The sequence below is a fragment of the Roseovarius sp. THAF27 genome (assembly GCF_009363655.1).
Classification (GTDB): domain Bacteria; phylum Pseudomonadota; class Alphaproteobacteria; order Rhodobacterales; family Rhodobacteraceae; genus Roseovarius.
In genome coordinates this window covers 2,305,938-2,362,468 of record NZ_CP045393.1, presented here as the reverse complement: position 1 = coordinate 2,362,468, position 56,531 = coordinate 2,305,938, and the positions used below count along the sequence as shown (strand labels likewise).

Below are 56,531 nucleotides of genomic sequence, written 5' to 3'. Positions count from 1 at the left end.
CCGGAGGTCGCGGCGGCGCGGAGCGCGAGGCGGTGTTCCTCGCGCTTGGCCACGGGCAGGCAGTAGTAATGCGGTTTGATGCCGCCCACGAGGAGGTGGTTGCGGTTGAGGACGAGATGGTGCGTGGTGATGGTGGCGCCGAGATTTTCAGGGTTCGATTTGACGTAGTCCACGCCTTGCCGCGTGGTGATGTGTTCCATCACGACGCGCAGGCCGGGTGTGGCGCGGCGCAGCGGGTCGAGCACGCGGTCGATGAACACCGCCTCGCGGTCGAAGATGTCGATCTCGGGATCGGTGACCTCGCCGTGCACGCAGAGCGGCATGCCGATTTCGGCCATGCGTTCCAGCACCGGACGCACGCGGTCGAAGTCGCGCACGCCGGAGGCGGAGTTGGTCGTGGCGCCCGCCGGGTAGAGCTTGAGCGCTGTCACCAGGCCCGACGCGTGGGCGGCGGCCACGTTAGCCGGATCGGTGTTCTCGGTGAGGTAGAGCGTCATAAGCGGGGTGAAGTCCATCCCCTCCGGGAGCGCCGCCAGGATCAGATCCCGGTAGGCGGCGGCCTCGGCCCCGGTCACGACCGGCGGCACGAGGTTGGGCATGACGATGGCGCGTCCGAAATGACGTGCGGTTTCGGGCAGGACCGCGCGCAGCACCGCGCCGTCGCGCAGGTGCAGGTGCCAGTCATCGGGGCGGGGGATGGTCAGCGTCCGGCTCATGGCCGAAGGCCTTACAACAGCGCGCGCGCCTGTGCCAGAGCCTCAGTCGATTTCGCGGGGCGGCATGGCCACGCCCTGTTCCTCGGCCTTGGCGTAGGCGGCGCGGATCGCGCGGCGAAACCGCGGACCCGGCGTTTCGCGCATCACGGCCTGCGCCAGCCGCGCGGTGTGGTAGAGACGTCCGTCGTCTTCGAGCCGGGCCAGGATGGACTTGAGGTAGGGCACGTCCGTCCGGCGGGCGCGGTAGAGCCGGGCGAGCGACGCGGTGTCGAGCTTGCCCGCGCTGAACCGGGCGATGATGCGCAGAAGGATGTTCATGCGTATCAGGCTGCGGTCCAGCCGCGGTCCCATGAAGCGCATCCGGAAGCGCATGACGTTGGCGCGGGCGAAGAGCGCCGCATGCATGGCGTCCTCCTCGATGTCCGGATCGTAGAGGATGACGGCGCGGTCGGCCGCGTCGAGCATGTCGGGGGCATAGCCGTAGCGGCTGGTGAAATCGAGCCGGCGGCGACGGCGGAACCGTTCGTCCCATTCGGTCATGCGCGGGTCGAGCGTGGCCTGCGGCTGGATCGCCAGCACCCTGGCGCCGGGGGCCGCGACCGAGAAGGCGGCGGCGGCATAGCCCGCGGGGCCGGCGCCGTAAAAGATCACCTGGTCGAACTCCTCGAAGAAGCCGTCATCGACGAGCCGGTCGAAATAGCCGTAGACGCGGCCTTCGCGGAACCAGCTGTCGGTCTTGCTGGCGAGGCAGAGATGCGACCATCCGAGCGCGCGCGCCAACTCCCAGCCCATCGGCCGGGCCTCGGGGGAGACCACGCGCAGGCTGGCGAAGGATTCGAAGGTCACCAGGAGGGTCGGCTTGTGCTCGATGAAGATCGCGGCATGGTCCGCCCCCAGCCGCTCGACATAGCCATCGGCATCGGCCACGTCGTCCAGCCGGTCCAGCCAGTCCTCCCAGTCCAGCCCGGACAGGGACGCCTCCAGCGCCTTGGGGGTATCTGCGCACATGCTCGATCCTCAATACTCGAAAAGCCCCGCTTCGCACGGGTGATTGATCGGCAAGCTAGGCAGCAAAAACGGCGAAACTTTGGAGAATTGGTGGGGTTTCTTGGGGGGCGGCAACGTACGGCGCGACTGGCGCGGCCCTTGACGGCGCGACAAACCCGTGCAGTTCTGCGGCGAAAGGGAGCCGCGATGACCGATCTGACATCCATAGACGACGTGCAGGCCATGCTGGCTCGGGAGGGCTATGTCTGCGGGCGCGGCCTGGGGACGGTGGTGTTCCTGGGGCTGCGCCTGGGCCGGCCCCTGTTCCTGGAGGGCGAGGCCGGCGTCGGCAAGACCGAGATCGCCAAGGCGCTGGCCGCCGGGCTGGGGCGGCGGTTGATCCGCCTGCAATGCTACGAGGGGCTGGATGCGTCGAGCGCGGTCTACGAGTGGAAATTCGCCGAGCAGATGATCGCCATTCGCGCCGCGGAGGCCACCGGCGGTGTCGACCGCGACAGGCTGACCGACGAGCTCTTCACCGAGGAGTTCCTGATCGAGCGGCCGCTCCTGCAGGCGATGCGCCCGCAGGAGGGCGGCGCGCCGGTGCTCTTGATCGACGAGCTGGACCGGACCGACGCGCCGTTCGAGGCGTTCCTGCTGGAGTCGCTGAGCGATTTCCAGGTGACGATCCCCGAGCTGGGGACGATCGCGGCGCCCGAGCCGCCCGTCGTCGTGCTGACCTCGAACCGCACGCGCGAGGTGCATGACGCGCTGAAGCGTAGGTGCCTGTATCACTGGGTCGACTACCCGACTTTCGACCGCGAGATCGAGATCCTGCAGGCCCGCGCGCCCGAGGCCGCCGAGACCCTCAGCCGCGAGGTGGTGGCCTTTGTCCAGAAATTGCGCACCGAGGACCTGTTCAAGAAACCGGGCGTGGCCGAGACCATCGACTGGGCCAAGTGCCTCCTGGCGCTGGACGTGATCAGCCTCAGCCCCGAGGTGATCGCCGACACGCTGGGCGCGATCCTGAAATACCAGGACGATATCCAGAAATTGCAGGGCTCCGAGGCCAAGCGCATCCTCGACGAGGCCAAGGCGGGGCTGGAGCCGGCGTGACTCTTCCTCTGGCCTTAAATATCCCGGGGGTTTGGGGGCTGGCCCCCAATCCAACCTGTGTTTGGGGGCTGGCCCCCAATCCAACCTGTGTTTGGGGGCTGGCCCCCAATCCAACCTGTGTTTGGGGGCTGGCCCCCAATGGAACCGGCATTCGGGGCCGCCGCGCCCGCGCCCGTGCCTGATGGAATACCCCGACCTCGACCTGCCGGAGAATCCCAGGCTTGGCCACAACATCACCCATTTCGCCCGTGCCCTGCGCAAGGCCGGGGTTCCGGTGGGGCCGGGGCGGGTGATCGACGCGATCCGGGCGGTCGAGGCGGCGGGGTTCACCTCGCGGTCCGATTTCTTCTACGCGCTCAGGGCCTGTTTCGTCAGCCGTCCCGAGCATCGCGCGGTCTTTGCCCAGATCTTTCGGCTTTACTGGCGCGACCCGCGCTACATGGAGCACATGATGGCGATGATGCTGCCCGCCATTCGCGGCGTGCAGGAGGACCGCACGGCGCAGGCGGCCGAAAAACGCGCCGCCGAGGCGCTGCTGGACGGGATCGAGCCGGACATCCCCGAGGCGGAGCCGCAAGGGACTGACGAAGAAACGCAAATCGAGATCGACGCCTCGCTGACCATGAGCCGCGACGAGCGGCTGAAGACCCTCGATTTCGAACAGATGAGCACCGCCGAGATCGCGCAGGCCAAGCGCATGCTGGCAAGGCTGAGCCTGCCGGTGAAGCCCTTTGCCTCGCGCCGGGGGATGCCCAGCCACACCGGCCACCGGGTCGATGCGCGCAAGACGCTTCGCGCGGCGATGCGGCGCGGCGGCGAGATGCGCCGGATCCACCTGCAGAAACCGCGCCCGCGCTGGCCGAACCTGGTGGTGCTGTGCGATATTTCCGGCTCGATGAGCCAGTACAGCCGGATGGTCCTGCATTTCCTGCATGCCGTGGCCAACCAGAAGGGGGCGGGCTGGGCCAAGGTACATGCCTTCACCTTCGGCACGCGGCTGACCAACATCACGCGCCACCTGGACACGCGCGACGTCGATGCAGCGCTGGCCGCCGCCGGTGCCGAGGCGCAGGATTGGGAAGGCGGCACCCGGATCGGGGACTGCCTGCACCAGTTCAACTGCGACTGGTCGCGTCGGGTGACGGGGCAGGGCGCGGTCGTGCTGCTGATCACCGACGGGCTGGACCGGGACGGGACCGCGGACCTGGGCCGCGAGATGCAGCGCCTGCACCTGTCGGCGCGGCGGCTGATCTGGCTGAACCCGCTGCTGCGCTGGGACGGGTTCGCGCCCAAGGCGGCGGGGATCAAGGCGATGCTGCCCCATGTCGACGCGTTTCGTGCGGGTCATTCCATCGCCACGCTGGAAGATCTTGCCGCGGTCATCAGCCGGCGCGAGGATGCCGGCGAGAAAACGCGCCTCATGCCACAGCTGTGAGCCCGGGCCGATCGGCGGCGCCATGCCGATTTTACGCCCCGGTGTCGGGAACCCCCCATGCACCCCCAACGTTGGGGAGGGTAGCCACGCAAGCGCGGGGCATCCGAATTCTGGGAGAGAGACATGCGTAGACTGACCCTGACATCGACGACCGCGGCCCTCGCTTTGGCGATCGGCCAGACTGCACCGCTGCCACTGGCGGCTGAAACGGCGTTGCAGGAGGCGCAGGACGGAACGTATCGCACCGCGCAAGCCGATATCGACACGGCCGAGCCGAATGGCGACGAGTCGGTGCTGTCGCAGGCAGCCGAGGAGGTCGAAAACGCCGCCGAGGCCGCCGAAGCCGAGGGCGAGGCCGCTGCAGAGGCTGCTGAAGCCGAGGCAGCCCAGGCCGCGCAGGCCGCCGAAGAGCAGGCCGAAGCAGAGCAGCAAGCCGCCGAGGCCGAAGCGCAGGCCGAAGCGGATGCCGCCGCTAAAGCCGAAGCGGATGCCGCGGCGCAGGCCGAAGCGGACGCCGCTGCGCAAGCCGAAGCAGATGCCGCGGCGCAAGCGGAAGCGGACGCCGCCGCGCAAGCCGAGGCCGATGCGGCAGAGGCAGAGGCCGAGCAGGCTGCGGAGTCGACGGCTGAGAGCGTCGAAGAAGATGCGCAGCAGCTGGAGCAGGCGCTCGAGGCCGAGCAGGCCGAGGCCGAAGCGCAGTCAGAAGCGGAGGCAACAGCCGAGACCGAGGCAGAGGTGCAGGCCGACGGGTCTGCCGATACCGCCGAGACCACCGAGGCTGAGGCCAACGAGCCCGAGACAAACGAGGCCGAGGCCGCCGCGCAGGCCGAGGCAGGCGCCGAGACGGAGGATGCCTCCGAGACGGCCGAGCAGGATGCAACCGAGTTGGAGCAGGCGCTTGAGGCCGAGCAGGCGGGGAGCGAAGCCGGAGCCGAGGCCGAGGACAGCGCCGACCCTGGCGACGCTGCCGACGCGGCGGGGCAGGATGCAACCGAGCTGGAGCAGGCGCTTGAAGCGGAACAGACCGATACCGACACGGCTGCCGGCAGCGAAGAACAGACGGGTCAAGAACAGACCGGCGAAGAACAGACCGGCGAAGAACAGACAGCGGACCAGGCCGCCACCGAGCAGCCCGAGCCGCAGATCGACGAAGACCCGGTCGAACAGGCAGAGGCACAGGCCCAAGCCGCGGCCCAAGTCGAGGAGCAGGCCGCTGACGTGGCTGCTGCCAGTGACGATGCCGAAGCCGTGAACAGCGAAGAGGTGACGCTGACCGACGAGAACACACGGTCCTCGGACGAGGAGTTCGAGACGACGGTGGGCGGCAATGCGCAGACCGAGGCCAACACCCAGAACGCGCCCGCCGCAGGCACCCCCGTGACCAGCGACGACCGCGACGAGAACCTGCGCAATATCCTGACCGCCGCGGCCGCCATCGGCCTGGGCGCATATACGATCGGGCAGGTGACAGATGACGGCGGCACGGTCGTGTCCAACAGCGGCGACCGCGTCGTGGTCGAGCGCGACGGGCGCTATCGCATCATCAAGGATGACGACGCGCTTCTGCGCCGTCCGGGCAGCGACGTGCGGGTCCAGACCTTCGACGATGGCTCGACCCGCAGCACCGTGACGGCCCAGGACGGCAGTCAGACCATCACCGTGCGGGCTGCGGACGGCCGCGTTCTGCGCCGCACGCAGGTTTATCCCAACGGAGACCAGGTGGTGCTGTTCGATGACACGCGCCAGGTCGAGGCGGTGAACGTGCAGCAATTGTCGGACACCCGCGCGCAGGAATATGAATATGCCAACGCGTCGGAAGACGAGCTGCGCCAGGCCATCTTGGCCACGCGGGATGCGCCGACCGCGCGCCGCTTTTCGCTGAACCAGGTGCGCTTCGTGGACGCCGTTCGCCACCAGGTGCCGGTGATCGCGCTGGATACGGTGAACTTCGAGACCGGCAGCGCCGTCATCCGGCCGGAAGAGGCCAAGGCGCTGTCGGTGCTGGGCAACGCCATGCGGGACTCCATCTCGGAGGATCCCCGCCAGGTGTTCCTGATCGAAGGTCACACCGACACGGTCGGCCCGGCCAGCATGAACCTGGCCCTGTCCGACCGCCGCGCTGAATCGGTGGCGCTGGCGCTGACCGAGTATTTCGACGTGCCGCCGGCGAACATGATCGTGCAGGGCTATGGCGAAGCCGACCTGAAGATCCGCCAGGCCGGTGACATCCGCGAGAACCGCCGCGCGGCGGTCCGCAACATCACCGGGCTTCTGAACGACAGCTGAACGGTGTCGCCGGGGGACCGACGGGGCCGCCCTCCGCAGGATTGCGGGGGGCGTCCTTTTTTGTGCGCGGCGCCCGAGATTCTTCGTACGAAGAATGTTGGGGCCACAGCTTGCCGAAATTTCGTTTGTGAAAGCGGTGTGCCCGGCCCATATTGACGCCATGTCCGACCGTTTCGACACCATACCCGAAACCGCGCTGGCCTGGTTCGAGGCCGGCAAGGGCGCGGCCCTGGCCACTGTCGTCGAGACCTGGGGCAGCGCGCCCCGGCGCGTGGGCAGCCAGTTGGCCATCTCGGGGGAGGGCGAGATCGAGGGATCGGTCTCGGGCGGCTGCGTCGAGGGCGCGGTGGTCGCCGAGGCGCTGGACGCCATCGAGGCCGGCACGCCCGTGATGCTGGAATACGGCGTCAGCGACGGCGATGCCTTTGCCGTGGGGCTGGCCTGTGGCGGCACGATCCGGGTTCTGGTCGAGCCCGTGGGCAGCGTGATGCCGGTGGAGATCCTGAAGGACCTCGTGCTGGCGCGCGAGGCGCGGGTGCCGGTGGCCTATGTCACCGGCATGGAGGCCGAGCGCAGGCTGGTGCGCGAGGATTTCGACGACCGTTTTCGCGCCGACCGTTCGGGGTTCGAGGAGGATGGGACCACCTTTGTGGCGATCCACAATCCGCCCTTGCGGATGATCATCGTGGGGGCCGTGCACATTGCCCAGGCGCTGGTGCCGATGGCGCGGGTGGCCGGGTACGATCCGCTGTTGATCGACCCGCGCGAGAGCTTCGGCAGCGACACGCGCTTTCCCGGAGAGACGATACTGCACGACTGGCCCGACGAGGCCGTGGCCGCCTATGGCCTCGACGCGCGCACGGCATTGGTGCTGCTGACCCACGATCCCAAGCTGGACGATCCGGCGCTGGAGGCGGCGTTGGCATCGGATGTCTTTTACATCGGCGCGCTGGGCTCGACCCGGACCCATGCCAAGCGCGTGGCGCGGCTGGAGGCGAAGGGCTTTGACGCGGGCCAGATCGCGCGCATCCACGGGCCGGTGGGGCTGGATATCGGCGCGGCGGGGCCATCCGAGATTGCCGTGGCGATCCTGGCGGAAGTGACCTGCGTGCTCAGGAAAGGCGGATGAAGTTCGGGCCGGTTCCGCTGGACCGGGCGGCGGGCGCGATCCTGGCGCATAGCGAGCACCTGCCGGACGGGCGGCTGCGCAAGGGGCAGGTGCTGGCGGAGGCGGATATCGCCCGGCTGCGCGCGGCGGGGCTGGAGAGCGTTGACGTGGCGGTTCTGGACTCGGGCGACGTGCACGAGGATGCCGCCGCCGCCCGGCTGGCCGAGGCGGTGCTGGACGGCGCCGCGGGCCTGTCGCTGAGCCGGGCGTTCACGGGGCGGGTCAACCTGGTGGCCGAGGCGCCCGGCGTGGTGGAGGTGGACGCGGCCAAGGTGACGGCGGCCAACCTGCTGGATCCGATGATCACGCTGGCCACCGTCGCGGCGTGGTTCCAGACCCATCCCGGCGGGATGGTGGCGACGGTCAAGATCATCGCCTACGGGGTGGCGGCAGAGGCGCTGGACCGCGCGGCGGAGGCGGCACGGGGCGCGATCCGGCTGCACCGGCCGCGATTCGAGACCGCCAGCCTGATCGTGAGCGACACAGCCGAAGGTCCCGGACTGCGCGGGGTCGAGGCGATCCGCACGCGGCTGGCGGGCCTGGGGATGCGCCTGAAACAGACGCTGAGTTGCCCGCATGAAGTCCCCGCGCTGGCCAAGGCCATGGCGGCGGCAAGCGGCGAGGTGGTCCTGGTGCTGACGGCCTCGGCCACGTCCGACGCGCGCGATACCGGCCCCGAGGCGCTGCGCCGCGCGGGCGGCACGGTGGCGCGGTTCGGCATTCCGGTCGATCCCGGGAACCTGCTGTTCACCGGACGGCTGGGAGAGCGGCCGGTGATCGGGTTGCCCAACAGCGCCCGGTCGCCGGTGCTGCACGGGGTGGACTGGGTGCTGGCGCGGATCGCCTGCGGCGTGCCGATCGGGGACGCGGATTTCGCGGCGATGGGCGTGGGTGGCCTGCTGAAGGAAATCCCGACGCGTCCGCAGCCGCGCCAGCGGAAACAGGCCGGGTAGGGACGCCAGGCAGGGGGCAGGGCCCGCCCGGCGCATGGGGTCAGCCGTCCAGGTGCGAAAGCTTTTCGAGGATGCCGGTCCAGCCCCAGCGATGGCCTTCGCGCTGCTCTTCGCTGACGAAGCGGACCTGGGTCAGTTCAACGCGCGTGCCGCCCGGACCGGGGGTGAAGGTGATCGTCACCTCGCTGTCGTCGCGCGAGGCATGGCTTTCCCAAGTGAAGACCAGCCGGTTGGGCCGGTCGATTTCCCTGTAGGTTCCGGTATGGGGCAGGTCCTTGTCGCCGTTGCGCATGATGATCTCGAACCGTCCGCCCTCGACCGCGTCCGAGGACGCGCGGGGCACGACGGTTTCGCCGGGGCAGATGAAGCGTTTCATGGTTTCGGGGTCGAGCCAGGCGTCGAACAGCCGTTCGGGCGTGGCGTCGATCACGCGTTCCACGGTGAGGGTGAGGTCGGTTTCGGTGGCAGTCATGGATCGGTCTCCTGTGTGAGCAGATGGTCGAGTGCCTCCAGCCGGAGGGCCCAGATCGAACGCAAGTCGCGGAACCAGAGGTCGACATGGGCCAGTTCCTCGACCCGCAATTCGATCAGGTGCTCGCGCCATTCGGTGCGGCGCGTGACCAGCCCCGCGCCTTCGAGCACCTTGATGTGCTTGGAGACGGAATTGAGGCTCATGTCGAAATGCGCGGCGATGTCGGTCACCCGGAGCGGTCCTTGCTGCGCCAGGAGCGTCAGGATGGACCGGCGGGTGGGGTCGCCTGCGGCCTTGAAAATATCGGTCAGTCGGTGCTGTGATTCTTGTTCAACCATAAGGGTGAATAACACGGCGTAGGCCTTCAATCAACCAAATAGATGAATGATAAGGCGCATCTGCTGCGGCCCGGGTCGACCCGCGCGCGGAAACCGCGCGCCGGCAGGATGCGCGCAAGTACGACGAAGGCAGGGGGGGTGGCGCGACAGAAAGTGCCTTCTCAAGTGCGGGGCGGCGTGTTTAACTCCGGTCAGCCAATTAGAAAAGCCAATGGGAGGAGCCGATGGCACAGGTCAAGATGACCGTGAACGGCAAGCCTGCGTCCGGCGAGGTGGAAGGACGCACGCTACTTGTCGATTTTATCCGAGATACGCTGGGCCTGACGGGCACGCATGTGGGCTGCGACACCAGCCAGTGCGGCGCCTGCGTGGTGCATGTGGACGGCAAGGCGGTGAAGGCGTGCTCGATGTTCGCGGCCGAGGCCGAGGGCACGGAGGTGACCACGATCGAGGGGATGGCGGCGGATGACGGCACCATGACCCCGGTCCAGCAGGCGTTCCAGGAATTCCACGGGCTGCAATGCGGGTTCTGTACACCGGGGATGGTGATGTCGGCAGAGGCGCTCTTGAAGGACAACCCCAACCCGACCGAAGCAGAAGTGCGCGAGTACCTGAAGGGCAATATTTGTCGCTGCACCGGATACCACAACATCGTCAAGGCGATCCTGGCGGCATCCGGTCAGGACGTGTCAGGGATCGCTGCGGAGTAGACACGGATGCTGACCGGCCCGCCCAAGCTGCGCACATGCCTTTGGTTTCACGACCGCGCCAAGGAGGCGGCGGAGTTCTACGTGACTCTGTTTCCCGACAGCCGGATCGACGAGGTCAGCGAAGTCGATGGTGACGTGGTGGTCGTGGAACTGACGCTGGGACAAGTGCCGTATCAGTTCCTGCAGGCGGGGCCGCATTTCACCCTGACGCCCGCGGCGTCGATCAGTGTTCTGACCGAGGATCAGGCCGAAACAGATCACCTGTGGGACAAGCTGAGCGACGGGGGCGAGGAAGGACTGTGCGGCTGGCTGACCGACCGGTTTGGCGTCAGCTGGCAGATCGTGCCGCGCCGGTTGCTGGAGTTGCAGGGCGGCCCCGATGCCGAGACGGTTCGGGCGGCCATGTTCAAGATGAAGAAGATCGAGATTGCGGCCCTGGAAGAGGCCGCAGCCTAAACAACAGGATCGGGCCTGTGCGCCCGCCAATATGGGAGGACTAACACATGCCCAAAGATGGTGGCATCGGCGCCAGTTCCAAGCGGCGCGAGGACGTACGGTTCCTGACGGGGGCCGGCAATTATACCGACGACATCAACCTGCGGGGACAGGCCTATGTGCATTTCCTGCGCTCGGACGTCGCACACGGTACGCTGAACAGCGTGGACACCAGCGCCGCCGAGGGCATGCCCGGGGTGATCAAGATCTTCACCGGCGCGGATTTCGCCGAGGTGGGGGGCATTCCCTGCGGCTGGCAGGTGACGGACCGCCATGGCGAGCCCATGCAGGAGCCGCCGCACCCGGTGCTGGCACAAGGCAAGGTCCGCCATGTGGGCGATCCCATCGCCGCCGTGGTGGCCGAGAGCCGCGAACAGGCGCGGGACGCCGCCGAGGCGATCGAATTGGACATCAGCGATCTGCCCGCCGTGATGGACATGAAGGAGGCGCTGAAGGACGGCGCCACAAAGGTGCATGACAACCTGACGAGCAACCTTTGCTACGACTGGGGCTTCGTCGAGGAGAACAAGGGCGCGGTGGAAGAGGCGATCAAGAACGCCGCGCATGTCACCACGCTGGAGCTGGTGAACAACCGGCTGGTGCCCAATGCGATGGAGCCGCGCGTGGCGGTGGGCGATTACAGCCGCGCGACCGATGACAGCACGCTTTACACCACATCGCAGAACCCGCACGTCATTCGCCTGTTGATGGGCGCCTTCGTGCTGGGCATCCCCGAGCACAAGCTGCGCGTCGTGGCGCCCGATGTGGGCGGCGGTTTCGGCTCGAAGATCTATCACTATGCCGAGGAAGCGTTCTGCACCTTCGCCGCGAAAAAGTTGAACCGGCCGGTGAAGTGGACCTGCTCGCGCTCGGAGGCTTTCATCAGTGACGCCCATGGCCGCGATCACGTGACCAAGATCGAACTGGCGCTGGATGCGGACAACAACTTTACCGCTGTGCGCACGGAAACCTATGCCAACATGGGGGCGTATCTGTCGACCTTCGCGCCGTCGATCCCGACGTGGCTGCACGGCACGCTGATGGCGGGCAATTACAAGACGCCCAATATCTACGTGAACGTGAAGGCGGTTTTTACCAACACCGTACCGGTGGACGCCTATCGCGGGGCCGGGCGGCCTGAGGCGACGTACCAGCTGGAGCGCGTCATCGACAAGGCGGCGCGTGAGCTGGGTGTGGACCCGATCGAGCTGCGGCGGCAGAACTTCATCACCGAGTTCCCCTATGCCACGCCGGTGGCCGTGGAATACGACACGGGCGATTACAACGCCACGATGGACAAGCTGCTGGAGATCATCGACAAGGACGGTTTCCAAAAGCGGCTGGAAGACAGCAAGGCCAAGGGCCGTCTGCGAGGCCTTGGCGTGAACTGCTATATTGAGGCCTGCGGCATCGCGCCGTCGAACCTGGTGGGGCAGTTGGGCGCGCGGGCCGGCTTGTATGAATCCGCGACCGTGCGAGTGAACGCCACCGGCGGGATCACCGTGATGACGGGCAGCCATAGCCACGGACAGGGGCACGAGACCGCTTTCCCGCAAGTGGTGGCCGACATGCTCGGCATCGACGAGAGCATGGTCGAGATCGAACACGGCGACACGGCCAACACGCCGATGGGCATGGGCACCTACGGCTCCCGCTCCATCGCCGTGGGCGGCAGCGCCATGGTCAAGGCGACCGAGAAGATCATCGCCAAGACCAAGAAGATCGCGGCCCACCTGCTGGAAGCCTCGGAGGCGGATATCGAGCTGAAGGACGGACAGTTCACCGTTGCGGGTACCGACAAGTCGGTGGCCTGGGGCGACGTGACGCTGGCGGCTTACGTGCCGCACAACTACCCGCTGGAAGAGATCGAGCCGGGGCTGGAGGAGACCGCGTTCTATGACCCGGCGAACTTCACCTACCCGTCGGGCGCCTATGCCTGCGAGGTGGAGGTGGACCCCGAGACCGGCAAGGTCACGATCGAGCGCTTTGCCGCGGCCGACGATTTCGGCAATGTCATCAACCCGATGATCGTTTCGGGGCAAGTGCATGGCGGGCTGGCGCAGGGGATCGGGCAGGCACTGCTGGAGCAGACCTCCTACGATGCCGACGGCCAGCTTCTGAGCGCGTCCTACATGGATTACGCGATGCCGCGTGCCGATGACGTGCCGTTCTACCAGGTCGATCATTCCTGCCAGACGCCTTGCACGCACAACCCGCTGGGGGTGAAAGGCTGTGGCGAGGCTGGCGCGATCGGCAGTCCTCCTTCGGTGGTCAATGCCGTGGTGGATGCGCTGCAACGCGCTGGGCATGATGTGACGCATATCGACATGCCGCTGACGCCGTCGCGCGTCTGGCAGGCGATGCAAGGGTAAGGAGAGAGACGATGTACGCATTCGAAATCGAACGCCCGAGCACGGTGGCCGACGCGGTGAAGCTCTTGAAACAGAGCGACGAGAACCAGGCGCTGGGAGGCGGGCAGACCCTGATCCCCACGCTGAAGCAACGGCTGGCCGCGCCCGAGGTGCTGGTCTGCCTGAGCGGGATCGACGAGATCAAGGGCGTCTGCACCGATGACAATGGCCGGATCTGCATCGGCGGGGGCACGACCCACGGCGATGTGGCGGCAGGATCGGGAGCCTATCCGGCGCTGGTCTGGCTGGCGCAGAATATCGGCGACCCGGCGGTGCGCAACCGGGGCACCATCGGCGGCAGCCTCGCCAACAACGACCCGTCGGCCTGCTATCCGGCGGCGGTGCTGGCCTCTGGCGCGACGGTGGTGACGAACGAGCGTGAGATCGCCGCCGATGATTTCTTCGACGGCATGTTCGCCACCGCGCTGAACGAGGGCGAGATCATCACCGAGGTGAAATTCCCGGTGCCTGAGAAAGCCAACTATCAGAAGTTCGAACAGCCCGCGTCCCGCTTTGCGCTGGTCGGTGTGTTCGTGGCGAAGTTTGCCGACGGTGTGCGCGTGGCCGTGACCGGCGCGTCGGAAGAGGGCGTGTTCCGCTGGAGTGAGGCCGAAGAGGCGCTGGGCGGCAATTTCTCGGCCTCGGCGCTGGACGGTCTGTCGGTGCCGGCGGACGGGATGATTTCGGACCTGCACGGATCGGGAGCGTATCGTGCGCATCTGGTGTCTGTGCTGACAAAGCGGGCGGTAGAAGCGGCCTGAGCGCCATAAAATCCGAACTGGTTGAACCGAAGCCCGGCCTTTCTTAGAGAAGGCCGGGCTTTTGCTTATGTCAGGTCGGAGCGCGCAGGCGCTTCGGTGAGGACAGGTTTTCGTGTATATGGCCCACCCATTTCTCGCTATGGATGTGCCTTGCGGAATTTTCGCAAACGCGTGCTATTCTCTCGCATCCAATCGGGAGGACTCAACATGTCTGATTATTTCGATCTGGGCGCCTATACCCGCCCCGTGACGTCGGTTCCCGTAGCCCAGACCTGGTTTGATCGCGGCCTTGTCTGGTTGTTTGCCTATAACCATGAAGAGGCCATCGTCTGTTTCGAGAAGGCGATCGAGGCCGATCCGGAGTGCGCGCTGGCGCATTGGGGCATCGCCTATGGCATCGGGCCCAATTACAACAAGGCGTGGGAGGTTTTCACGCCGGAGGAAAAGGCGCCCGCGCTGGAGCGCGCCCACGACGCGCTGAAGGCGGGGCTGGCGCTGGACGGCGCGCGTCCCCTGGAGCGCGCGCTGCTGGAGGCGCTGGCGTCGCGCTATCCTACCGATCCTGCGATCGAGGATTACCAGCCCTTCAATGACGGCTTCGCCGAGGCGATGCGCCCGGTCTACGAGGCGCACAAGGACGACCTCGATGTGGCGTGCTTCTTCGCGGAAGCGCTGATGAACCGCACGCCTTGGCAGCTTTGGGATTTCCAGAGCGGCGTGCCCAACCCCGAAGGCTCGACCGTCGAGGCGATGGCGGTGCTGGAACGCGCCTTTGCCGAGACGCCCGGCGCGTGGGACCATCCCGGCCTGTTGCACATGTACATTCACCTGATGGAGATGTCGCCCCATCCCGAAAAGGCGCTGCGCCACGGCGACCGTCTGACCGATCTGGTGCCGGATGCGGGGCACCTTGTGCATATGGGCACCCATATCGACGTATTGTGCGGCGACTACCAGAACGTGCTGGCGCGCAACCTTGCCGCCGCAGAGGTGGACGAGCGGTTCAAGGATTATGCGGGGGCCGCCAATTTCTATGCGCTCTACCGCATTCACAACCTGCATTTCGCGGCCTATGGCGCGATGTTCCTGGGACAGAAGGCGGCGGCCATTGGCGCCGCCACGCGTTTGCGCGGCGAGGTGCCCGACGAGGTGGTGCGGTCCTATCCCGACATCTTCGAGACCTTCGTGGCCGCCGCGCCGCATGTCTATATCCGCTTCGGGATGTGGGAGGAGATCCTGGAACTGGATCAGCCCGAGGACACCGAGCTTTACGTGACCACCGACGCGCTGATCTGTTACGCCAAGGCCGTGGCGCTGGCCAATCTGGGACGCCATGCCGAGGCAGAGCGCATGGCGGCGGCGTTCACCGAGGCCTACGCGCTGGTGCCTGACACAAGGATGCTGTTCAACAACAAGGCCCGCGACGTCCTGGCCGTGGGCGAGGAGATGATGAAGGGTGAACTGGCCTTCAAGGCCGGGCAGCGGGAGGCGGGACTGGAGCACCTGCGCCGTGCGGTCGCGCTGGATGACGGGTTGGAATACGAGGAGCCGTGGTCCTGGCCGCAACCGACGCGCCATGCGCTGGGGGCGCTTCTGATGGAGGCGGGGAAATACGACGAGGCCAAGGCGGTCTATCGCGCCGACCTGGGCCTGGATGGAAAGTTGCCGCGGCCCAGCCAGCATCCGCGCAATGTCTGGGCGCTGCACGGCCTGCACGAATGCCTGCAACGGCGCGGCGCGCCGGAGGAAGTGCCGCATGTGAAGCTGCTGCTGGACCAAGCGGTCGCACGGGCCGATATTCCCGTTCGCGCAAGCTGTCTGTGCCGCAAGGCCGCGGCCTGAGCGGCAGAGCCCGATTGCGCCGCGATCCCCTTGCCGGATGTGGCGCGCTGCCACCGTGACGGTGCAGCGCTGATACAATGTCAGCCTGCCGATGGCCTCGCGGATTTCTGCGGTGGCGGGAGGGTGTCGCATGTCGGGTCGGCGCGACCAAGCTGTCGTTCACTACGGAGGCGATCGCCAGCCCACAGGAGGGGCTGACGATGGCCGGGCCGCTGCGCGGCTGTTAACCGGCTGGGGGCTCGGTGCCAGTGACTTGTAACGGACACGATCCTGACAGTTGTTGCGGGCGGCACAGATGTCGGCTGCGTCATATTATAGTGTAGATTGCTCGGACATGACGATCATGATAGCCGAAAATCTCAAGCCCTGATTAAACATGTAAAATTACTGCAAATCAAATGTCACTGTCGAAAACCGTACTCGATAAGACCAGCCTTCCGAAGGCAGTGCTTTTCATGTGCGCGCTGTGTCTGCCCTTCAAACCTGCTTTCGCCTGCATGCCTCTCAACGAGCCGCTGGGTATCTCGATATGCCTCGACGACACGTCATGGGAGCCGCGTGAAGACGCCGGCGATGACTTTCTCTTCTACAATACCGCCGTTGGTTTTGCCGCCAACGTCAGGATTTTCGACGGGGGCACGAATGACGGCTTGGAAAGCGAACGCGCCGCACGCCGCCTGGCCGAGGCAGACAGCGAAGAAACCCGGGATTTCGCTCTTTTGCAGGCCGGAAAGGTTGCAAGCGGCAACTTTGTTTACGTCGCCCGCGGGGTACTGAACGGCCGGTTCAATATCTATGTGAATACGGTCTCTGTAGGCCCGACAAAAACGCTGCGCCTCACCACCTGGCGCATGGGCGACACGCTGTCCGATAGCGATCGCGAAATGCATATCGCGTTTGGAAATCTGCTGAAGACCGAGCCGTGAAACCTGCGGCTGTCGTCCTGACCTGAACATATCGCAACACAGACACAAGGTGCTTCATAGTGGGTTTTTTCACGGGTTTGGACGCAAACGATCATGACGGGCACTTCGATGCGCTAACCAACATGCTGGAGGCGAAGCACGGTGTCGCGATCCCCCCCGCGCAGGAGCGCGCCGCGTTCTGGCATGAGACGGAAACCGTTTTCAATGCTCCGCTCGGACAAGAGGTCAGATCGTTTCTAGGTTTCATCGCGGATGTCGCCGCCAGCGGGCATTTCGAGACACTGGTCGGTGACAAAGGGAAAATGAAGCCAACGCAGCCCTGCCAGTATCTCCTTGAACTAAAGGATCTGACCGACATCGACCCCTTGCTCAAAGGGATCAGTTTCATGCAAACTCGCCAGTCGCGATCATACTTTTCAATTCTGTCATCCCGGCAAGCGCAATCCCCCTGTCCAACGGCAAACTACGCGCTGCAAAGATACAAGGGCAAAAAGGAACTGGTGCGCAGCCCATATGGTGATGTCAGTCTCATTTCCTTTGCGCTTCGGTTTTTCGGAGACAGATCGAGAAAGGAAGGCCGTTCGTTGAGTTCGGCCTCATCAGATGCCGAGGCGTTTTACGCGGAAGCATGCCGGTGTTTTGGCGATCCGGCTGAATTGGGCGCAGGCGTGTATTTTTTCGAAGCCGACAATGCCGAGATATTGATCAGGCCACTTGCCGATATCGGGATTGATCTGAGTGTATTCGACCTGCGCAAGCCGTGGCCCGTTTCAGATGAGCTTTTGAGGCTGTTGGATGGCGGGATGGCGACGTTCAAAGCCTGACCCGCCACATCCAATGCGGCGTTGCTCCGGCGGATGTCTGGCATGGCGCACGCGGGGTCCGGGGCTGATCGGCCCCTTGTGGATAACTGTCACATCCCCGTCACGGAATCGCGCTACCCAAATCGCAAGATGTTCCGCCAAATCCAGTGCTTGCCAGAGGCGGAACACGATATATAGTGAACTCAATCAAGGGGCGGCTGTCACGCCCCGCACCAGAGCACGAGGCGATTACGAGCGGGGGTAACTAAGGTCATGGATGCAGATTTCAGGACGGAATTCGTAAGGTCGCCTTCGGCGCTGAAACATCATCCGGCGCTGGTTCTGAATGCCGATTATCGGCCGCTCTCCTATTACCCGCTGTCGCTTTGGCCCTGGCAGGATGCGGTCAAGGCGGTGTTCCTCGACCGGGTCGATATCGTCGCCGAATACGAGGACACGGTGCGAAGTCCCTCGACCGAGATCAGGATACCCTCGGTCATCGTCCTCAAAGATTACGTCAAACCTCAAAAGCGCGTGGCCTTCACGCGCTTTAACTTGTTTTTGAGGGATGAATTCCAGTGCCAGTATTGCGGGGCGAAGGGGGATCTGACCTTCGATCACGTGGTGCCGCGCGCCAAGGGTGGGGTCACCAGCTGGGAGAACGTGGTGGCGGCCTGTTCGCCCTGCAACCTGCGCAAGGGGTCCAAGAGCCTGCGGCGTTCGGGCCTGAGCCTGCGCAAGCCGCCGCGCGCGCCAGCGGCAGAACAGTTGCGCAACATGGGGCGCAAGTTTCCGCCCAACCACCTGCATGAAAGCTGGATCGACTTCCTTTACTGGGATGCCGAGCTGGAAGCCTAGGGCGCTCTTCTAAAAGATTGACCTGAAATCGATCTGCGTGTTGGCTTTGCCGGGTGGCACCGGGGAGGGGCGCATGCGGCTGGGGATCTATCAATGCGATGCGGGCGGGCTGTCGACCAGTGCGCGTCTGAGGGCGCTGGAGTTGCGGCTGGCCGAGCGGGAGGTCGACCTGATGGTCTGCCCCGAACTTTTCGCCTCGGGCTACATGGGGGCGGATCACGCGGCGCTTGCAGAACCTGCGACAGGCCCGTTCTTTGAGGCGGTGGCGGATATGGCGAAGCGGCACGAGACGGCCGTGTGCTATGGCTACCCCGAGGCGGCGGACGGCGTGATCTACAACGCCGCGCGGCTGGTGGGGGCGGAGGGCGCGGCGCTGGCGAACCACCGCAAGCGGTTGCCGTCGCCCGGCAGTTTCGAGGAAGAGACATTCGCCAACGGCGATACGCTCACGCTGGTGGAGCATGGCGGGCTGCGCATCGCGATCGTCATCTGCTACGAGGTCGAGTTTCCGGAAAGCCTGCGCAAGGCGGCGCAGCATGGCGCCGAACTGGTGCTGGTGCCGACGGCGCTGGTCGATCGGTGGGGCGTGGTGGCCGAGAAACTGGTGCCGACGCGGGCCTTCGAGAACGGGCTGTGGCTGGCCTATGCCAACCATGCGGGCCAGGAGGACGGCGTGCGGTACTTGGGCGGCAGCCGGATCGTGGCGCCGGACGGGGTGGAAGAGGCGGTGGCGGGCGACACGGAAACGGTGATTGTCGCAGGTGTCGATGCCGAACGCGTGGCGGCGGCGCGGAACCGGCTGCCCTATCTGCGCGACGCGGCGAAATTGTGAGTGGCCTGATATGACAGGGCCTGCCTTCGATGATGGTGAATTGGCGGGTCGCGTGACGCGGGCCTGTGCGGTTCTGAAAGCGCAAGGGCTGGACGGTCTGCTGATCTCGGTGCCAGAGAGCATCTACTGGCTGACGGGGCTGGACCATTGGGGCTTTTTCGCCGCGCATGTGCTGGTGCTGAACGCGGATGGCGAGATGGCGCTGGTGTGCCGCGCGATGGAGGGGATCACGGTCGCCAACCAAGTGCGCAATGCGCGGTTTTACGGCCATGCGGATCACGAGGAATTGTCGGACCACGTGCTGCGGGCGATGGCCGATCTGGGCCTCAAGGGCGCGCGCGTCGGGATCGAGAAGCGCAGCCTGTTCCTGACCCCGCGCCATGCCGAGCGGATTAGGGCGGGGGAGGCCGCGTGGATCGACGGGTCGGGTCTGATCGACGACCTGCGGCTGGTGAAATCGCCGGTCGAGATGGCCTATACCCGTAAGGCGGCGCGGGCGGCGGACCTTGGCACGCTGGCGGCGATCGAGGCGGTTACGGATGGCGCCAGCGATTACGAGGTGGCCGCCGAATACCACCGCGCGGCAATCCTGGCGGAAAGCGAATATCCCGGCTTCGGGCCGTTCTTTCGGCCCACGTCTCGGCTGGGCGAGGAACACACGACATGGCGCGGCGACGTGTTTCGCACGGGCGACGCGGTGTTCATGGAGACCTGTGGCGCCTATCGCAAGTATCAGGCGCCGATGGGGCGGCTGGTCTACGTGGGTGCGGCGCCAAAGGGCGTGGAGCGGTCGGTGGCGTTGGCAATCGAGGGCATGAAGGCGATTTGCGCCGCATTGAAACCGGGCGGTGTTGCGGGCGACGCCTATGCCGCGTGGCGCGAGGTGGCGAAGGATGCAGGCCTGGCGGACTATAACCGGCATCACTGCGGCTATCTGGTGGGGATCGGCTTTCCGCCCAGCTGGACGGGCGGATCGATGGTCACGAGCCTATTCCCAGGCTCGCAGCGCAGGCTGGAGGTAGGCATGGTTTTCCACGCCCATTCATGGTTCACCAACACGGATGTGGTGGACTATTTCATTTCCAATACGGTGATGCTGACGGAAAACGGCGCGGAGGTCCTGACGGACCAGACGCCCGAGACGCTGATCGTCAGGAATTAGGCCGGGCAGGGGCCCGGCCCATGATTTGGCTCAGGCCGCGGCGCGGTTGCGGCGGCGTTGGCGGCGGGGTTTGCCCGCGCCCTGGTTCTGACCGCCTGCGTTCGCGCCTGCCTGTCCGTTGCCGCCGTGCGACGGCTTGCGGCGGCGGTTCTGACCGCCTCCCCGTTTCTTCGAAGCTTGCGCCTGTTCGTTCACCGGGGCCGTGCCGCTGGCGACGGGAACGGTGATCTTCATCACCTTCTCGATGTCGCGCAGAAGGCCCGTTTCCTCGGGCGCGCAAAGCGAGATCGCCTCGCCCTCGCGGCCTGCGCGGGCGGTGCGGCCGATGCGGTGGACGTAGTTGTCGGCCACTTCGGGCAGGTCGTAGTTGACCACGTAGGCGACGCCGGGAATATCGATGCCGCGCGCGGCCACGTCGGTGGCGACGAGGATGTTGGTGGTGCCGTCGCGGAACGCCTTCAAGGCGCGGTCGCGCTGGCCCTGGCTCTTGTTGCCGTGGATCGAGGCGGCGTTGAAGCCGTCGGACACGAGCCCCTTCATCAGCCGTTCCGCGCCGTGCTTGGTGCGGGAGAAGACGAGCGTGAGGGCGTGCGGGTCATCGGCGAGGATCTCGCGCAGCTTCGATGATTTGTCGTTCTTGGCGACGTGGTGCACCGACTGGGTGACCTTGTCGGCGGCCTTGCCCGGGGGCGAGACCTGAACCCGGCGGGGGTTGGTCAGGTAGGCGGCGGAGATCTCTTCCATCTGCTTGGGCATGGTGGCCGAAAACAGCATGGTCTGGCGTGGGCTGCCCAGGTGCGGCGCGATCTTGCGCAGCGCGTGGATAAAGCCCATGTCGAGCATCTGGTCGGCCTCGTCCAGCACGAGGTGACGCGCGGTGGAAAGGTCGAGCGCGCGGCGCTCCATCAGGTCGATCAGGCGGCCGGGCGTGGCGACCAGGATGTCGGTGCCGCGGCTGAGAAGACTGATCTGCTTGCCGATGGATTGCCCGCCGACGACGGTGACGACGCGCAGCTTGGTGCCCTTGGTGAGGTTGCGCAGGCTGTCGGCGATCTGGTTCACCAGTTCGCGCGTGGGCGCGAGGATGAGCGCCTTGACGGTCTTTTCGGCGGGTTTGCCGGGCGCCTCCAGCAGGTGCTGGATCAGCGGCAGGCCGAAGGCCAGCGTCTTGCCGGTGCCGGTCTGGGCGAGGCCCATGACGTCATGGCCTTTCAGCGCCAGCGGAATGGCCTTGTTCTGGATGGGCGTCGGCTCTGTCAGGCCGGCGGTCTTGAGAGCGGTATTGAGTTCGGGCGCGAGGCCCAGCATGTCGAAATCGTACAAGTCGTATCCTTTGCGGGCCACAAGGCGGAAGCCTGCGTGACCAAGAGGTATGGCCCGCACGGGATGCGCGGGCGCAAGGGTTGCGCGGACACTTTAAGACGTCGCGGGCGTATCCCGCGCCACCTGGCGCCGCATCAGAAACCCTGCGTGATGGGGGAACTGGAAAAATCGGGCTGGTTGCTGGTTCGGGCGGATGGCCCGGCTCACGCGCAATCGCAGCGATGGGAGACAGATGGGGGATTGCGGGGCAGGTGTCAAGCAATACCCAGAATTTTCGGAATTGCAGGAGGGGGTGATGCTTAGCGGTCGTGGTGAAGGTCAGGAGTGAGCCCTTTGTGAGACATTGGGTTCGAGCACCCAGCCGGTTAACCGCCGCGAAGCGGCCCGGCCATCGTCAGCCCCTCCCTTGGGCTGGCGATTTGGCGAGGCTGGGCGCAACGATCCTTTTGAGGACGTGTTTGGCAGGCATGAAGTGCTTCAGAATTGCCCTCGGATCGCCATCCCAGGGGCTGACGATGGCCTCCGTCGTGAACGGCGGCTTCGACTGCATAGCAGACAATGACTGGTCAATAGAAAAAGGCGCCGCGGTTTCCCGGGCGCCTTTCTATCGGGTCTGTATCGACGTCAGCTTTTCGCCGGTTCGTTGGCCGGGGCCGGGGTGGGCGACGCGCCTTGCTGTGCCGGGGCGGCTTGTTTCTTGCCGCCGGCGTTGAGCGGGTCGTCCTGCCGCTGCACCGAGCCCTCGAAATGGGCACCGGATTCGATGGCGATGGTCTTGTGGATGATGTCGCCTTCGACGCGGGCGGTCGAGGTCAGGCGCACCTTTAGGCCACGCACGCGGCCGACGATGCGGCCATTGATCACGACATCATCGGCGATGATCTCGCCCTTGATCGTGGCGCTTTCGCCGATAGTCAGCAGGTGAGCGCGGATGTCGCCCTCGACAGTGCCTTCGACCTGGACGTCGCCGGTGGTCTTGAGGTTGCCGGTGACGTGCAGATCGGGCGACAGGACCGATGCGGGCGGCTTGGCCTTGGGGGCCGCGGCCTTGAATTCACCGCTGCTGGCGGTGCTGGTGTCCTTGCGCGGCTCGGCCGGCGCGGCGGGTTTGGCCGCAGAATCCTGCTTCGGCGCGGGGTCGTTGATTTTGCTTTTAGAAAACATCTCTTGCAGCCTTGATGTAGATCATGGGATTGACGGCCTTGCCGCCGACACGGACCTCGTAGTGTAGATGGGTGCCGGTCGAACGTCCAGTGCTCCCCATATCACCAATTCGATCCCCGCGCGAGACCCTTTGGCCTTTTTTGACCCGCAGCTGGGACATGTGGGCGTAGCGGGTCTCGATCCCGAACTCGTGCTGGATCTTGACCAGGCGGCCATAGCCCGACTGCCAGCCGGCATGGGTGACCACGCCATCGGCGGTGGAATAGATCGGCGTGCCGTGGGGGGCCGCGAAATCGGTGCCGGAATGCATCCGGCCCCAGCGCATCCCGAAGCCCGAGGTGTAGCGGAAGGAGGACTTGACCGGCATCGCGAAGGGCGCCTTTTGCGCGGCGATGCGGTAGAGGTTCAGCTTGTCCATGCCCTGAAGGATGCCATTGGCGCGGCGGGCGTCCGCCGAGGGTTCCTCGCCGCGGGTGGAAAAGCTGAGCGGCATCAGCGGGCCGCCCTGGCCGGAATAGCCCGAGCGCACCGTGGCAATCAGATTGTCCGGGTTCATGCCGGCGGCGCTGAACATCTTGTCCAGCGGCTCGACCGAGATCGACATCGCCTCTTCCAGCTGGCGGAAGATCTGGTCGTTCTGGTCCTGCATCAGCTGGATCTGGCTGGCCATCTCGTCGGCGCGCAGCAGAGCGTCCTCCGCATCGGCGGTGACCTGATCACGCTCCTGCGCGGTGGCGGCCAGCTGGGACGACAGGAACTCGACCATCGGGTCCTCGCCGGTGCTGCCCGAGGCGCCGGGCAGGGGCGTGTCGCCGGAATTCTCGATCGCCGCGGCCAGCTCTTCGGCCTCGTTGCGGGCGCTGTCGCGGTCTTTCATGGTGCGGCGCAGGGTGGACTGGATCACCTCGATCCCGGTTTCCAGTTCGCGGCGGCGGGTCTCGGACGACAGAAGCTCGGTCTGCATGACCGAAATCTGCTCCAGCGCCGAGTTGAAGCGGTTTTGTGCCGCGAGCGCCTCTTCGGCGCGCTTGTCGCGTTCGTCCTCGAGCGCGTTCAGCCGGGCCTCGTAGGTGCGCTGATCTCGCTTGGCCTGTTCACGGAAGTTGCCCGATCCGATCGAGTCCATCACCAGGACCGCGGTCGCGATGATCGCCCAGGCTACGATGGCGGAGGCGCCGAGGAAGGCAACGAGTTGCGTGGCGGGGCGGAGCCTGATGAAGCGTGTGTCGGTGTCTGACCGCAGGAAAACGCGGCGTTCCGGGAAGTGTCTTTCCAGAAAGTGGTTCAGCTTGATCAACAATCGACTGCGCACGTTTCACTCCGTCCCTTGCAACCTTTTCCCCGTGTCGATGCTCAAACCTCTGCCGCGTCGTCTGCCGCGATCGTGTCCATTCTTGGCCGGATGGTCCGGTGGCATCGTCCGGGGTTGGGTACACAGCAGGGTCGTATTGGGCAAGGATTTTGACCACGGCTGCGTGGCAGTGCGCCGATTTGTGCCGGAACTGGCAAAAAATTGCCGATTCATAAGGGGTTGATTGCGCGGATACGCTAGGTGCCGGGGACCGGACCGTTGGCTAGCGGCCAGTAGAAATCGGGCGGCAGGCCCGCCTCGGCGCGTTTCTCCTCGTTGAAAGGCGGCTTGAGCGCGCCGTGGAAATAGCGCCGGACAAGATCGTGAAAGGCGGTTTTCGGATCCATCTCGTGCCGCCCGCAAAGGAAGTGGAACCACTTCGACCCATAGGCGACATGCGCGACCTCCTCGGCATAGATTACCTTCAGCGCATCGACCGTCCGGGTCTCTTTGGCGCCTTGGAAGAGGTCGATCATGCCGGGCGTCACGTCGAGGCCGCGGGCCTCGAGCACCATCGGCACGACGGCGAGCCGGCCCATGAAATCCTCGGCCGTGTCCTCGGCGGCGCGCCACATGCCGGCATGGGCATCCAGCGCGCCGTAGTGAATGCCCTTTTCCTCAAGACAGTCGCATACCAGATTGAAATGCTTGGATTCTTCGTCGGCCGCCTTGACCCAGTCGTCGTAGAACCCGAGGGGCATCTTCACGTCCGTGAAGCGCGCGATGATGTCCCAGTGAAGGTCCACGGCATTGAGCTCGATATGTGCGACGGCGTGCAGGATCGCCAGCCGTCCGGGCGCGGTACCGGGGCGGCGGCGGGGCACGTCGCGCGGGTCCAGAAGCTGCGGCAGGTCGGGGCGGGCCGGACGCAGCGGCGGCGCGGCGGTGCCCACGGGCAGGTCGCGCCCGGCAGCACGGGCGGCGAACCAGGTGGCGGCATGGCGCCGCGACAGCGCCGTCTTTTCGCGCCCGTCGGCGGTGGTGAGAACCTCCACCGCCATTTCCGCAAGGCTTTGATCGGTCACAGGGCGCGCACCGCGTCCAGCACCTCCTCGGCGTGGCCGTCCACCTTTACCTTGGGCCAGACCCGGGCGACCATGCCTTCGCGGTCGACCAGCACGGTCGTGCGCTCGATCCCCATGAAGGTCTTGCCGTACATCTTTTTCTCTTTCCAGACGCCGTATTCCTCGCAGACATGCGTTTCAGCGTCAGACAGAAGGGGAATGCCCAGCTCATGCTTGTCGCGGAACTTGTCGTGCTTGGCCACGGTATCCTTGGAAATGCCGAAGACCTTGGCGCCCGCCGCGTCGAAGTCCTCGGCCAGGCCGGTGAAGGCGATGGCCTCCTTGGTGCAGCCGGGCGTGTCGTCCTTGGGATAGAAATAGAGCACGACCGGCGCGGGGCGCTGTTCGGACAGGGTGACGAGGTCGCCGCCGTCGCGCGGCAGGGCAAAATCGGGGGCCGGTTGGCCGGGTTCGAGCATGTCGGATTCTCCCATGAGCAAAAAGTGAGTTTCAAATTAACGCGTAAGCGGCAAGAATAAAGCAAAGAGGGCAGGCAAATGCGCGGCGAACGCGCGACATCGGGATTTATGAGCGACACGGCGCAGACAAAACCGCGCGGCAAGCGCCTGAAACGGTTCGGCCTCTGGAGCGTCGCGCTGGTGCTGGCGGTGTGCCTGGGGCTGAGCGTGGCGGCGGTCTCGATGCTTGGCACGCGGCTCTCGGCGCCGGACTGGGTGCGGGACCGTGTCACCCGCGAGATCAACGCGGCCGTCGAAGGCGTGTCGCTGCATTTCGGCGACATGGCCGTGGTGATGGAGGAAGGCTGGGTGCCGCGCCTGTCGCTGCGCGACGTGACGGTCCGCGACACCACCGGCCTGCCCATCGCCAACCTGTCGGACGTGCAGGGCACCGTGGACCTGAAGGCGCTGTTGCAGGGACAGTTGCATCCCAGCACGGTGCGCCTGTCGGGGGCGCAGCTGAGCTTTCGGCGCACCGACGCGGGCGAGGTGGGCGTCACGCTGGGCGAGGTGGGAACTTCCGAGCAGCAGCCGGTGACGGTGGCCGCGATGGCCGAGCGGCTGGACGTGGTGCTGAACCGGCCCGCCTTCAGAAGCCTGACGACAATCGAGGCCACGAACGTCTCGCTGCGCTACGAGGACGAGCGCACCGAGCGGGCCTGGACCGCCGATGGCGGGCGACTGGACGTGACGCGCGAGGGCGACGACATCCGCCTGCGCGGGGATTTTGCGCTGATCGGCGCGCGCGATTATGCCACCACGCTGGCGTTGAACTATACCGGCCGCCTGGGCAGCGCGGCCTCCGAGGTCGGCCTGAGCTTCGAGGACATGCCGGCCCGCGACGTGGCGGGACAATCGCCCGCGCTGGCGTGGCTTTACGCGATCGACGCGCCGATCTCGGGCGCGCTGCGCGCCTCGGTGGATGACACGGGCAAGCTCGGCCCGCTCAACGCGACGTTGCAGATCGGCCAGGGCGCGGTCAGGCCGAACGAGGCGACCGAGCCCATCGCCTTCGACTCGGTGCGCAGCTATTTTACCTACGACCCGTCCGAGGATCGCATCGTCTTCAACGAGCTGTCGATCGACAGCAAGTGGGTCAAGACCAGCGCCACGGGCCATGCCTATCTGGTGGGGGTGGAAAAAGGCTGGCCGCGCGAGATCCTGTTGCAGGTCAACCTGTCGGAGGTGGTGGCCAACCCGATGGACCTTTATGCCGAGGCGGTCACGCTTCAGGGCGCGCGCATGGATATGCGCCTGAAGCTGAACCCTTTCGCGCTTACCCTCGGCGAGCTGAGCCTGTCGGACCAGGACGAGGTGCTGCGGTTGAGCGGCGAGGCGCGGGCCGAGCCGGAAGGCTGGGACGTCACGCTGAACGGCCACATGGAGCGCATCGACCCCGACCGCCTGCTGCAGCTCTGGCCCGAGCGGCTTCAGGACAAGACCCGCGACTGGATCACCGAGAACGTGCGCGCGGCGGACCTGCGGAACATCCAGCTTGCCCTGCGGTCGCTGCCCAAGCGCAGCCCGGACTTGTTCCTGGGCTTCGATTTCGAGAAGTTCAGCACGCAGTTCATCAAGAATTTTCCGGTGATCGAAGATGCGCACGGGCACGCGTCCTTGATGGACAACCGTTTCGTGGTGTCCGCACTGGGCGGGCACGTGACCGCGCCGCAGGGCGGGCGGGTCGATATCTCGGGCACCAGTTTCGACATTCCGGACGTGACGATCAAGCGGACGCCCGCGCAGGTGAACCTGCGCACACGCAGCACGATCACGGCGGCCCTGTCGCTGCTGGACGAACCGCCGCTGGAGTTTCTGACCAAGGCCGGGCGCGAAGTGACCCTGGCGGACGGCATGGCGGAATTGCAGGGCGTACTTGACCTTCGCCTGCTGAAAAAGCTGTCGGTCGAGGACGTGGAGTTCGACATAGCGGGCACGTTGCGCGATGTGCGCAGCGAGGTTCTGGTGCCGGGCCGGGTGCTGTCCTCCGCCGCGCTGGACGTGGCGCTTGCGGACGATGTGCTGACAGTGGCCGGGGCGGGGCGCATCGGGCAGGTGCCGTTCGACGGGCGGTTCGAGACCGATATCAGCCCCGGCGCGAACACCAGCACGGTGCGCGGCTGGATCGAATTGTCCGAACGCTTTGTCGAGGAGTTCGGCATCGGATTGCCGCCGGGCAGCGTGTCGGGCGCGGGCCGGGCCGACATGGAGATCGACTTTGAAAAAGGTGCGCCTGGCGTGTTCCGGCTGAGCTCGACCCTGGCCGGTGTGGGCCTGCGCGTGCCGCAGCTGGATTGGGCGCTGTCGCAGGGTGCGACAGGCCGGCTGGAGGCGTCGGGCCGGCTGGGGGAGCCGCCCTCGATCGACCGGCTGGAGATTTCGGGCGCGGGGCTGACCGCGCGCGGCGCGGTCACCCTGCGCGACAACGGCCAGCTGAACCGGGCCACGTTTTCGCAGGTCCAGATCGGCAGCTGGCTGAAAGCGCCGGTGGAACTGGTCGGGCGCGGTGCGGGTGCGGCGCCGGCGTTGCGCGTGCAGGGCGGTTCGGTGGATCTGCGCCAGACCTCGCTGGCGGGCGATGGCGGCGGTGGGGGCCGACAACGCACGCAGCGCGGCGGGCCGGTGTCGCTGGCCTTGGACCGCCTGCAGATATCGGACGGGATCGCGCTGACGGATTTCCGGGCGGACCTGGACATGTCGCAGGGGGCCAACGGCAGCTTTACCGGCCGGATCAACGGCATGTCGCCGATCACCGGCCGGGTCGTGCCGCAAAACGGGCGCAGCGCCTTTCGCATCCAGGCCAAGGACGCGGCCGGGGTGCTGGTCTCGGCGGGGCTGGTCAAGGGCGCCCGCAACGGCAAGCTGGACGTGACGCTGGTGCCGGGCAAGGGCCCGGGCATCTACGAGGGCAGGCTGACGGCCAAAGGGTCGATGCGGCTCAAGGATGCGCCGTCGATGGCCGCGCTTCTGAACGCGTTGACGGTCGTGGGTCTGCTGGAGCAGTTGGGCGGCGACGGCATACACTTCGAGTCGCTGGAGGCGCGTTTCCAGCTTTCGCCCCAGCGCGTCACGCTTTATTCCAGCAGCGCGGTGGGCGCCGCAATGGGGATCACGATGGACGGCTATTACTATCCGGAAAGCGGGCAGATGGACATGCAGGGCGTGATTTCGCCGGTCTATTTGGTGAACGCCGTGGGCTCGCTCTTTACCCGGAGGGGCGAGGGGTTGTTCGGGTTCAACTATACGCTCAAGGGGCCAGCCCGCAGCCCGCGGGTCAGCGTCAACCCGCTGTCGGCCTTCACTCCGGGCATGTTCCGGGAGCTCTTCCGCCGCCCGGCACCGGAATTGCCGCAATCCAGACAGCCCGCGCAGAGCACGCAGCAGGGGGCGGAGGGGTCACAGTCGCAGCCGCCGCAATCGGGCTCGCGCGTGCGGGATTTCAACAATCGGGAAGCCGGCAGATGAAGCTGTCGGATTTCGATTTCGACCTGCCCGAGACGCTGATCGCGACCCGGCCCGCACGACCGAGGCCGTCGGCGCGGCTGCTGGTGGCGCGAGGGGACACGATCACCGATGCGCGGGTCCATGACCTGGGCCGGTACCTGCGGCCCGGCGATCGGCTGATCCTGAACAACACCAAGGTCATCCCGGCGCGCCTGTCGGGGCTGCGCCGGCGTGACAGTGCGCAGGGCGAGACCGAGGCGCGGATCGAGGCGACGCTGCTGGACGCCACGCCCGAGGGCGACTGGCGGGCGATGATCAAGCCATTGAAAAAGCTTCGGACCGGCGAAGTGGTGCGCTTTGGAGCGGGCCTGGAGGCGACTCTGCTGGACAAGGAGGACGGGCAGGGCATGCTGCGTTTCAACCTGTCGGGGGAAGATTTCGACGCCGCGCTCAATGCGGCGGGCGCGATGCCGCTGCCGCCCTATATCGCCAGCAAGCGCGCCGCCGATGCACGTGACCGCGACGATTACCAGACGGTCTTCGCCAAGGAGACCGGCGCGGTGGCGGCGCCCACGGCCAGCCTGCATTTCGACGACGCGCTACTGGCGGAACTGGCGGCGCAGGGTATCGCCTTTACCGAGGTCACGCTGCATGTGGGCGCCGGCACCTTCCTGCCCGTGAAGGTCGAGGACGTGACCACCCACCGGATGCACGCCGAATGGGGCGAGGTCAGCGCGGCGGCTGCGGCCGAGATCGCCGCGACGAAAGCGCAAGGCGGGCGGGTCATTCCGGTGGGCACCACCGCGCTGCGCCTGATCGAAAGCGCCGCCCGCGATGGCACGATCGCGCCGTGGCGTGGCGAGACGGATATCTTCATCTACCCCGGTTTCGAGTTTCGGGTGACGGACGCGCTGATGACCAATTTTCACCTGCCCAAGAGCACCCTGATGATGCTGGTCAGCGCCTTGATGGGGCCCGAGCGCATCAAGGATATCTACACGCACGCCATCCGGAATGAGTACCGATTCTTCTCTTACGGGGATTCGTCTCTTCTGGTACCCGATGCCGTGGATGACGGGGAGGAGACCTGAATGAAACTCAACAAGGTGCCGGGCTTTGTCAGCCGCGTCATGTGGGTGGGGCTGATCACCAGTGCCGCGCTTTTGATCTTGAACTACGTGATCGCGGGGCTTGTCTGTGCGCTGATCGTCTTTGCCGCCAACCTTGCGCTCAAGCGCGAGCCGGTCAAGCTGTGGGTCTTTCGCGTGCTGACCGGGATGTCGCGCGAAGAGCTGGAGCGAGCGACGCTGGCCGATCTTCAGGCGGGTGCCACGACGTCGGACCGGGGCAGGCCGGACCCCCACGATCCGCCGGCCGGCTGACCTTCCGCCCCGGAGCGGGCTGCCGCGCGTGGTTCCGCCCATCGGCGGCTGTTGCGGCGCCGGACGCTGTTGAAACCGGCGGGAAACACTGGCAAGGCCTGCACCAGCGACGGATCGAGTCGCGTTTGAGCCAGACCTGTTGTGCGACGCCCGTCTAGACGGGCTGAAAGTCATTGGAGTTCCCGCATGTTTTCCGTTCTTTCCAGCGCCTGGGCCCTGCTTTTGGGCATGATGCTCTTGCAGGTCGGCAACGGCATGCAGGGCACGCTCCTGGGTGTGCGCGGCCAGATGGAAGGCTTCTCGACGCTGGAAATGTCGCTGGTGATGTCGGGCTATTTCCTGGGCTTCCTCTTCGGCTCGCGCATGGCGCCGGAGATGATCCGGCGGGTGGGCCACGTGCGGGTTTTCGCGGCGCTGGCCTCGATGATCTCGGCGGTGATGATCCTGTATCCGGCTTTTGCCAACCCCTGGGCCTGGGGCGTGGGGCGCGTGCTGATCGGGTTCTGTTTTTCCGGCGTGTACGTCACCGCCGAAAGCTGGCTGAACAACGCCGCCACGAACGACAACCGCGGCAAGGCGCTGTCGCTTTACATGATCGTGCAGATGGTCGGTATCGTCAGCGCCCAGGCGCTGATGCTGACCGCGGATCCGGGCGGATTCGTTCTGTTCATCATCCCGTCCGTGCTGATCTCGCTGTCCTTCGCGCCCATTCTGCTGTCGATCAGCCCGACACCGGCCTTCGACACGACCAAGCCGATGACCCTGCGCGAGATCATGCGGATCTCGCCCCTGGGCTGTGTCGGCATGTTCCTTCTGGGCGGCGTCTTTGCGGCCCAGTTCGGCATGGCGGCGGTCTATGGCGCCGAGGCGGGGCTGACCGTGGGGCAGATCTCGACCTTCGTGGCGACGTTTTATGTCGGCGCGATGCTGGTGCAGTACCCGCTGGGCTGGCTGTCGGACCGGATGGACCGGCGGTTGCTGATCCTGATCGCCTCGGCCATTGCGGCGCTTGGCGCGGTGATCGGCATGGCCCTGGGCGGCGTGTTCTGGCTGTTGCTGGTGGCGGCCTTCCTGGTGGGCGGCATGTCGAACCCGCTTTATTCGTTGCTGATCGCCTATACCAACGACTTCCTGGGGACCGACGACATGGCGGCCGCGGCCGGCGGCATGGTGTTCATCAACGGGCTGGGCGCGGTCTTTGGCCCGATCATCACCGGCTGGATCATGGGCGTGGTGGGGCCGAGCGGGTATTTCCTGCATATCGCGACACTGTGCACGATGATGGCGGCCTATGCCGCGTACAGGATGACCCAGCGCGCGGCGCCCGACGACACCGATCGCTACACCGCGGTGGTGCCGGGTGTGTCGCCCATGGCGGTGACCTATGCGCAGGAAGTTGCCATGGAGGCGGCAGAGGAAAATTCAGAGGATGGACAGGCCGCGTGAGATTGCCCATATGCGCGGCAGAAACGGGACGATGTCACGAAACATTGCCTTTGTTGCAATTCTTTACTGTCCACCGGGCAGGGGATGTCGTTAACCTGTTACATATGAGTGCTGCCCACTACGGGAGGATAGGATGACAGCGCCCGAGGATATTTTGAATTTCTGGCTCGACGAGGTCGGGCCGAAGGGCTGGTACGAGGCGTCCGACGATCTGGACGAGACGGTGCGCGACAGGTTTCTCGATGCGTATCACCGCGCCTGTGACGGGACCAACGGGCTGTGGCTGACCTATCCCAGCGGCACGCTTGCCTATATCATCCTGATGGACCAGTTTCCGCGCAACATGTTCCGCGACCAGGCGCAGGCCTTCGCCACCGACAAGTTCGGACTGGCCGCCGCCAAGGCTGCGATCAACAAGGGTTGGGACACGCGCATCGACGAACCCGCGCGACAGTTCTTCTACCTGCCGCTGATGCATTCGGAGAACCTGTGCGATCAGGACCGCTGCGTGCGGCTGATCTGCGAGCGGATGCCCGAAGGCGGCGACGACAACCTGCTTCATGCGCGCGCGCACCGCGAAGTGATCCGCAGCTTTGGCCGGTTCCCGCACCGAAACGACGTGCTGGGGCGCGGCAGTTCGGACGCCGAGAAGTCCTTCATGAAGAAGGGCGGCTACGGCGGAGTGGTGCGCGAGCTTCAGGACGCCGACGCCGCCGCATAACGCAAGCGGTGCGAGCTATTGGAATTCATGGACAAACCGGGCCGGCGCGTGGCATCTTGTTGCGGGAGGCTTAGCTACGTTGTGGTCGTCTCCGAGATAGTTTAATATCAAACTATATTTTGAAATCGACCTGGGAACGGAGCATCGCATGGCCGCGCAATCCTATGACATGATCGTAATCGGGGCAGGGCCGGGCGGCTATGTCGCCGCCATCCGGGGCGCGCAGCTGGGCCTGAAGGTGGCCGTGGTCGAGCGCGAGCATCTGGGCGGGATCTGCCTGAACTGGGGCTGCATTCCGACCAAGGCGATGCTGCGATCGTCCGAGGTGTTTCACCTGATGCACCGCGCCAAGGAGTTCGGCCTGAAGGCAGAGAAGATCGACTATGATCTCGACGCGGTGGTCAAGCGGTCGCGCGACGTGGCGAAACAGCTGACCTCGGGCGTGGGCCACCTGATGAAGAAGAACAAGATCACCACGGTGATGGGCGAGGCCAAGCTGACGGGCAAGGGCAAGGTTTCGGTCAAGACCGAGAAGGGCAGCGAGGAGCTGACCGCCAAGACCATCGTTCTGGCCACCGGCGCGCGGGCACGCGAACTGCCGGGGCTCGAGGCCGATGGCGACTTGGTGTGGACCTACAAGCACGCGCTGAAGCCGCCGCGGATGCCGAAGAAACTGCTGGTCATCGGCTCGGGCGCGATCGGGATCGAGTTCGCCAGCTTCTACAACACGCTGGGCGCCGACACGACCGTGGTCGAGGTGATGGACCGCATCCTGCCGGTCGAGGATGCCGAGATCGCGAAATTCGCGAAGAAGGCGTTCGAGAAGCAGGGCATGAAGATCATGGAGAAATCCACGGTCAAGCAGCTGGACCGCGCCAAGGGCAAGGTGACTGCCCATATAGAGACCGGCGGCAAGACCGAGAAGCTGGAGTTCGACACGGTGATTTCCGCCGTGGGGATCGTCGGAAATACCGAGAACCTCGGCCTGGAGGACCTGGGCATCAAGGTGGACCGTAGCCACGTGGTGGTGGACGAATACTGCCGTACCGGCGTCGACGGCATCTATGCCATCGGCGACCTGGCCGGCGCGCCTTGGCTGGCGCACAAGGCCAGCCACGAGGGCGTGATGGTGGCCGAGCTGGCCGCCGGCGGACACCCGCATCCGGTGCGCCCGGACAGCATCGCCGGCTGTACCTATTGCCACCCGCAGGTGGCCAGCGTCGGCCTGACCGAGGCCAAGGCCAAGGAGGCGGGATACGAGGTGAAGATCGGCAACTTCCCCTTTATCGGCAACGGCAAGGCGATTGCACTGGGCGAGGCCGAGGGCATGATCAAGACCGTCTTCGACGCCAAGACCGGCGAATTGCTGGGCGCTCATATGGTTGGCGCGGAAGTGACCGAACTGATCCAGGGCTATGTGGTGGGCCGCCAACTGGAGACCACGGAAGAGGACCTGATGCACACGGTCTTCCCGCACCCGACGCTCAGCGAGATGATGCATGAAAGCGTGCTGGATGCCTATGGGCGGGCGGTGCACTACTGAAATGAGCGCCTGCGGCGCGCAGGTTTGGTAAAAGCGGGGGCGCTGCCCCCACGTTGAAACGACGTTTCAACGTTCCCCCGGGATATTTTCGGCCAGAGGAAGCGGTGCGGGGCTTTTCGCATTGGGCCGCATCTGAGATGGTGCGCGTGTCGATGACATTGGAAGTGTAGCGGAATGGCGAGCCTCAACCGTATCGTGATGTACAAGAGTTCCCGCGCCTGGTTCGAGGAGCTGGACCTGGCGTCGATGGAGGCTGCCGAGGTGTCGGGCAAGCATGGCCGGCGGTATGAGTTCAAGAGTTACGAGCGGTTCCGCTATCCGGCCCATGACATCTGCGCGGGGCCCTATACCGACGAGGACGGGACCGTGCGGCAGTTCGATATCGTGCTGGCCAACCAGGTGTGGGAGCATCTGGACCGGCCTTATGCCGCGACGCGCAACGTGATCGAGATGCTGCGCCCGGGCGGATATTTCTGGGTCGCGGTGCCGTTTTTCATCCCCTATCACGGCGATCCGGTGGATTGTTCGCGCTGGACGGCGCGGGGGCTGAAGAACCTGCTGATCGAGGCCGGGTTCGACGAGGGCAGGATCCGTTCCGAGCAATGGGGAAACAGGCTGGCGGGACTGCGGAACCTGGGTGAAGACTGGCCGCCGGATTACGACCCGGAGCGCGACAATCTGGACAACGATCCGGCCTTTCCGATCTGCGCCTGGGCGCTGGCCCGGAAGTGATCGGCAAATAAACTGTGGATAAAGCAGGCGCTGCTGACAGGGCCTGACCGCTGTTCGCGCTATGTTCCGTTTTTCCCCTTGGAAGAACGGGCGGCGTAAACTATCTGTCAACGGGTGAGACACCGGGGGCAGTATGGCCGAGCTGAAGAACATCGAAGTACGGGGCGCGCGCGAGCATAACCTCAAGAACATCGACGTGGATATTCCGCGCAACGAGCTTGTGGTGATCACCGGCCTGTCGGGGTCGGGTAAGTCGAGCCTGGCGTTCGACACGATCTATGCCGAAGGGCAGCGGCGCTATGTCGAAAGCCTGTCGGCCTATGCGCGGCAGTTCCTGGACATGATGGAAAAGCCGGACGTGGACCATATCAGCGGTCTGTCCCCGGCGATTTCGATTGAGCAAAAGACGACCAGCAAGAACCCGCGCTCGACCGTCGGCACTGTGACCGAGATTTATGACTACCTGCGGCTGCTGTTCGCGCGGGTCGGCACGCCCTATTCCCCTGCAACCGGCAAGCCCATCGAGGCGCAGCAGGTGCAGGATATGGTCGACCGCGTGCTGGCGATGGAGGAGGGCACGCGCGCCTTCCTGCTGGCGCCCATCGTGCGGGACCGCAAGGGCGAGTATCGCAAGGAGTTTTTGGAGCTGCGCAAGCAGGGCTTTCAGCGGGTGAAGGTGGACGGCACGTTCTACGATCTCGACGAGCCGCCGACGCTGGACAAGAAGTTCCGCCATGACATCGACGTGGTGGTCGACCGGATCGTGGTGAAGGACGGCATCGGCACGCGGCTGGCGGACAGTTTCCGCACCGCGCTGGACCTTGCCGACGGCATCGCGATTTTAGAGACGGCGCCGAAGGAGGGCGAGCCGGAGCGGACCACGTTCAGCGAGAATTTCGCCTGTCCGGTCAGCGGCTTCACCATTCCCGAAATCGAGCCGCGGCTGTTTTCGTTCAACGCGCCGTTCGGGGCCTGCCCGGATTGTGACGGGCTGGGGATGGAGCTGTTCTTTGACGAGCAACTGGTGGTGCCCGACGCCGCTCTGAAGCTTTATGACGGCGCGCTTGCGCCATGGCGCAAGGGAAAAAGCCCTTATTTTCTGCAGACCATCGAGGCCATTGCGCGGCATTACGAATTCGACGCCAACACGCCGTGGCGCGATCTGCCGGCGCATGTGAAACAGGTGTTCCTGCATGGCTCGGGCGACGAGGAAATCCAGTTCCGCTATGACGAGGGCGGGCGCGTCTACCAGGTGTCCCGCGTGTTCGAGGGGGTGATCCCCAACATGGAGCGGCGCTATCGCGAGACGGATTCGAGCTGGGTGCGCGAGGAGTTCGAGCGCTATCAGAACAACCGACCCTGTGGCACCTGCGGCGGCTATCGCCTGCGGGAAGAGGCGTTGGCCGTGAAGATCGGCAAGCCGGATGACCTGCGCCATATCGGGCAGGTGGTACAGATGTCGATCCGCGAGGCGTTCGACTGGTGCGAGACGGTGCCGGACGCGCTGACGCCGCAGAAGAACGAGATCGCGCGGGCGATCCTGAAGGAGATCCGCGAGCGGCTGGGCTTCCTGAACAACGTGGGGTTGGAGTACCTGACGCTCAGCCGGAATGCCGGCACGCTGTCGGGCGGGGAAAGCCAGCGGATCCGGCTGGCCAGCCAGATCGGGTCTGGTCTGACCGGGGTGCTCTATGTTCTGGACGAGCCCTCCATCGGGCTGCATCAGCGCGACAACGGGCGGCTGTTGCAGACGCTTCAGAACCTGCGCGACCAGGGCAACACGGTGATCGTGGTCGAGCATGACGAAGAGGCCATTCGCACCGCCGATTACGTCTTTGACATCGGCCCCGGTGCGGGTGTGCATGGGGGCGACGTGGTCAGCCATGGCAAGCCCGAGGCGGTGGCGGCCGACAAGAACTCGATCACCGGGCAGTACCTGTCAGGCATGCGCGAGATTGCCGTACCCGCAGAGCGCAGGCCGGGCAATGGCAAGCAGATCAAGATCATCAAGGCCACCGGCAACAACTTGAAATCCGTCGATGCCGAGTTTCCGTTGGGCAAATTCGTCTGCGTGACCGGCGTGTCCGGTGGCGGCAAGTCCACGCTGACCATCGAGACGCTGTTCAAGACGGCCTCAATGCGCCTCAATGGCGCGCGGCAGACGCCCGCCCCCTGCGAGACGATCAAGGGGTTGGAGCACCTGGACAAGGTCATCGACATCGATCAGAGGCCCATCGGGCGCACGCCGCGTTCGAACCCGGCCACCTATACAGGCGCCTTCACGCCGATCCGCGACTGGTTTGCCGGACTGCCCGAGGCCAAGGCGCGTGGCTACAAGCCGGGGCGGTTTTCCTTCAACGTCAAGGGCGGTCGCTGCGAAGCGTGCCAAGGCGATGGCGTGATCAAGATCGAGATGCATTTCCTGCCCGACGTTTACGTGACGTGCGAGACCTGCAATGGCGCGCGCTACAACCGCGAGACGCTGGAAATCCAGTGGAAAGGCAAGAGCATAGCGGACGTTCTTGATATGACGGTCGAGGATGCGCAGGAGTTCTTCAAGGCGGTCCCGAGCATACGCGAGAAGATGGATGCGCTGATGCGCGTGGGACTGGGCTATATCAAGGTGGGCCAGCAGGCCACGACCTTGTCGGGCGGCGAGGCGCAGCGGGTGAAACTGTCAAAGGAACTGGCCAAGCGGTCCACGGGCCGGACGCTCTATATCCTCGACGAGCCCACCACGGGGCTGCATTTCGAGGACGTGAAGAAACTCTTGGAAGTCCTTCATGAGCTTGTGGAAAGTGGCAATACGGTCGTGGTGATCGAGCACAATCTGGACGTGGTGAAGACCGCGGACTGGATCGTCGATATCGGCCCCGAGGGCGGCGATGGCGGCGGCGAGATCGTGGCCGTGGGCACGCCCGAGGATGTGGCCGAGGTCGAACGCAGCCACACCGGACGATACCTCAAGGACATGCTGGCGGCGCGCAAGGTGGCAGCTGAATGAGGCGGTTTGCCTTTGTCCTGCTGGGGCTGATGCTGCCCTGCGGGGCGTGGGCGCAAGGCGGACCGGATTGCGGATTTGCGGAAGAGCCGTGTTTCTGCGGCGGGCTGTTTGCGGTTTTGGAACTCGCCGACGATGATGCTGCGTTCGAGGCCGAGCTGCGCCAACGGGCTGCGGAGATGCGAGCACGTGTGCAGGCGTTCCTTGGGGAAACGGCAGGCAACAAGCTATTCGATGGCTGGGTTGCGGCATGGCGCGGCCTGCCGCAAGGTATGGAGGGGCAGGTGATGCTGGCCAACGGCTTGGCGCGGTGCGAAGGTTACGTCACCGGTGTGGCGGGGCGACCGAGCGTATCGGTTGGCCCTTAAAGGCAATAAGTATCAGATACTTGCACACTGAATTTAATTCAGGATGCGCGCGGCGGCCCCGATCAGGTCGAGCACTTCGCGCGTGTCGCGATCGACGCGCAGAACCTGATCGCCAACCCGGCAATAGGTGCCGTAGGGGTCAAGACCATAGCGGCCCGGATCACGGATTACGATATAATCGCCTTCGATGACGTCGCCCCGGCGGTACCCGTCATAGCGATCATGCCCATACCCCGAGTGTTTCTTGGCCTGTCCCGGCGGGACGCACGGCACGGCTTTCTTGGCCAGCCCGGGAGGGCAGCCGTTCGACTTGGCCGCCACGGGTCCGGCAAGCGACACGGCGACGATGGAGGCGGTCAGGACGGGTTTCCACATATGGTTTCTCTTTCTGCTTTGGCGGATAACACCTGGGCAGAAGGAGCGTTACTGAGAGTCAGGTGCGCCGGCGGCTTCATGCCGGTTGCGCCGGTGCGTGGATACCGGGCCGGGAAAGGGGGCGCTGCCCCCGCGCCGAAACGGGGTTTCGACGCTCCCCCGGGATATTTTCGGCCAGAGGAAGAGGCGGTTCAGCTCTCGTGCCCGCGTTTCTCGAACCGGGGCAGCATCGCGCTGAAATCGCGGCCATTGCCGTCTTCGTCCTCGACGAAGCGGCGGTAGAGGTCGCGCGCGGCTTGGCCGATGGGCGTGTCGGCGTCGGCGGACTCGGCGGCCTGCATGGCCAGAGTCAGGTCCTTCAGCATGAGTTCGGCGGCGAAGCCGGGCTTGTAATCGTTGTCCGACGGCGATTTCGGGCCGATACCCGGGGCGGGGCAATAGGCGTTCATCGACCAGCTGTAGCCCGAGGAGGTCGAGACCACGTCGAACATCGCCTGGCGGTCGAGGCCCAGCTTGTCGGCGAGCGCGAAAGCCTCGCAGGTGACGATCATCGTGGCGCCGAGGATCATGTTGTTGCAGATCTTGGCGGCCTGGCCGTTGCCCGAGGGGCCGCAATGCACGGCCTTCTGGCCCATGATGTCGAAGAGCGGCTTGGCGGTGGCAAAGGCGCTTTCGTCGCCGCCCACCATGAAGGTGAGCGTGCCGCCCTGCGCGCCCCCGATGCCGCCAGAGACGGGCGCGTCTAGCGCGCCGAGGCCGGCCGCGTTGGCCTGTTCGGCCACGGCGCGGGCGCTGTCCACGTCGACGGTGGAGCAATCGAGCAGCACGGCGCCCTGTTTCATCGCCGGGATCACCGTGTCAGCCACCTTGCGCAGAATCTGGCCGTTGGGCAGCATGGTGATGACGACGTCGGCGTCAGTTGCGGCGGCCTCGGCTGAGTCGGCATTGGCCACGCCCTCGGCGGTGGTGCCGGCGGTGTCGAAGCCGGTCACCTCGTGTCCGGCGGCGGCCAGATTGGCGGCCATGGGCGCGCCCATGTTGCCCAGTCCGATGAATCCGATCTTCATGTCAGGTCTCTCCCTCAGGTCTTGAATGTCATTGCGTCGGGCCCCAGTGGCAGGAGCATCTTCTCGGCGGCCGCGGTGGGCGGTGCGGCGAGGTAATGCTGCCAGTCGGGGCTGCGGTCCTTGTCGATCACGGCGGCGCGGATGCCTTCGAGGAAATCGCCATGCTCCATCGCGCGGAAGGTGAAGCGGTATTCCAGCTCCAGCGCGTGGCGGATATCCCCACCCGCGCCGCGCAGGCGGTGCAGGATTTGCACCGTGGAGGCCATCGAGAGGGGCGAGTTGCGGCGCATGGATTTCAGGGCGGAGGCGGCGAGGTCGCTATCCGACGCCTCCAGCGCGGTCACGATGGCGGCAAGGTCGGCGCCGTCGAAGAGCGCGTCGATCTCGGGCTGCTGGTCGCTCAGCGTGCCCTGTGGGGGCGTCTCGCTTTTGATGTGGTGGACGTTGCCGGTGTCTTCGAGCTTGGCGATCAGGTCTGGCCACTGGTCCTGCGGGATGTAGGTGTCGGCGAAGCCTGCATAGATCGCGTCGGCCGGGCCCATGCGGTATGTGGTCAAGCCCAGATATTCGCCCAACCGGCCCGGCGCGTTGGCGAGGATCAGCGAGCCGCCCACGTCCGGCACCAGCCCGATGCCGCATTCGGGCATGGCGATCTGGCTGCTGTCGCAGACGATCCGGTGCGAGCCGTGGCAGGAAATGCCGACGCCGCCGCCCATGGTGAACCCCTGCATGAAGGCGATGTAGGGTTTCGGGTATTCGGCGATCTTGGCGTTCAGGCGATATTCGTCGCGCCAGAAGGTCCGGCCATAGGTAAAATCGCCCGCGCGTCCGGTGTCGTATAGCTGCTGGATGTCGCCGCCTGCGCAGAATGCCTTGTCGCCCTCGGCGTCGATGATCACCAAGGCGACCTCTTCGTCTTGGGCCCAGTCGTCCAATGCGGCCTCGATGGCGAGGCACATGTCATAGGACATGGCATTGAGCGCCTTGGGCCGGGTCAGGGTGATGCGGCCCGCGCGGCCGGTCTTACGGATCGAGATGTCGCTCATTGTTCCGCCAGCATGTGCCGCGCCACGATCAGGCGCATGATCTCGTTGGTGCCCTCGAGGATCTCATGCACGCGCAGGTCGCGGACCAGTTTTTCGATGCCGTAATCGGCAAGGTAGCCGTAACCGCCATGCAGTTGCAGGCACTGGTTGACGATCCGGCTGCCCGCTTCGGTGACGAATTTCTTGGCCATGGCGCAGTATTTCGTGGCGTCGGGCGCCTTGGTGTCCAGCTTCCAAGCGGCCTGGCGCAGGAAGACGCGGGCGGCCTGCAGCTCGATCTCCAGATCGGCAAGACGGAATTGCAGCGCCTGGAACTGGTCGATGCTTTGTCCGAAGGCCTTGCGCTCGCGCATGTAGGCCTTGGTCAGGTCCAGCGCCTGTTGCGCAGCGCCGAGCGAGCAGGCGGAGATATTGAGGCGGCCGCCATCCAGCCCGGCCATGGCGTAGCTGAAACCCTTGCCTTCTTCGCCGACGAGGTTCTCGGCGGGAATGGCGCAATCGTCGAATTGCACCTGCGCCGTGGGTTGGCTGCGCCAGCCCATCTTGTCCTCGAGCCCGCCGAAGCTGAGACCCTTTGTGCCGTCCTCGACATAGACGGTGGAGATGCCCTTGGGGCCATCCTCGCCGGTGCGGACCATGCAGACATAGGCGTCCGAATAGCCGCCGCCGGAGATGAACGCCTTGGTGCCGTTGAGCGTGTAGCCGTCGTTGGTGCGCGCGGCGCGGGTTTTCAACGCGGCGGCGTCCGAGCCCGAGCCGGGTTCGGTCAGGCAGTAGGAGAGGACCGTCTTCATCGGGATCACATCGGGCAGGATGCGGGCCTTGAAATCGTCGCTGGCGAAATTGTCGATCATGCGGGCGCACATGTTGTGGATCGACAGGAAGGCCGCGACCGAGGGACAGGCCATGCTGAGCGCCTCGAAGACCAGCGTGGCATCCAGCCGCGAAAGGCCGGCACCGCCGGACTCTTCGCTGACGTAGAGGCCGCCAAAACCCAGTTCACCCACTTGCGGCCACAGCTCTTTCGGGATGGTGCCCTGTGCCTCCCAGTCGCGGGCATGGGGCGCGATGGCGTCCTGTCCGAAGGCATGGGCCATGTCGAAAATGGCGGTCTGTTCCTCGCTGAGCGCGAAATCCATCGCGGGGTCCTCCTCGTCTTACCCGGGTGAGTAATTGAACGTGCGTTTAATTAACCTGTTCGCGGCGGCGTCGCAAGGTGTGATCCGAGGGTCGCGCAGAACGCGGCCGGGAATCAAGCGCTGTCGGTTTCCGCACCCTCAAATGAAAAGGGCGCCGCACCCCGGTGCCGCGCCCTTTCCCGAATGTCCGATGTTGCCCTTGGGGTCAGAGGACCAGAACCTTGGTGCCGACCTCGGTCTTGGCGAACAGCTCTGCGATGTGTTCGTTGTAAAGGCCGATGCAGCCCGAGGACGAGCGGCGTCCGATCTTGCGGGTGTCGTGGGTGCCATGGATCAGGTAGGCGGGCCAGGCCAGGTACATCGCATGCGTGCCCAGGGGGTTGCCGGGGCCGGCATCCATGAAATCGGGCAGGCTGGGGTCGCGCTCCTTCATGCTTTCGGTCGGCGTCCAGGTCGGGCCGACCTTCTTGCGCACGATCTCGGTATAGCCGCGGCGGGTCAGCTCGTCGGTCATCGGAACCGAGGACGGGTAAAGCGAATAGACCCCGCTTGCGTTCCAGTGATGCACGGCGCGGCTGTTGATGTCGCAGACGATGCGGCCCGTGCCCAGGCTGTCGAAATAGTCGTTCCAGTCGCGGGTCGTGAAAGAGGACGCGTTGCGCTTGACCGACGACGACAGCGGCGCGTTGTCCTGCGCGAGCAGCACGGACGGTGCGGCAAGGCCCGCTGCGGCCCCGAGAAGCGTGGCGCGGCGTGTAAGACGTGTCTTGGACATTGGGGTGCTCCGTAATGCGTGTATTTCCGCTGTATTTAAACGGATCGGCAGAAAGGTTAAGGGAAATCCCGCGTGATTTTGCCGGCTCACGCAGGTTTGAAGGCCGGGGCCGGCGGTATGGCGCCTATCGGTGCGGTGATGTCACAGGTCGGCGTGAAATTCCTCGACAAGGTGTTCGACCACGGTGCGCAGGGCGGCCTCCGGCGCGGCGCCCGCGTCTGTTGCCGCTTCAAAGGTCCGGCGCTGCCGGGTCGAGGACGTGCCGGTGCGCATCACTTCGCGCAGCGTTTCGACCTCGGAGATGCAGGCGAAATAGCGGGCGTCCTCGTCGATCAGCTCCAGCAGTTCTTCGGCCAGTTCGGCCATCGGCACGATCGCGCCGCGGCCGAAATCGATCAGGCCCTCTCGGGTGCCGTAGCGTTGTGCGCGCCAGCGGTTCTCGTCCACCAGGAAGCGGTCGTAGATGCGCCAGCGCTGGTTCTTCGTCGCCAGCCGCCACAACATCCGGGTGATGCATTGCGTCAGCGCGGCCAGCATCAGCGTGTGTTCCATCCGGGGCTGGACATCGCAGATCCGCGACTCGATGGTCGGAAACTTGGAGGACGGGCGCAGGTCCCACCAGATCTTGCTGGCGTCCTCGATCACGCCCAGATCAGTGAGCGAGCCGACCGAGCGCTCGAACTCGGCAAAGCTTTCCATGCGCGGGGGCAGGCCGGTGCGGGGCAGGTTGTCGAACACCGTCAGGCGGTAACTGTCGAGGCCCGTGTCGTGCCCCTGCCAAAACGGCGACGAGGTGCTGAGCGCCAGCAGATGCGGCAGGAAGTAGGTGAGCTGGTTCATCAGGTCGACGCGGCGGTCCGGGTCCTCGATGCCGACATGGACGTGCATCCCGCAGATCAGCATCCGTTGCACGACGCCGGCAAGGTCGTCGCTCAGGGTGTTGTAGCGGTCCTTGTCGGTGTGCGGCTGGTCGCGCCAGTCGGAAAACGGATGGCAGGAGGCGGCGATGGGCACAAGGTTGTGCGCGGCGGCATGTTTCGACACGCAGGCACGCAGGCGCTTGAGATCCTCGCGCGCCTCGGAGACGTCGCGACAGACCTTGGTGCCGATCTCGATCTGGCACTTCAGGAACTCGGGCGCGACCTGGTCCTGCAACTCCTCGGCACAGGCGTCCATCATCTCGGACGGCGCCTCGGCGAGGGCGAGGCTGTCGCGGTCCACCAGCAGGTATTCTTCCTCGATGCCGATGGTGAAATCGGGGCCGTCTTGGGTCATGGCTACCCTCCCTGTTCGACGATACCAGCAGGAAAGCGGCCGATTTGGCAAGCGTTTGGTGCAGCGGCGGCGCAGTGCCGGGGCGTTCAGCCTGCCATCGCGGCCTTGGCCGAGGCCAACAGCGCGGCCAGCCTCTGTCCGGCGTCGCCCGACGGGGCCAGAGCCGCGCTTTGGCCGTAGAGCGAGAACTGGTGCGCCGGGCCGTCGGCCTCGAGCAGGGGGCGACTGTAGTGATACATCAGCGGGAAGGGGGCCGCGTCGACCCCGGCCATTGCGTCGATCCACGGCGTGCGGTGCGCCCGCGCCGGGCGGCCCGAGCCGGCCCGTGTCACGCGGGTGCTTTCATCGGTGCCGGCCTCCACCGCCTCGGGGTGGTGCGGCTTGCGGTTGGCCTCGTCCGCGGTGATGAAGGCCGTGCCGATTTGCACGCCAGCCGCACCCAGCGCGAAGGCGGCGGCGATGCCGCGCCCGTCGGCGATGCCGCCCGCGGCGATCACCGGCACATCGACCGCGTCCACGACCTGTGGCAGGAGCGAGAAGAGGCCAACCTGTGCGTCGTTCTCCAGCTCCAGGAACAGGCCCCGGTGCCCGCCGGATTCCCAGCCTTGGGCGATTACCGCATCGACGCCCCGCGCCACCAGCCAGCGGGCCTCGGCCACGGTGGTGGCCGAACACAGGATCTTGCAGCCCTTGTCCTTGAGCGCCGCGATGGCGGCGTCCTCGGGCAGGCCGAAGTGAAAGCTGACCACCGACGGGGGCCGTTCCAGAAGGCAATCCAGCTGCGCCGCGCCGAAAGGCAGGAAAGAGGGGGTCGGCATCCCTTCGGGCAGGGTGGCGCGGGCGGCGTCGTAATGCGGGCGCATCGCGTCGAGCAGTGCGGCGTGATGATCTTCTGAGATGTCCTGCGGCGCGTGGCAGAAGAAATTCAGGTTCACGGACCGGTTCGTGGCCCCCGCCAGCGCCTCGATGTCCTCGGCCAGCTTTTCCGGTGATAACGTCGCGCAGCCATGCGAGCCGAGCCCGCCTGCATTCGACACCGCCGCCACCATCGCCGGGGTCGTGGTGCCCGCCATGGGGGCCTGGATGATGGGATGGTCGATCCCCAGTAGGTCGCAAAGCTGTGTGTCGGGCCACATGTCCTGTTCCTCCTTCCAAAACGAAACCGGGCCGCGGCGGTTTGCCCGCGCGGCCCGGTCAGTATCCTCAAGGCAGATGGATCAGTCCATCGCCTTGAAGTTGAACTCGCCGCCTTCCTTGATGCCGCTGGGCCAGCGGGCCGTGACGGTCTTTGTACGGGTGTAGAACTTGAAGGCGTCGGGGCCGTGTTGGTTGAGGTCGCCAAAGGCCGATTTCTTCCAGCCGCCAAAGGTGTGATAGGCCAGCGGTACCGGGATCGGGACGTTCACGCCGACCATGCCGATGTTGATGCGATTGGCGAAGTCGCGCGCGGCATCGCCGTCGCGGGTAAAGATCGCCGTGCCGTTGCCCATCTCGTGGTCCATGGCCAGCTTCAGCGCCTCGTCGTAGGAACCCGCCCGCACGGTCGACAGGACCGGGCCGAAGATTTCCTGCTGGTAGATGTCCATGTCCGGGGTCACCTTGTCGAACAGGTGCGGCCCGACGAAAAAGCCGTCCTCGTAGCCCTGCAGCTTGAAGTCGCGGCCGTCGACGACCAGTTCGGCGCCTTGCTGCACGCCGCTTTCGATCAGGCCCAGGATCTTTTCCTTGGCGGCGGCGGTCACGACGGGGCCGTAATCCACGTCATCGCCCGCGGTATAGGGGCCGACCTTCAGCTTTTCGATGCGCGGCACCAGCTTTTCGATCAGGCGGTCGGCCGTCTCGTCACCCACCGGGACGGCCACGGAAATGGCCATGCAGCGTTCGCCAGCCGCACCGTAGCCCGCGCCGATCAGCGCGTCGGCGGCCTGGTCCATGTCGGCGTCGGGCATGACGATCATGTGGTTCTTGGCCCCGCCAAAGCACTGCACGCGCTTGCCGTTCGAGCAGCCACGGCCATAGATGTACTCGGCGATCGGGGTCGAGCCGACGAAGCCGATCGATTGCACGGTGTCGTTGTCGATCATCGCGTCCACGGCTTCCTTGTCGCCGTTCACGACTTGCAGCAGGCCTTTGGGCAGGCCGGCCTCTTCCAGCAGTTCAGCCAGCATGATCGGCACCGAGGGGTCGCGCTCGGACGGCTTGAGGATGAAGGCGTTGCCGCAGGCGAGGGCGGGCGCGAACATCCACATCGGGATCATGGCCGGGAAGTTGAAGGGCGTGATGCCGCCGGTGACGCCCAGCGGCTGGCGCATGGAATACATGTCGATGCCCGGGCCGGCGCTGTCAGTGAACTCGCCTTTCAGAAGTTGCGGCGCACCGATGCAGTACTCCACCACTTCAAGACCGCGCTGCACGTCGCCCTTGGCGTCGGGAAAGGTCTTGCCGTGCTCCGAACTCAGCGCCTCGGCCAGCTTGTCCATGTCGCGGTTGATCAGGCGGACGAATTCCATCATCACCCGTGCGCGTTTTTGCGGGTTGGTGGCGCCCCAGGCAGGCTGCGCCTTGGCTGCGATCTCGACCGCTTGGTCGAATTCTTTCTTGCTGGCCAGCGGGCAGTGTGCCTGCACTTCGCCGGTGGCAGGGTTGTAGACGTCGGAAAAACGGCCCGACTGGCCGGGCACGCGGGCGCCGTCGATGTAGTGAGTCAGCTCTTTCATTACGGTTCTCCTCGGGTTTGGGCGCAGGTTAGCGTTGCGTTTTTGATGGGAAAAGAGGCAATATTCCAAAAGGGCTTTGCAGGAATGCAAAGCAACATGCGGGATCGAAGGGCAGGGGCATGGTATCGAACTGGGACGACCTGCGGGTGTTTCTTGCCGTGGCGCGCACCGAGAGCCTGTCGGCGGCGGGCCGGGCGCTGAAGCTCGACCCCGCCACGGTGGGCCGCCGCATCGCGCGGCTGGAGGCGGATACCGGCGCGCCGCTTTTCGCCAAGTCGCCCACCGGCTATGCGCTGACCGACGCAGGCCAGCGCCTGATGGGGCATGTGGGCCGCGCCGAGACGGCGATGCGCGATGCCGACGAGGAAATGGCGGGGCAGGCGGGCGGCCTCTCGGGGCAGATCCGCATCGGGGCGCCGGATGGTTGCGCCAATTTCATCCTGCCGCAGGTCTGCGCCCAGATGGCCCAGGACAACCCGGACCTCGATCTGCAGATCGTGGCCCTGCCGCGGGTCTTCAACCTCAGCCGGCGCGAGGCGGACATGGTGATCGCCGTCAGCCCGCCATCGGCCGGGCGCCTGAGCGTGCAGAAGATCACCGATTACAGGCTGCACCTGGCCGCAGTGCGCTGGTACCTGCGCCAGGCGCCGGAGATCCGGTCGGTGGACGACCTCGCTGCGCATCGGATGGTGGGCTACATTCCCGACATGATCTTCGACAAGGAGCTGGATTACCTGGGCGAGACCGGGGCGGAGCGGGTCGCGCTGGCCTCGAACTCTGTCTCGGTGCAGGCCCATTGCATCCAGCAAGGCGGCGGTGTCGGCATCGTGCACGACTTCGCGCTGCCGTTCTTCCGCCGCCTCGACAAGGTCCTGCCCGACGAGATCAGCCTCACCCGCAGTTTCTACCTGGTGCGCCACCAGGACGACCGGCGCCTGGACCGGATGAACCGTTTCGCCACCGCGCTGTGCGACGGTGTCCGCGCCGAGGTGGCACGGCTGGAGGCCGAAGCTTGACAGAAAAACGGTTCTGGGGGACGCTGGACGTCCGGTTGAACATCAATGAACGAGGGCCCCGGATGATCGTCCAGCAAATTCTCAAATCGAAAGACAGCGACAGGGTCATCACCGTGACGCCCGACACCAAGGTGTCCGAGGCCGCAGGGATGCTGGCCAAGCACCGCATCGGCGGCCTGATCGTGTCGGTCGATGGCACCACAGCCGACGGCATCCTGTCGGAACGCGACATCGTGCGCGGCCTTGCCACGTCGGGCTCGGGCTGTCTGAACGACAAGGTGTCGGACCTGATGACCCCGAAACCCATCTGCTGCACCAAGCAGGACAGCGCCGACACGGTCCTGGTGCGCATGACCGATGGCCGCTTTCGCCACATGCCGGTGGTCGACGAGGACGGCAAGCTGATCGGAATGGTCACCATCGGCGATGTTGTAAAGGCCCGTCTGCAAGAGCTGTCGATGGAAAAGGCCGCGCTGGAAAGCATGGTGATGGGGCACTGAGGCCGACCGGCGCGGCCCGAGTTTTCGACCGATAGCGAAAGCGCGGCGCGCGCCCTCGGGTCTCATCGTTCCAAAAATACGCCGCTTGGCGCTGTCGCTTGCAATTCCCCAACGTTTGTAGTTGCTTGCAGGTCGTCACGACACGAAGGAAGACCCCATGCGCATCGGTCTCTATCCCGGAACGTTCGATCCGATCACCCTGGGTCATACGGATATCATCGCCCGCGCGGCGACACTGGTGGACCGGCTGGTCATCGGCGTCGCCATCAACCGCGACAAGGGCCCTCTGTTCACGCTGGAAGAGCGCGTGGCGATGGTCGAGGCGGAATGCATCGGCATCAGTGCCGCCACGGGCACCGAGATCGTGGCGCATCCGTTCGAAAACCTGCTGATCGACTGCGCCCGCGACGTGGGCGCCAGCGTGATCATCCGCGGCCTGCGCGCCGTGGCGGATTTCGAGTACGAATTCCAGATGGTCGGCATGAACCGCGCCATGGACGACCGGATCGAGACGGTGTTCCTGATGGCCGACGCGCGCCGGCAAGCCATCGCCAGCAAGCTGGTCAAGGAAATCGCGCGGCTGCACGGTGATGTGACCCGCTTCGTGACTCCTGCCGTCAAGGAGGCGCTGGAAGAGCGTTTCCGGGACTAAGGGCCCGACCTAGCGCCAGAAGGCCAGCCACTCGATCAGGTCGACTGTCTTGCGGGCCAGGAAGAACGACGCCTGCATGTCGTTGTAATAGTAGTCCCAGCCAAGTCCCGCGATGATCAGCAGGGCGAGGAAAAGCGCGATCTTGTTCGTCATGTGCCGCTTTCGTGTCTCCGCCCCGGACCCACGCCCCGTATGCCTCAGCCGGGGTGCGTCATGCAAGGGGATGAAAAAGCCCCCCGGCATGTGCGCTGCCGGAGGGCCTGACCGTGTCACTGCCGCCTGGGTGGCGTCAGGCGAGACGGGCCATCGCGACGGCCACGTCGGCCATGCGGCACGAAAAGCCCCATTCGTTGTCGTACCATGCCAGAACGCGCACCAGCCGGCCGCCGGTCACGCGGGTCTGGTCGGGGGCGAAGATCGAGCTTTCCTCGGTGTGGTTGAAATCGACCGACACCTTGGGTTCGGGATCGTAGCCCAGAACGCCCTTCATTGGACCTGCCGCAGCTTCGGCCATGATGGCGTTCACGTCGTCCGCGGTCACATCCTTTTGGGCCAGGAACGTCAGGTCCACCGCCGACACGTTCGGCGTGGGCACGCGGATGGCCGAGCCGTCGAGTTTGCCCTTGAGGTCGGGCAGCACCTCGCCCAGGGCCTTGGCGGCGCCGGTGGAGGTCGGGATCATCGACATGGCCGCGGCGCGGGCGCGGTAAAGGTCGCTGTGGCGGCGGTCGAGCGTCGGCTGGTCGCCGGTATAGGCATGGATCGTGGTCATGATGCCGCTCTCGATGCCGATGCTCTCGTGCAGGACCTTGGCGACCGGGGCAAGGCAGTTGGTGGTGCAGGAGCCGTTCGAGATCATGCGCTCGCCGGCCTGCAATTCGCCGTCGTTGACGCCGAACACCACGGTGCGGTCGACGTTCTTGCCGGGCGCGGACAGCAGGACCTTGCCCGCGCCGCGGTCGAGGTGCTTTTTCGCCTTCTCGCCGTCATTGAACTTGCCGGTGCATTCCAGCACCACGTCGACGCCGGACCAGTCCAGTTCGTCCATGTCGTAGGTCGAGAACATCTCCATCGGGCCGCGGCCCAGATCCATCGTGCCGTCGCCCAGGGTGATGTCGCCCGGAAAGCGGCCATGCACGCTGTCGTATTTCATCAGGTGTGCCGCGGTTTCCAGCGGGCCGGTGGCATTGACCTTGGCGACCTTGATGTCGTTGCGCGTGCTGGCCGCGATATGGGCCAGGGTGCAGCGGCCGATCCGGCCGAATCCGTTGATGCCGACGGTGACGGTCATTTTGTTCTCCTATCCGGGTGTTGGGGGCGATATAGACCCAAGGGCGCGCCGCTGAAACCCTTAAAACGCAGGGGTTTCGCGTGTTAGCGTTAACCGTTTGCGCAAACCCGCTGCCACGGGGCATGATTGCGCCAACAATACTCGACGAAGCGTAACGAGAGGCAAGAGCATGAGTGGACTTCTGGCATTGCTGGACGATGTGGCGAGCCTGGTAAAGCTGGCGGCGGCATCGGTCGACGACGTGGCGGGTCAGGCGGCCAAGGCGGGGGCCAAGGCGGCGGGCGCGGCGATCGACGATGCCGCCGTGACGCCGAAATACCTGCGGGGCTTCGCGCCCGCCCGTGAATTGCCGATCGTGTGGAAGATCGCGCGCGGGTCGCTGTTCAACAAGCTGGTCTTTCTGTTGCCGGCGGGGCTGGCGCTTGCCAACTTCGCGCCGTGGCTGATTCCGCCCTTGCTGATGCTGGGCGGCGCATACCTGTGCTTCGAGGGGGCTGAAAAGGTGGCCCATGCGCTTGGCGTGGGCAAGCATCACGGCGGGCCGGACGGCAGTCACCAGACCAAGGATCCCGCGCATCTGGAGGAAAAGCGCGTGCAGGGGGCGATCAAGACGGATTTCATCCTGTCGGCCGAGATCATGACCATCGCGCTGTCGAACATTCCGCCCAGCAATTTCTGGATGGAGGCCGCGACACTGGCCGTGGTCGCCGTGGGCATCACCGTGGTCGTCTACGGCGCGGTGGCGCTGATCGTGAAGGCCGACGACGCGGGGCTTTTCATGGCGCAGAACGGCAATTTCGGCGTCACGCGCGCCCTGGGTCGCGGGATCGTCAAGGGGATGCCCTATTTCATGAAGCTGCTGATGATCGTGGGCACCGCGGCGATGCTCTGGGTGGGGGGCTCGATCATCCTGCACAGCCTGGCAGAGATGGGTTGGTCGATGCCCTATGACACGATCCACCACTGGGCCGAGGACGCCGCCCATGCGGTGGATCGGTTCCAGGGCCTTGTCGCCTGGGGGGTGCAGGCGGCCGTGGACGGCGTGATCGGGCTGGCCCTCGGGCTGGTGCTCATTCCGATCGGCACCAAATTCGTCGCGCCGGTCTGGGCGTCGGTGTTCGGAAAAGGCGCGGCCCACTGAGCCGCGCCTGACATCGCAAACCCTCGATAGGGCGATGGCCCACGATCACGCTCGGGGGGGCGGGATGCCCGGCCTCAGCCGCCCGCGCCGTCGGTCGTAATCCGCACAAGGCGTCCGTCGGCATAGTCCGTGATCGCCAGGATCGACCCGTCGCCGTCCACATCCACGTCGCGCACGCGGCCCAAATCCATCGCCAGACGCTCTTCGGCGGCAACCTTGCCGTCGGCGTCCATTTCCAGGCGGACAATGCCGCCCGGCTTCAGCGACCCGATCAGGAAATCACCGTCCCAATCGCTGAACACGCCGCCGTCATACGAGGTCATGTCCCCCGGTGCGATCACCGGGTCCCAGAAATAGACCGGCTGCTCCATGCCGTCGCGCTGTGCCTCGCCCGAGCCGATGGGTGCGCCGCCATAGGTCTCGCCGTAGGAAATGACCGGCCAGCCATAGTTCTTTCCGGGTTCGGGCCGGTTCAGCTCGTCGCCGCCCTTGGGGCCGTGTTCGATGGTCCAGAGCTTCCCATCGCGCATCGTGGCCCCCTGCACGTTGCGATGGCCGTAGGACCAGATGCTGTCGATGGCGTCTTCGTCGCCCACGAACGGATTGTCCTGGGGAACCTCGCCGTCAAGCGTCATGCGGACGATGACGCCAAAGGTGTTGGACGTATCCTGCGCGTAGTCGCGGTATTCCATCGAGGAATGCTCGCCGGTGGTGATGAACACGTGCCCCGCGTCATCGAAGACGAGTCTCGAGCCGAAATGCTTGTCCACGGTGGCGCCCGGCTCCTGCACGAAGATCTCCGTCAGGTCGGTCACCTCGGTCATGTCCTCGCTCAGCGTGCCATAGGCCGCGGCGGTCGCCATCAGACCGTCCCCGACCGGCTTGGCGTAGCTGATATAGATCCGGCGGGTCTCGGCGAAATCGGGGGACAGCACCACGTCGAGCAGCCCGCCCTGACCCTGGGCCGCGACCTCGGGCATTCCGGCGATGGGGTCTGACAGCGTTCCGTCCTCCGCCACGTGGCGCAGGCGGCCGGGGCGTTCGGTCACGATGTAGCCGCCGTCCTCCGGCAGGATCGCGATCCCCCAGGGATGTTCCAGCCCGGTCGCGATATCGGTGACCAGAAGGTCCACGTCGCTGGTGTCGAGCGGCGCGCGGAACTGGCCCTCGAAGGCCGGTTCGAGATCGGTGTTGCGCGGTTCACGCTCGAATTCCTGCCCGAAGGCGGGCAGGGCGACGACAAGAGCGGTTCCTGTCAGGATCGGGCGAAATGTCATGTGGGGGATCTCCTCTGATGCAACGAGGAGAAAACCCGCGCGCGCGAGGGCGGTTCCCGCGCGCGCGATCACAGATGCGTCAGAGCAGCGACTTGGCCTTCTCGGCCACGGCCTCGGCGGTGATGCCGAACTGCTCGTAAAGGACCTCGGCCGGGGCGGACGCGCCGAAGCCGTGCATGCCGACAAAGCCCGATTTCTCGCGCTTGCCGCGCTCGCCGAAAAGCCAGCGGTCCCAGCCGAAGCGGATCGCGGCCTCGACCGCGACGCGGACGGGGCCGGCAGGCAGGACCTTGCGGCGGTACGCTTCGTCCTGTTCCTCGAAAAGCTCCCAGCAGGGCATCGAGACGACGCGCGTGCCGATGCCTTCGGCCTGCAAGAGGTCCCGCGCGGCCATGGCAATCGCCACTTCCGAGCCCGTCGCCATCAACAGCGCCTGGCGTTTGCCCTCGGCATCGGCCAGCACATAGGCGCCCTGCGCGGTCAGGTTCTTCTGCTTGTGCACGGTGCGCAGCGTCGGCACGCCCTGACGCGTCAGAGACAGGACCGACGGCGTCGATTTCGAGGTCAGCGCCAGTTCCCATGCCTCGGCAGTTTCCACCGTGTCACAGGGACGGAAGACGTTGGTGTTGGGTGTCGCACGGCTGATCGCCAGATGCTCGATCGGCTGGTGGGTGGGGCCATCCTCGCCCAGACCGATGCTGTCATGGGTCATGACGAAAACGCTGGGCACCTTCATCAGCGCGGCCAGCCGCATCGCGGGGCGGGCGTAATCGGTAAAGCACATGAACGTGCCGCCATAGGGCCGGATGCCGCCATGCAGGGCCATGCCGTTCATCGCGGCGGCCATGCCGTGCTCGCGGATGCCGTAATGGATGTAGCGGCCCTTGCGGTTGCCCTCGTCGAAGACGGTCATGTCGCCCGACTTGGTGTTGTTCGAACCGGAAAGGTCGGCCGAGCCGCCGATGGTTTCCTGCATGACCGGGTTCACGACCTCCAGCACCATCTCGCTGGATTTGCGGGTGGCGACCTTGGGGCATTCCTCGGAAATCTGCTTTTTCAGCGCGCGGATGCGCGAGGCCAGAGATTTCGGCACCTCGCCGTCCATGACGCGGGTGAACTCGGCCTGCCGGCGCTCGCTCAGCTCGCCCATGCGGGTCTTCCACTCGGCGTGCGCCTCGGCGCCGCGCTTGCCGATGGCTTCCCAGGCTTTCTTGATGTCGGCGGGCACCTCGAACGGACCGGTCGTCCAGCCATAGGCCTCTTTCGCCGCCGCCATCTGATCGGCATCCGTCAGCGCGCCGTGACCTTTCGAGGTGTCCTGCGCCGCGTGCCCCAGCGCGATATGCGTCTTGCAGGCGATCATCGTGGGGCGCCGGCCGGTCTTGGCCTTGGTCAGCGCCGCGTCGATCTCCTCGGGGTCGTGCCCGTCGATCTCGATCACCTGCCAGCCCTCGGCGCGGAAGCGTTTCACCTGGTCGGTGCGGCTGGCCAGATCGACCTTGCCGTCGATGGTGATGTTGTTGTTGTCCCACAGCACGATCAGCTTACCCAGGCCCAGCCGCCCGGCCAGGCCGATGGCCTCGTGGCTGACACCCTCCATCAGGCAGCCGTCGCCGGCGATGACATAGGTGTGGTGATCCACCGCCTTCTTGCCGAACCGCGCGCGCAGCGCCTCTTCGGCGATGGCGAAACCCACGGCGTTCGAGATGCCCTGGCCCAGCGGGCCGGTGGTGGTCTCGATCCCGTCATGCAGAAAGTTTTCCGGGTGGCCCGCCGTGATCGCGCCCCACTGGCGGAAGTTCTTGATCTGGTCGAGCGTCATGCCCTCGTAGCCGGTGAGGTACAACAGAGAGTAGAGCAGCATCGAGCCATGTCCGGCGGACAGGATGAACCGGTCCCGGTCGGGCCAGTTGGGGGCGCTTGCGTCGAATTTCAGGTGCTTCTCGTACAGCACGGTGGCCACGTCGGCCATGCCCATGGGCATGCCGGAATGGCCCGAATTGGCCGCGTGGACCGCATCCAGCGTCAGCGCGCGAATGGCGGCGGCCTTGTTCCAGTGATCGGGATGAGCAGAGCGCAGGGCAGCGATATCCACGGGGCAGCGTCCTTTTGGAAATGGCATTCGGGGCCGTGCATACCAGCCCCGAAGCAAAGATCAAGCGCCCCCGCGCCGCCCCAAAGCGTTTCGCCTTTGACCCGAGGCATCATCCAATGGCGAAACGCAGGCAACGATTGGCTGTCGTGCCGCGTTGCGCGGGTAGCTGCACCTCAGGTCTGTCGCGAAACGCCTTGGGTTGCAGTATCACGTTAAGGGGCGCAATTTCTGTAACCATTGGTTAGAGTTGCAGCACATGCTTAAGGCGGGCGATTCGCGCACTCTTCGGCACTCGTGCCGATGTGCAGGGTGCCGATCCATGACCTGCCGCGACGGGCAAAGCCAGACGGGGACCGAGGAGATGAGCGAGATAGTGGAATTGGAGCGGCGGATCAACGCCGCGTTGGACCGCATCGGGCGTGGGCTCGAGGCGGGCGCCGGGGCCGCGGTGGACCCCGCCGAACTGGCCGAGGTGAAGCAGGCCCTTGCAGATGAGAAGTTGGCGAGCGAACAGCTTGAAGAGCGGGTCAAGTCCCTGCGCGACAAGCGCAACGCGCTGGAGGAGGAACTGGAGGCGCTGCGCGAGCAGAACGCCCAGTCGCTGTCACGGCTCGATGGCGAGCTGCAATCCCTGCGCCGGGCCAATCAGCAATTGCGCGACAACAACGTCGCCCTGCGCGAAGCCAATGCCGCCGGCGTTGGCGAGGCGCACCTGATCAACAAATCCATGATGGCGGAACTGGAAAGCCTGCGCGCCAACCGCGCCGCCGACCGGGCCGAGACCAGTGCCATCCTGTCGGAACTGACCGCCGTACTGGAAGGCGCGGCCAGGCCCGACACATCCAATGCGGAGGACGCCTGATGCCCGAAGTCGAGATCGAGATCGGGGGACGCACCTTCGAGGTCGCCTGCCAGGACGGCGAAGAACACTATCTGCATGCCGCCGCGAAGATGCTGGACGAAGAGGCCAGCGTGCTGTCTGCCCAGATCGGCCGCATCCCCGAGACGCGCATGTTGCTGATGGCGGGCCTGATGCTGGCCGACAAGACCGCGGGCGTGCAGGACAAGCTGCGCGAGGCCGAGGACAAGATGGCCGAGAAGGAAGCCGAACTGGACCAGCTGCGCAATGCGCCCCAGCCCGAACCCGAACGCGTCGAGGTGGCGGTCATCCCGGAACAGGTGACGGAATCGTTGGCCGAGATCGCCGCCCGGGCCGAGAGCCTTGCAGACCAGATCGAGCGCTGACCCAAAGCGTTTCGAACGACGTGGATCACGGCTTTCGGCGCTGCGCAGTGCAGGGCCTGGCCTATGCAGGTGCCCCGCATTTATCTGATGTGTCAGGTTAAGGACCGGACGCTTCGCATCAGCTTTGCGGCGCAGGCCCCTGGAAAGAATAAGCCCCGGCACTTGACATGCCGGGGCTTCGTGATGGCCCAGGTTCGGCGCAACGCTTGGGAGAGTGCGCGCCGCCCTGACGTGGGTCAGGCCACCATTTTCTTGACCACTTCCCCGAAGGAGGACGGCGTCGGCACGATGGTCACGCCCGCCTGTTTCAGGATGTCGACCTTTTCCTGCGCCGACTCGCCGAAGGCCGACACGATGGCGCCCGCGTGGCCCATGCGCCGCCCTTTCGGGGCCGACAGGCCCGCGATATAGGCCGCCACCGGCTTGGTCATGTGATCGCGGATATATTCCGCCGCCTCGGCCTCCTGCGGGCCGCCGATCTCGCCCACCAGCACCACCGCGTCGGTGTCGGGGTCGGCCTCGAACAGCTCCAGTATGTCCTTGAAGCTCGACCCGTTGATCGGATCCCCGCCGATCCCGATGGAAGAACTCACCCCGATGCCATGCGCGCTCATCTGGCTGGCCGCCTCATAGCCCAGCGTGCCCGAGCGGC

The 56,531-nt window shown here is 65.5% G+C and carries 52 protein-coding genes (2 of these 52 cut by a window edge); 30 read left to right on the top strand and 22 right to left on the bottom strand.

Annotation, left to right across the window (positions count from 1 at the left end):
* Both pyrC and FIU89_RS11745 read right to left on the bottom strand, forming a co-directional pair.
* A protein-coding gene (gene pyrC / locus FIU89_RS11750; RefSeq protein ID WP_152492770.1) for a dihydroorotase crosses the window boundary here: on the bottom strand, window positions 1-716 show its 5' portion. Its footprint begins 322 nt before the window's first position; only the first 716 of its 1,038 coding nucleotides appear in the window; it begins with the start codon at window positions 714-716; the stop codon falls past the left edge of the window.
* A gap of 42 nt (window positions 717-758) precedes the next feature.
* On the bottom strand, window positions 759-1,724 hold the full coding sequence (locus FIU89_RS11745; protein WP_152492769.1) for a phosphoadenosine phosphosulfate reductase: 966 nt from the start codon (window positions 1,722-1,724) through the stop codon (window positions 759-761).
* A gap of 186 nt (window positions 1,725-1,910) precedes the next feature.
* Between FIU89_RS11745 and FIU89_RS11740 the strand changes: the two genes are divergently transcribed.
* From FIU89_RS11740 to FIU89_RS11720, 5 genes are all read left to right on the top strand, one after another.
* Window positions 1,911-2,819: a MoxR family ATPase gene (locus FIU89_RS11740; RefSeq protein ID WP_152492768.1), complete on the top strand. Its 909-nt coding sequence runs from the start codon at window positions 1,911-1,913 to the stop codon at window positions 2,817-2,819.
* A 178-nt stretch (window positions 2,820-2,997) separates the two neighbouring features.
* Window positions 2,998-4,254 (top strand): VWA domain-containing protein, encoded by a 1,257-nt coding sequence (locus tag FIU89_RS11735; RefSeq protein WP_152494499.1) that lies wholly within the window; start codon window positions 2,998-3,000, stop codon window positions 4,252-4,254.
* Window positions 4,255-4,377: 123 nt separating this feature from the next.
* Window positions 4,378-6,540, top strand: a complete 2,163-nt coding sequence (locus FIU89_RS11730; RefSeq protein ID WP_152492767.1) for an OmpA family protein — start codon at window positions 4,378-4,380, stop codon at window positions 6,538-6,540.
* A gap of 160 nt (window positions 6,541-6,700) precedes the next feature.
* Window positions 6,701-7,669: an XdhC family protein gene (locus FIU89_RS11725; RefSeq protein ID WP_152492766.1), complete on the top strand. Its 969-nt coding sequence runs from the start codon at window positions 6,701-6,703 to the stop codon at window positions 7,667-7,669.
* A complete protein-coding gene (locus FIU89_RS11720) occupies window positions 7,666-8,661 on the top strand; it encodes a molybdopterin-binding protein (RefSeq protein WP_152492765.1) in 996 nt (331 codons plus the stop codon). Before FIU89_RS11725 ends, FIU89_RS11720 begins: the two co-directional genes overlap by 4 nt.
* 40 nt (window positions 8,662-8,701) lie before the next feature.
* On the opposite strand, the gene FIU89_RS11715 is transcribed toward FIU89_RS11720, so the two are convergent.
* Both FIU89_RS11715 and FIU89_RS11710 read right to left on the bottom strand, forming a co-directional pair.
* Window positions 8,702-9,133, bottom strand: coding sequence for an SRPBCC domain-containing protein (locus tag FIU89_RS11715; RefSeq protein WP_152492764.1), 432 nt, complete (start codon window positions 9,131-9,133; stop codon window positions 8,702-8,704).
* Window positions 9,130-9,471, bottom strand: coding sequence for a helix-turn-helix transcriptional regulator (locus FIU89_RS11710; RefSeq protein WP_152492763.1), 342 nt, complete (start codon window positions 9,469-9,471; stop codon window positions 9,130-9,132). Before FIU89_RS11710 ends, FIU89_RS11715 begins: the two co-directional genes overlap by 4 nt.
* A gap of 224 nt (window positions 9,472-9,695) precedes the next feature.
* Between FIU89_RS11710 and FIU89_RS11705 the strand changes: the two genes are divergently transcribed.
* From FIU89_RS11705 to FIU89_RS11660, 10 genes are all read left to right on the top strand, one after another.
* The gene (locus tag FIU89_RS11705; protein ID WP_152492762.1) at window positions 9,696-10,181 is read left to right on the top strand and encodes a (2Fe-2S)-binding protein; all 486 of its coding nucleotides are present in this window, start codon (window positions 9,696-9,698) and stop codon (window positions 10,179-10,181) included.
* A gap of 6 nt (window positions 10,182-10,187) precedes the next feature.
* Window positions 10,188-10,637, top strand: coding sequence for a VOC family protein (locus tag FIU89_RS11700; protein WP_152492761.1), 450 nt, complete (start codon window positions 10,188-10,190; stop codon window positions 10,635-10,637).
* 47 nt (window positions 10,638-10,684) lie between these two features.
* Window positions 10,685-13,048, top strand: a complete 2,364-nt coding sequence (locus FIU89_RS11695) for a xanthine dehydrogenase family protein molybdopterin-binding subunit (RefSeq protein ID WP_152492760.1) — start codon at window positions 10,685-10,687, stop codon at window positions 13,046-13,048.
* Window positions 13,049-13,059: 11 nt separating this feature from the next.
* Window positions 13,060-13,848 carry a xanthine dehydrogenase family protein subunit M gene (locus FIU89_RS11690; protein ID WP_152492759.1) on the top strand — a complete coding sequence of 263 codons (789 nt, stop codon included), beginning with the start codon at window positions 13,060-13,062 and terminating at the stop codon, window positions 13,846-13,848.
* 207 nt (window positions 13,849-14,055) lie between these two features.
* Window positions 14,056-15,690, top strand: a complete 1,635-nt coding sequence (locus FIU89_RS11685; protein WP_152492758.1) for a hypothetical protein — start codon at window positions 14,056-14,058, stop codon at window positions 15,688-15,690.
* A 398-nt stretch (window positions 15,691-16,088) separates the two neighbouring features.
* Entirely contained in the window at window positions 16,089-16,616 is a 528-nt protein-coding gene (locus FIU89_RS11680; protein WP_152492757.1) for a hypothetical protein, read from the top strand.
* 59 nt (window positions 16,617-16,675) lie between these two features.
* Window positions 16,676-17,440: a hypothetical protein gene (locus FIU89_RS11675; protein ID WP_152492756.1), complete on the top strand. Its 765-nt coding sequence runs from the start codon at window positions 16,676-16,678 to the stop codon at window positions 17,438-17,440.
* Window positions 17,441-17,692: 252 nt separating this feature from the next.
* Entirely contained in the window at window positions 17,693-18,277 is a 585-nt protein-coding gene (locus FIU89_RS11670) for an HNH endonuclease (protein ID WP_152492755.1), read from the top strand.
* A 73-nt stretch (window positions 18,278-18,350) separates the two neighbouring features.
* Complete coding sequence (locus tag FIU89_RS11665; protein ID WP_152492754.1) at window positions 18,351-19,109, top strand: carbon-nitrogen hydrolase family protein; 759 nt, start codon at window positions 18,351-18,353, stop codon at window positions 19,107-19,109.
* 10 nt (window positions 19,110-19,119) lie between these two features.
* Window positions 19,120-20,271 carry a Xaa-Pro peptidase family protein gene (locus FIU89_RS11660; protein WP_152492753.1) on the top strand — a complete coding sequence of 384 codons (1,152 nt, stop codon included), beginning with the start codon at window positions 19,120-19,122 and terminating at the stop codon, window positions 20,269-20,271.
* A 30-nt stretch (window positions 20,272-20,301) separates the two neighbouring features.
* Here the strand turns inward: FIU89_RS11660 and FIU89_RS11655 are convergent, their stop codons facing one another.
* The 5 genes from FIU89_RS11655 to FIU89_RS11635 all read right to left on the bottom strand — a co-directional run bounded on the left by FIU89_RS11655 (window position 20,302) and on the right by FIU89_RS11635 (window position 25,592).
* A complete protein-coding gene (locus tag FIU89_RS11655; protein WP_152492752.1) occupies window positions 20,302-21,594 on the bottom strand; it encodes a DEAD/DEAH box helicase in 1,293 nt (430 codons plus the stop codon).
* 624 nt (window positions 21,595-22,218) lie between these two features.
* A complete protein-coding gene (locus tag FIU89_RS11650; protein ID WP_152492751.1) occupies window positions 22,219-22,758 on the bottom strand; it encodes a polymer-forming cytoskeletal protein in 540 nt (179 codons plus the stop codon).
* Window positions 22,748-24,070 carry a M23 family metallopeptidase gene (locus tag FIU89_RS11645; protein WP_172978097.1) on the bottom strand — a complete coding sequence of 441 codons (1,323 nt, stop codon included), beginning with the start codon at window positions 24,068-24,070 and terminating at the stop codon, window positions 22,748-22,750. The genes FIU89_RS11650 and FIU89_RS11645 overlap by 11 nt, the downstream gene beginning before the upstream one ends.
* Window positions 24,071-24,306: 236 nt before the next feature.
* Complete coding sequence (locus FIU89_RS11640; RefSeq protein WP_152494497.1) at window positions 24,307-25,110, bottom strand: ferritin-like domain-containing protein; 804 nt, start codon at window positions 25,108-25,110, stop codon at window positions 24,307-24,309.
* Window positions 25,111-25,130: 20 nt separating this feature from the next.
* Window positions 25,131-25,592: a peroxiredoxin gene (locus FIU89_RS11635; RefSeq protein WP_152492750.1), complete on the bottom strand. Its 462-nt coding sequence runs from the start codon at window positions 25,590-25,592 to the stop codon at window positions 25,131-25,133.
* 108 nt (window positions 25,593-25,700) lie between these two features.
* Between FIU89_RS11635 and FIU89_RS11630 the strand changes: the two genes are divergently transcribed.
* From FIU89_RS11630 to FIU89_RS11590, 9 genes are all read left to right on the top strand, one after another.
* On the top strand, window positions 25,701-29,096 hold the full coding sequence (locus FIU89_RS11630) for a DUF3971 domain-containing protein (protein WP_152492749.1): 3,396 nt from the start codon (window positions 25,701-25,703) through the stop codon (window positions 29,094-29,096).
* Window positions 29,093-30,166, top strand: a complete 1,074-nt coding sequence (queA, locus tag FIU89_RS11625) for a tRNA preQ1(34) S-adenosylmethionine ribosyltransferase-isomerase QueA (RefSeq protein ID WP_152492748.1) — start codon at window positions 29,093-29,095, stop codon at window positions 30,164-30,166. The genes FIU89_RS11630 and queA overlap by 4 nt, the downstream gene beginning before the upstream one ends.
* Window positions 30,167-30,457, top strand: a complete 291-nt coding sequence (locus FIU89_RS11620) for a hypothetical protein (protein ID WP_152492747.1) — start codon at window positions 30,167-30,169, stop codon at window positions 30,455-30,457. It abuts the gene before it with no gap.
* A 186-nt stretch (window positions 30,458-30,643) separates the two neighbouring features.
* Window positions 30,644-31,903 carry an MFS transporter gene (locus FIU89_RS11615; RefSeq protein WP_152492746.1) on the top strand — a complete coding sequence of 420 codons (1,260 nt, stop codon included), beginning with the start codon at window positions 30,644-30,646 and terminating at the stop codon, window positions 31,901-31,903.
* A gap of 133 nt (window positions 31,904-32,036) precedes the next feature.
* Window positions 32,037-32,624, top strand: a complete 588-nt coding sequence (locus tag FIU89_RS11610; protein ID WP_152492745.1) for a DUF924 family protein — start codon at window positions 32,037-32,039, stop codon at window positions 32,622-32,624.
* A gap of 148 nt (window positions 32,625-32,772) precedes the next feature.
* The gene (gene lpdA / locus FIU89_RS11605; protein ID WP_152492744.1) at window positions 32,773-34,167 is read left to right on the top strand and encodes a dihydrolipoyl dehydrogenase; all 1,395 of its coding nucleotides are present in this window, start codon (window positions 32,773-32,775) and stop codon (window positions 34,165-34,167) included.
* 174 nt (window positions 34,168-34,341) lie between these two features.
* The gene (locus FIU89_RS11600) at window positions 34,342-34,899 is read left to right on the top strand and encodes a bifunctional 2-polyprenyl-6-hydroxyphenol methylase/3-demethylubiquinol 3-O-methyltransferase UbiG (RefSeq protein WP_152492743.1); all 558 of its coding nucleotides are present in this window, start codon (window positions 34,342-34,344) and stop codon (window positions 34,897-34,899) included.
* Window positions 34,900-35,032: 133 nt separating this feature from the next.
* Window positions 35,033-37,903, top strand: coding sequence for an excinuclease ABC subunit UvrA (gene uvrA, locus FIU89_RS11595; protein WP_152492742.1), 2,871 nt, complete (start codon window positions 35,033-35,035; stop codon window positions 37,901-37,903).
* Window positions 37,900-38,268, top strand: coding sequence for a hypothetical protein (locus FIU89_RS11590; RefSeq protein ID WP_152492741.1), 369 nt, complete (start codon window positions 37,900-37,902; stop codon window positions 38,266-38,268). Before uvrA ends, FIU89_RS11590 begins: the two co-directional genes overlap by 4 nt.
* A 33-nt stretch (window positions 38,269-38,301) precedes the next feature.
* On the opposite strand, the gene FIU89_RS11585 is transcribed toward FIU89_RS11590, so the two are convergent.
* The 8 genes from FIU89_RS11585 to FIU89_RS11550 all read right to left on the bottom strand — a co-directional run bounded on the left by FIU89_RS11585 (window position 38,302) and on the right by FIU89_RS11550 (window position 46,662).
* The gene (locus tag FIU89_RS11585) at window positions 38,302-38,643 is read right to left on the bottom strand and encodes an excinuclease ABC subunit A (RefSeq protein ID WP_152492740.1); all 342 of its coding nucleotides are present in this window, start codon (window positions 38,641-38,643) and stop codon (window positions 38,302-38,304) included.
* Window positions 38,644-38,834: 191 nt separating this feature from the next.
* Entirely contained in the window at window positions 38,835-39,710 is an 876-nt protein-coding gene (mmsB, locus tag FIU89_RS11580; protein ID WP_152492739.1) for a 3-hydroxyisobutyrate dehydrogenase, read from the bottom strand.
* A 14-nt stretch (window positions 39,711-39,724) separates the two neighbouring features.
* Complete coding sequence (locus tag FIU89_RS11575; RefSeq protein ID WP_152492738.1) at window positions 39,725-40,756, bottom strand: enoyl-CoA hydratase/isomerase family protein; 1,032 nt, start codon at window positions 40,754-40,756, stop codon at window positions 39,725-39,727.
* Window positions 40,753-41,895, bottom strand: a complete 1,143-nt coding sequence (locus FIU89_RS11570; protein WP_152492737.1) for an acyl-CoA dehydrogenase family protein — start codon at window positions 41,893-41,895, stop codon at window positions 40,753-40,755. The genes FIU89_RS11575 and FIU89_RS11570 overlap by 4 nt, the downstream gene beginning before the upstream one ends.
* Window positions 41,896-42,100: 205 nt before the next feature.
* A complete protein-coding gene (locus FIU89_RS11565) occupies window positions 42,101-42,670 on the bottom strand; it encodes a L,D-transpeptidase (protein ID WP_152492736.1) in 570 nt (189 codons plus the stop codon).
* Window positions 42,671-42,811: 141 nt separating this feature from the next.
* Window positions 42,812-43,945 carry a carboxylate-amine ligase gene (locus FIU89_RS11560; RefSeq protein ID WP_152492735.1) on the bottom strand — a complete coding sequence of 378 codons (1,134 nt, stop codon included), beginning with the start codon at window positions 43,943-43,945 and terminating at the stop codon, window positions 42,812-42,814.
* An 86-nt stretch (window positions 43,946-44,031) separates the two neighbouring features.
* Window positions 44,032-45,081 (bottom strand): nitronate monooxygenase family protein, encoded by a 1,050-nt coding sequence (locus FIU89_RS11555; RefSeq protein WP_152492734.1) that lies wholly within the window; start codon window positions 45,079-45,081, stop codon window positions 44,032-44,034.
* 81 nt (window positions 45,082-45,162) lie between these two features.
* Window positions 45,163-46,662, bottom strand: a complete 1,500-nt coding sequence (locus tag FIU89_RS11550; RefSeq protein ID WP_152492733.1) for a CoA-acylating methylmalonate-semialdehyde dehydrogenase — start codon at window positions 46,660-46,662, stop codon at window positions 45,163-45,165.
* A gap of 119 nt (window positions 46,663-46,781) precedes the next feature.
* On the opposite strand from FIU89_RS11550, the gene FIU89_RS11545 reads away from it, so the two are divergent.
* The 3 genes from FIU89_RS11545 (at window position 46,782) to coaD (ending at window position 48,830) form a co-directional block, all read left to right on the top strand.
* The gene (locus tag FIU89_RS11545) at window positions 46,782-47,678 is read left to right on the top strand and encodes a LysR family transcriptional regulator (protein WP_152492732.1); all 897 of its coding nucleotides are present in this window, start codon (window positions 46,782-46,784) and stop codon (window positions 47,676-47,678) included.
* A gap of 62 nt (window positions 47,679-47,740) precedes the next feature.
* On the top strand, window positions 47,741-48,178 hold the full coding sequence (locus FIU89_RS11540; protein ID WP_152494496.1) for a CBS domain-containing protein: 438 nt from the start codon (window positions 47,741-47,743) through the stop codon (window positions 48,176-48,178).
* Between the two features lie 157 nt (window positions 48,179-48,335).
* Window positions 48,336-48,830 (top strand): pantetheine-phosphate adenylyltransferase, encoded by a 495-nt coding sequence (coaD, locus tag FIU89_RS11535; RefSeq protein ID WP_152492731.1) that lies wholly within the window; start codon window positions 48,336-48,338, stop codon window positions 48,828-48,830.
* A gap of 9 nt (window positions 48,831-48,839) precedes the next feature.
* On the opposite strand, the gene FIU89_RS22295 is transcribed toward coaD, so the two are convergent.
* Both FIU89_RS22295 and gap read right to left on the bottom strand, forming a co-directional pair.
* Complete coding sequence (locus tag FIU89_RS22295; RefSeq protein WP_172978096.1) at window positions 48,840-48,983, bottom strand: hypothetical protein; 144 nt, start codon at window positions 48,981-48,983, stop codon at window positions 48,840-48,842.
* Window positions 48,984-49,119: 136 nt separating this feature from the next.
* Window positions 49,120-50,121 (bottom strand): type I glyceraldehyde-3-phosphate dehydrogenase, encoded by a 1,002-nt coding sequence (gene gap, locus FIU89_RS11530; protein ID WP_152492730.1) that lies wholly within the window; start codon window positions 50,119-50,121, stop codon window positions 49,120-49,122.
* 169 nt (window positions 50,122-50,290) lie between these two features.
* Between gap and FIU89_RS11525 the strand changes: the two genes are divergently transcribed.
* Window positions 50,291-51,262 carry a DUF808 domain-containing protein gene (locus tag FIU89_RS11525; protein WP_152492729.1) on the top strand — a complete coding sequence of 324 codons (972 nt, stop codon included), beginning with the start codon at window positions 50,291-50,293 and terminating at the stop codon, window positions 51,260-51,262.
* A 74-nt stretch (window positions 51,263-51,336) separates the two neighbouring features.
* On the opposite strand, the gene FIU89_RS11520 is transcribed toward FIU89_RS11525, so the two are convergent.
* Entirely contained in the window at window positions 51,337-52,539 is a 1,203-nt protein-coding gene (locus FIU89_RS11520; RefSeq protein WP_152492728.1) for a PQQ-dependent sugar dehydrogenase, read from the bottom strand.
* A 79-nt stretch (window positions 52,540-52,618) separates the two neighbouring features.
* Complete coding sequence (gene tkt / locus FIU89_RS11515; RefSeq protein ID WP_152492727.1) at window positions 52,619-54,634, bottom strand: transketolase; 2,016 nt, start codon at window positions 54,632-54,634, stop codon at window positions 52,619-52,621.
* A gap of 319 nt (window positions 54,635-54,953) precedes the next feature.
* Between tkt and FIU89_RS11510 the strand changes: the two genes are divergently transcribed.
* Both FIU89_RS11510 and FIU89_RS11505 read left to right on the top strand, forming a co-directional pair.
* Window positions 54,954-55,496 carry a hypothetical protein gene (locus tag FIU89_RS11510; RefSeq protein ID WP_254701654.1) on the top strand — a complete coding sequence of 181 codons (543 nt, stop codon included), beginning with the start codon at window positions 54,954-54,956 and terminating at the stop codon, window positions 55,494-55,496.
* Window positions 55,496-55,879: a cell division protein ZapA gene (locus FIU89_RS11505; protein WP_152492726.1), complete on the top strand. Its 384-nt coding sequence runs from the start codon at window positions 55,496-55,498 to the stop codon at window positions 55,877-55,879. The genes FIU89_RS11510 and FIU89_RS11505 overlap by 1 nt, the downstream gene beginning before the upstream one ends.
* Before the next feature lie 236 nt (window positions 55,880-56,115).
* Here FIU89_RS11505 and sucD read toward each other — a convergent pair whose 3' ends face one another.
* Window positions 56,116-56,531: the 3' portion of a succinate--CoA ligase subunit alpha gene (gene sucD / locus FIU89_RS11500; protein WP_152492725.1), read on the bottom strand. 466 nt of this gene lie beyond the right edge of the window; 416 of the gene's 882 nt are visible here — the last part of the coding sequence; its start codon lies off the right edge, out of view — the gene reads right to left on this strand; it ends in the stop codon at window positions 56,116-56,118.

Bases quoted from the DNA above. Each gene is read 5' to 3' on its own strand.
- FIU89_RS11745 (WP_152492769.1), bottom strand. From the start codon at position 1,724: ATGTGCGCAGATACCCCCAAGGCGCTGGAGGCGTCCCTGTCCGGGCTG.
- FIU89_RS11740 (WP_152492768.1), top strand. From the start codon at position 1,911: ATGACCGATCTGACATCCATAGACGACGTGCAGGCCATGCTGGCTCGG.
- FIU89_RS11730 (WP_152492767.1), top strand. From the start codon at position 4,378: ATGCGTAGACTGACCCTGACATCGACGACCGCGGCCCTCGCTTTGGCG.
- FIU89_RS11725 (WP_152492766.1), top strand. From the start codon at position 6,701: ATGTCCGACCGTTTCGACACCATACCCGAAACCGCGCTGGCCTGGTTC.
- FIU89_RS11720 (WP_152492765.1), top strand. From the start codon at position 7,666: ATGAAGTTCGGGCCGGTTCCGCTGGACCGGGCGGCGGGCGCGATCCTG.
- FIU89_RS11715 (WP_152492764.1), bottom strand. From the start codon at position 9,133: ATGACTGCCACCGAAACCGACCTCACCCTCACCGTGGAACGCGTGATC.
- FIU89_RS11710 (WP_152492763.1), bottom strand. From the start codon at position 9,471: ATGGTTGAACAAGAATCACAGCACCGACTGACCGATATTTTCAAGGCC.
- FIU89_RS11705 (WP_152492762.1), top strand. From the start codon at position 9,696: ATGGCACAGGTCAAGATGACCGTGAACGGCAAGCCTGCGTCCGGCGAG.
- FIU89_RS11700 (WP_152492761.1), top strand. From the start codon at position 10,188: ATGCTGACCGGCCCGCCCAAGCTGCGCACATGCCTTTGGTTTCACGAC.
- FIU89_RS11695 (WP_152492760.1), top strand. From the start codon at position 10,685: ATGCCCAAAGATGGTGGCATCGGCGCCAGTTCCAAGCGGCGCGAGGAC.
- FIU89_RS11690 (WP_152492759.1), top strand. From the start codon at position 13,060: ATGTACGCATTCGAAATCGAACGCCCGAGCACGGTGGCCGACGCGGTG.
- FIU89_RS11685 (WP_152492758.1), top strand. From the start codon at position 14,056: ATGTCTGATTATTTCGATCTGGGCGCCTATACCCGCCCCGTGACGTCG.
- FIU89_RS11680 (WP_152492757.1), top strand. From the start codon at position 16,089: ATGTCACTGTCGAAAACCGTACTCGATAAGACCAGCCTTCCGAAGGCA.
- FIU89_RS11670 (WP_152492755.1), top strand. From the start codon at position 17,693: ATGGATGCAGATTTCAGGACGGAATTCGTAAGGTCGCCTTCGGCGCTG.
- FIU89_RS11665 (WP_152492754.1), top strand. From the start codon at position 18,351: ATGCGGCTGGGGATCTATCAATGCGATGCGGGCGGGCTGTCGACCAGT.
- FIU89_RS11660 (WP_152492753.1), top strand. From the start codon at position 19,120: ATGACAGGGCCTGCCTTCGATGATGGTGAATTGGCGGGTCGCGTGACG.
- FIU89_RS11650 (WP_152492751.1), bottom strand. From the start codon at position 22,758: ATGTTTTCTAAAAGCAAAATCAACGACCCCGCGCCGAAGCAGGATTCT.
- FIU89_RS11640 (WP_152494497.1), bottom strand. From the start codon at position 25,110: ATGGCGGTGGAGGTTCTCACCACCGCCGACGGGCGCGAAAAGACGGCG.
- FIU89_RS11635 (WP_152492750.1), bottom strand. From the start codon at position 25,592: ATGCTCGAACCCGGCCAACCGGCCCCCGATTTTGCCCTGCCGCGCGAC.
- FIU89_RS11630 (WP_152492749.1), top strand. From the start codon at position 25,701: ATGAGCGACACGGCGCAGACAAAACCGCGCGGCAAGCGCCTGAAACGG.
- queA (WP_152492748.1), top strand. From the start codon at position 29,093: ATGAAGCTGTCGGATTTCGATTTCGACCTGCCCGAGACGCTGATCGCG.
- FIU89_RS11620 (WP_152492747.1), top strand. From the start codon at position 30,167: ATGAAACTCAACAAGGTGCCGGGCTTTGTCAGCCGCGTCATGTGGGTG.
- FIU89_RS11615 (WP_152492746.1), top strand. From the start codon at position 30,644: ATGTTTTCCGTTCTTTCCAGCGCCTGGGCCCTGCTTTTGGGCATGATG.
- FIU89_RS11610 (WP_152492745.1), top strand. From the start codon at position 32,037: ATGACAGCGCCCGAGGATATTTTGAATTTCTGGCTCGACGAGGTCGGG.
- lpdA (WP_152492744.1), top strand. From the start codon at position 32,773: ATGGCCGCGCAATCCTATGACATGATCGTAATCGGGGCAGGGCCGGGC.
- FIU89_RS11600 (WP_152492743.1), top strand. From the start codon at position 34,342: ATGGCGAGCCTCAACCGTATCGTGATGTACAAGAGTTCCCGCGCCTGG.
- uvrA (WP_152492742.1), top strand. From the start codon at position 35,033: ATGGCCGAGCTGAAGAACATCGAAGTACGGGGCGCGCGCGAGCATAAC.
- FIU89_RS11590 (WP_152492741.1), top strand. From the start codon at position 37,900: ATGAGGCGGTTTGCCTTTGTCCTGCTGGGGCTGATGCTGCCCTGCGGG.
- FIU89_RS11585 (WP_152492740.1), bottom strand. From the start codon at position 38,643: ATGTGGAAACCCGTCCTGACCGCCTCCATCGTCGCCGTGTCGCTTGCC.
- mmsB (WP_152492739.1), bottom strand. From the start codon at position 39,710: ATGAAGATCGGATTCATCGGACTGGGCAACATGGGCGCGCCCATGGCC.
- FIU89_RS11575 (WP_152492738.1), bottom strand. From the start codon at position 40,756: ATGAGCGACATCTCGATCCGTAAGACCGGCCGCGCGGGCCGCATCACC.
- FIU89_RS11570 (WP_152492737.1), bottom strand. From the start codon at position 41,895: ATGGATTTCGCGCTCAGCGAGGAACAGACCGCCATTTTCGACATGGCC.
- FIU89_RS11565 (WP_152492736.1), bottom strand. From the start codon at position 42,670: ATGTCCAAGACACGTCTTACACGCCGCGCCACGCTTCTCGGGGCCGCA.
- FIU89_RS11560 (WP_152492735.1), bottom strand. From the start codon at position 43,945: ATGACCCAAGACGGCCCCGATTTCACCATCGGCATCGAGGAAGAATAC.
- FIU89_RS11555 (WP_152492734.1), bottom strand. From the start codon at position 45,081: ATGTGGCCCGACACACAGCTTTGCGACCTACTGGGGATCGACCATCCC.
- FIU89_RS11550 (WP_152492733.1), bottom strand. From the start codon at position 46,662: ATGAAAGAGCTGACTCACTACATCGACGGCGCCCGCGTGCCCGGCCAG.
- FIU89_RS11545 (WP_152492732.1), top strand. From the start codon at position 46,782: ATGGTATCGAACTGGGACGACCTGCGGGTGTTTCTTGCCGTGGCGCGC.
- FIU89_RS11540 (WP_152494496.1), top strand. From the start codon at position 47,741: ATGATCGTCCAGCAAATTCTCAAATCGAAAGACAGCGACAGGGTCATC.
- coaD (WP_152492731.1), top strand. From the start codon at position 48,336: ATGCGCATCGGTCTCTATCCCGGAACGTTCGATCCGATCACCCTGGGT.
- FIU89_RS22295 (WP_172978096.1), bottom strand. From the start codon at position 48,983: ATGACGAACAAGATCGCGCTTTTCCTCGCCCTGCTGATCATCGCGGGA.
- gap (WP_152492730.1), bottom strand. From the start codon at position 50,121: ATGACCGTCACCGTCGGCATCAACGGATTCGGCCGGATCGGCCGCTGC.
- FIU89_RS11525 (WP_152492729.1), top strand. From the start codon at position 50,291: ATGAGTGGACTTCTGGCATTGCTGGACGATGTGGCGAGCCTGGTAAAG.
- FIU89_RS11520 (WP_152492728.1), bottom strand. From the start codon at position 52,539: ATGACATTTCGCCCGATCCTGACAGGAACCGCTCTTGTCGTCGCCCTG.
- FIU89_RS11510 (WP_254701654.1), top strand. From the start codon at position 54,954: ATGACCTGCCGCGACGGGCAAAGCCAGACGGGGACCGAGGAGATGAGC.
- FIU89_RS11505 (WP_152492726.1), top strand. From the start codon at position 55,496: ATGCCCGAAGTCGAGATCGAGATCGGGGGACGCACCTTCGAGGTCGCC.